Raw genomic sequence first — 57,671 nt, 5'->3', positions numbered from 1 at the left:
CGCCGGACGGCATGGAAAGCCGGTCGTACAGCTTCAACAGCAGCTTTCTCGCCCTCGGCAATATGATCGGCCCGGTCGTGGGCGGCGCCTTATCCGGCCTCATTACGATCCGGGGCATTTTCCTGATCGCGACGGTTATGCTGATCGCAAACGCCGTCTGGGTGCGCAAAACGCTCATACGCCGCAGCCCTGTAGCCGGTCAGGGCTCCTAAGCAACAAGAAAGCAGCATTGAACCGAAAAACGCCTACCGTCCGGAATTGCGACGATAGGCGTTTTCGTTATCGTAATGAATGATGTGACAAGCAGCACTCGCGCGTCAGGCCAGGCTAACCGTTGCACCGCCCGGAATTTCGACGGCATCGTTTTCGGCGCTGACCCATACCGGAGTGGCCGACGGGTTGTGGATGAGCCGGCACGAGACGGAGAAGCGAAGCTGATTCAGGGCGCGGACGTAGGCGGCGATCTCCGCATTGGTCGCGTACCAAATATCGTCGCGGCCGCCGATCGCCTCGCCGAAGCGCTCGACCAGCTCCCAGTTGCCGTCGTTCTCGAACTCGTAGCTGTGGCCCCATACGTAAAGCAGGCGCATCCGCGTATGCCGCGGATTGTGGTCGATAAACTGCCGGGCGTGCTCGACCATCTGCTTATGATGACAGGTGGGGTTCCACAACAGGAAGTTGTCCGGCATATCGTACGTGCCGTGGCTTTTCGTCGTACGCGCGTACTCGATGCCTGCCGCGGGCAGCAGCCCTACGACCCGTTCGTTCCAGGTGCCGAACGGATAGCTCATCCCCCGCACCGGATAACCGGCCAGCTCCTCCAGCGCTTCCCGGTCCTCCATCAGCTCGCGCACCACCTGATCCGAAGGCGACATTTCGAGAAACGGATGATCGACCGTATGGGCCGAAATTTCGTGTCCTTTGTAAAGCGTGGCGATCTCCGAGCGTTCCACATACTTGTCCTTGCCAAAAAAACCGGAATTGAGATGAAACGTGCCCTTCAGGCCGTACTCGTTAAACATTGAGACGAGCCTTCTGTCATATTCCCTGCCGTCGTCGAAGCTTAACGTTAGCGCTTTGTTTTTGCCGCCGGGAAACCTATCGTACCGAATCCGCATTCCGCTCACACTCCTTTGACGCGCGCGATACACAAACCGTCGTATGCGGGCAATATCGTACTTTCCAAACGCGGGTCGGTGGCGATCCGCTTATTAAACTCGCGCAAAATCGCGGGCGAGCTGCCTTTCGCTTCCGGGTCCATCGTCTTACCGTGCAGCAGGGCGTTGTCGCCGAGTATGAGCGCGCCCGGATTAGCCAGCTTGATCGCATAGTCCAAATAGTTGAGATAATTGCCTTTGTCGGCATCGATAAAGAAGAAATCGAACTTTGCGCCTTCGCTCTCAAGCTTCTCCAGGCTTGTCAGCGCTTCGCCGATGCGGTATTCGACCGCAGAGCCGAATCCGGCCTGCTCCATGTTCGCGCGGGCAACCGCGGCGAATTCCTCCTTCAGCTCCAGCGAAACAAGCTTGCCTTCCGCACCGAGCCCCCTGGCAAGGCAAATGCCGCTGTACCCGCCAAGCGCGCCGATCTCCAGCACCCGCTGCGCCCCCGCCAGCCGCACCAGCATCGTAAGCAATCTGCCGTATCCGGGCGCTACGCTGATCTCGGGCATGCCGTGCTGCCGGATCGATTCCTCTACGCGCTCCAGGGTTTTGTCCGTTTCGTACAACGATTCCACATACCGATCCGCCGTTTGGAAATACCGGTCTTCCATCTGACTCCTCCGTTCCTCTCCCGCGCTGGGCGTTTGTGTCCTATCGGCGTTTGTCCTATACTAAGGATGCTTAACGAAATAAAATCCCCTTCTTTTTCTGGAAGCCCCACGACAAAATCTAGCAAGTGCAGAAAAAGCGACTGGTTATTTCGCTAAACATCCTAATTGTAAGTTTTTGCGCGGTCCAGCACAACAAATTCCTCGCCAGGAAAACGTCCCGAAAGCGCGAGCATGGAGTAGGACGGCCCTAAGCGAATGAAGCAACTTATACCGAGATGGAGTGGATTTACAAAGTGGAGAATGTGCAGTTGATTGCAACCGCCCCGATGGGTCTGGAAGCGCTGGTCGCCCGCGAGGTGCGCGACCTCGGCTACGACGACGTGATGGTGGAGAATGGAAAGGTGACGTTCCGGGCGCCTCCGTCGGCCATAGCCCGAGCCAATCTGTGGCTGCGAACGGCGGATCGCGTGCTGCTGAAGCTCGGCGAGTTTCCGGCCAAAACGTTCGACGAGCTGTTCGAAGGAACGAAGGCGCTGCCGTGGCCGGACCTGCTGCCGGGCGACGCCGAATTTCCGGTTGAGGGCCGCTCGCACAAATCGCAGCTGTCCAGCGTCCCGGCCTGCCAAGGCATCGTCAAGAAGGCGGTCGTGGAGAAGATGAAAATGCGTTACGGCACGGAGTGGTTTCCGGAGGACGGTCCCCGCTATGTCATCGAGGTGGCGCTGCTGGACGATATCGCGACCTTGACGATCGATACGACCGGCCCGAGCCTGCACAAGCGGGGCTACCGCAAGCTGATTACCGAGGCGCCGCTGAAGGAAACGATGGCCGCGGCGATGGTGCTGCTCAGCCGCTGGCGGCCGGGCCGCCCGCTGAACGATCCGTTCTGCGGCTCGGGGACGATTCCGATCGAAGCCGCTATGATCGGCTGGAATATCGCGCCCGGACTGCGCCGTGAATTTTCCGCCGAAGCGTGGCCCTCTCTGGACGCCGCGATGTGGGAGCAGGCGCGGGAAGAAGCGTTCGACCTGCTGCGCGACGACGAGCCGCTCGATATCGTTGGCGCGGACATTGATCCGGCTGCGATCGAGGTGGCGGAAGCGAACGCCAAAAAAGCCGGACTGGCCGGGGAGCTGAAGTTTTATAAATCTCCGGTGTCCAAGCTGTGGCCCGAGAGCGAGTACGGCTGCATCATCACGAACCCGCCCTATGGCGAACGGATCGGCACGAAGGACGAGGTCGAGAAGGCGATCCGGCAGTTAGGGTCGGTGTTCGGGCAGTTGTCCACATGGTCGCTGTTCGCGCTTAGTCCGAACAAACAGTTCGAGCATTACATCGGCAAGGACGCGACCAAAAAACGAAAGCTGTTCAACGGCCGGATCGAATGCAATCTGTTCATGTATCATGGACCGCTTCCTCCCCGTCAGCCGTAAATAACACCACAAACCCGAAACCAAAGCCAAAAGACGAAACAACCGCACAGCCCGCCCGGAATCCGATCCGGCAAAGGGAGGTGCGGTTGTTTGGCGTTACGGGTCGATCCAGAACCGTTTGACGATAGAGCCGTCTTCCTCCGTCACTTCCGAGTCAAACCGGCCGCCGTTATTGCGGATCGTTTTCTCGGAGCCGATATGGTTTCGATCGCATACGACCAGCACGCTGCCGATTCCGAGCTCACGCGCCTTGCGCAGCGCCAGCTCCAGCTGGACGGTCGCGTACCCTTTGCGCCGCGCCGACGGACGGATACCGTAGCCGATATGCCCTCCGCTTAGCAGCAGCTTTTCGTTCAACCGATGACGGATATTAACGGCGCCTATGACATTTTCCTGCCCGTCGATCAGCCAATAAGTCGAATGGGGAACCCACAACGAATCGATCAGTTTCTCTTCGCTGTCCTGCGAATACAGAAAGTCGAGCATGGCGTCGAAATCGGACGGGTCTTTCCGGATCACCCAGGGAACCATCGGCTCCCCGCTGTCGATCCATTCCTTGTAAAACGCGATATACGGCTCGCGGTATTCGGCCGACGGACGTACTAATCGAACCTTTTCGGCGCTGCTCATGATGCGCTCCCCTTGAATCTAAATTTCAACCAGTCTAGCACAAGGGAGCGCTGCCGCGCAATAACCGGCGTCCGGCCGCAGGCAAAGGAACGCCGAATTACATGCAATCGTCCGTCTTCCCGCCGCTTCTCCTTACCCGAGACGATGCGTTCTCCCGGCCCAAGCCCGGCACGAGCTTCGCCACCTTCTTCGCGAACTTCTCTTTGTCCGTGTAGCCGCTGTAAAGCCGGGACGCAACCTTCACCGAATCCCCGAAGAAAAACCGTTCGTACAGCGTCTGCCGTCCCGCGAAGGAGCTGGCGCTTAAATCCCAAGCGAGCCGGAACAAGCCGACCCGGCTTTTCGCGTCGGTTTCGATCCCTTTCAAGTAACGGTGCAAATCGCCCCCGATGTCCGAATGAAAGTCCGCCTCCGACGGGATCACCACGATCCCGCTCGCGCCGAGCAACTGCACGATTTCGACGAGGCGCGGGTACATTTTCGGGTACAAATAATTCGCCGTGTACAGCGGGCCGGGGCTCGGCAGCATCGTTCCCCACCGGTCCTTGCGCGCTCCGGCTTCGGAAGCGACAAGCAGCGCCTTCAGCGTCTCCAGTCCCGCTATCGCTTCCGCCGCCTTTTCGACGACCTGCGTGTACGTGCGCAGTCCGAGCAGCTTGATGATCCCCTCGATTACACCGAGCATGAACTCCGTCTTGGCGATATTGCGGCACAATACCTGATGCGTCGCATGCGTATGGAAGCGGCTTTCTTCCGTAAACCGGTATGCCATGTCCTCGTCGCCGCACAGAAAGACCCGGTCGTGGGGGACGAGAACCCGGTCGAACACGACGAGCGTATCCATCTCCTCATAGCGCGAGCTGAGCGGGTAATCGAACTCGGACGTTCCTGCGGCGAAGCTTTCCCGGCAAATGTAACGGATACCCGGCAAACCGCTCGGCACGGCAAAAGCGAAAGCATGCGGGTTCACCTCCTGGGCCGAGGGGAGCGGCGCGGGAAAGATGAGAATTTCGTCGGCCGTAGCCGCCTGGGTCGCGAGCAAAAAAGCGCCGCTGACGACAATGCCGTCCTTGTTCGTCTCCTCGACGCGCGGCGCGTCCGGCTGCTCCAGCGTCTTCAGAAACGACGACATCCGGCCGGCATGGGGAACGATGAAGGCATGCGACAGCGTGATGTCGTTCTCCCGGCAATGCTCGTAATAGCGGCGCATATTGTCGCCGTACATCGGATTGCTTTCCGCGAGCAGCTTCCAGGCGGCTCCGAACGCCATGACGACTGTGTTCATATAATCCGGGGCACGGCCAAGAAAACCGTGATGCCGTCCGGCCCACAGCGTCATCATCTCTCTGCGCCTTCTCAAATCGCGCTTCGATTGCGGCCGCAGAAACGATAAGCCGACAACATCCCCGGAAGTCGGCGATTCATAAGTCATCCGGCTCAAGTATTCGTCTGCGCCTTGCATATCGTACAGCTCCGCCTGAGTCGAAACGACGCCGCGAAAGGCGGAATGCTCGGAAATCGCCCCGGTTACCCGGTTCCCGTCCACCCATACTTGCGCCCCGCCTTTGTCGATCCCGGCGATATACTGCTCCCCGTTTTTGATGGGCATAATGAACCTCCTTCCGGCAACTGCTCCTATATCATACGCGGGGCGGTGAAGGTTGTTAGAGGGATAGGTGCCGATTTATGCAGCGGCTGACGAATACAGCGAGCTGGCAGGTAACCTACCAAAAAAAGAAAGGCGATCCGCCGGGCTCAGGAGCCTGACGAACCGCCTTATTATGAAGTTGCGAAAGGCCGAGCGCCGAACTGCCGCACGCGGACAATCGCTTTCGGCGGACAGAAGCTTTCCGCCGCCTTTTACCCGTTCGAATTCATAGTCGCTACAAGCTGCGCCAGCACCTCATCAGCCGACTCGTACGCCACCTGGCACGTTCCAGCCGCTACATGGCCTCCGCCGCCGTAGGAGAGCATGAGAGCGCCGATATCGGTTTTGCAGCCGCGATTCACGATGCTGTGGCCGCAGGCGAAGACGCAGTTTTGCTTGTTTTTGCCGTCCACGATCCAGATCGAAATATTCTGCTCCGGATACAGGGCGTAGATCATAAACCGGTTGCCCGGGAAGATCGGGTCCACGCCGCGAAGATCAGTCACGATCACATTGCCGTCCGTCCGCGTATGAGCCGCAAGCATCTCCTGGTATTGCCCATCCAGCTCGAAATACCGCTTTACCCGCTCCTGCACGTCCGGCAGCTGCATAATGTCGCCAACCGGCAGAACGGCGCAGTGGTGAACGAGATCCTCCATCAGCTGGTAATTGCTGATCCGGTAGTCGCGGTAACGTCCAAGTCCGGTACGGGCGTCCATAATAAACGAGAGCAAATCCCATCCGGCCGGATGCAAAATGTCGTCCCGGCTGAACTGCGCAGCGTCCGCCTTGTCCACCCCGGCCATAATATCGTCCAGCTCCGGACCAAACTTGTCGCGTCCGCCGTAATAATCGTATACGACGCGGGCCGCGCTCGGAGCGATGCGGGTTTCTCCTTCAAACTTGATGCTATCGCCTCCGCGAATCAGTTCGCTGGAGTGATGGTCGAACCAAAGTCCGCAGCCCGGTGCGTACGGAACATTCGCCAGTATGTCGTTTTCGGTTACTTCAATCAAGCCGTCCTGTACGTCCTTCGGATGCACGAACTTCATTTCGTCGATCATCCCAAGCTTCTTGAACAGCATGGCGCATACAAGTCCGTCAAAATCCGATCTGGTAATTAAGCGCATATACGGTCCCTCTCCTAAGCATAGTCCTAACGAACTACCATATTCGACGGGATACGCTATTTTCCTGCATCTTTACCGGAATTTAAGCTAAACAAAACAGCTTCGTTGCGCATGGATTCCGCCGTATCATCTATCCTCTGATCGCAGACCTACTGTGCCTGCTCGTAATAACGCTTCAGATTGTCCATGCTTATAGGCAGCCACTTCTCCGCCGGCTCCGGCGCGACATACTCCGCCGAAAAATAACCGTCATAGCCGATCGCGCGCAGCATTCTAAATATCGGCACAAACGAAATCGAGCCGTGTCCGAACACGGTGTCCCGCAAAAAATTCCCATGCCGTGTCATATACCAGGCCGGGCCCGGATAGGCGCCTTCTCCGCTTTTCAGCAAATAATCCTTAACATGCACATGAACGAGTCGGTTCGAGAAACGTCCTACGAACTGCTCCGGTGTCTCATCGACAAACAAAATGTTTCCCAGGTCCGCCACGACGCCAACATCTTTGCGGTCAAGCTCCGTAAGAAAACGCCCGAACCGCTCTACCCCATTGAACACAAAACCTTGATCTTCATATACGCACATGATGCCGCGTTCGGAAGCATAGTCGCATACTTCTCTCACAGCCGGTACGATTTGCGGCAGAAGGCTTTCAAAATCAGCCTGACCGAAGCGAAGCGGCTTCAGATGCGGAACAAGTGTATGGTGGAAATAAGGCGCGCGCAGCTCGGAGGCGATATCGATGTAATGTTTGAGCCGCTGAACGGCCGTTGCCGTATCGGGCGACAGCATATCGCAGCCCATCGAAAAACAGCTGACGGGAATGCCCAGCTTGCCGGCGTGTTCGGCTAACCGTTTGGCGTCTTCCAGTGTCGCCAGCTCTTTGGTCGGATACGGCTCGATCGCGTCGAAGCCTTGTTTGACGGCAAGGTCGACGGACTCCAGCATGGTCAAACCCTTTTCGTAATACGATTCATAGCTGCACAAAAATACGCTCGTTTTCATAAATCGCTTAGACCTCCTTGCGGAGTCCGTCAACATTTTGCCTCAAGTAGTCAATCGTTTCGATAATATCGCGGTTTTTCTCATCCTCGCCGACACGGCCCTCGCGCTCGATAATCCATTCTCCTTGGAAGCCGTGAGCGCGAAGTCCTTCGAACAGCTTCGGAAAATCGACCTTACCTTTCCCTACCGCAACCTGTTCCCCGAGCGCTTCTCCATTGGTCGGATAAAATCCGTCCTTGACATGAACGTTGCGGACATAAGGGCCGATCACATCGAGTGCGTCGATCGGATTGCCTTTGCCGTATAAGATCAAGTTGGCCGGATCGAGATTAATGCCCAGATTGCCCGTCCCGACCCGCTCAATCGTGCGCAGCAGCACAACCGGCGTCTCTTGACCGGTTTCGAACCAGAACTCGATGCCCTTCTCCTTGCAATATTCAGCCACTTCGCGAATCGCTTCGACGATCGGCTCATATTCGGGATCGGTTACATTTTCGGGAATAAACCCGCAATGCGTAATGACCGCCGGAGCTCCGATCCATACGGCAAAGTCGGCCCAGCGCTTAAGCGCCGCCACCCGCTCTGCACGCTGTTCCTTTGGAACGAGGCCGAGCGTAACCGGTCCCTCCGTAAAATTCCATACATGCCGTCCGGTAAAACCGCCCCACATCGCGCACACGCGAACCCCGGCTTGCTCCGATTCGCGAACGACCGCTTCGGCGATTTCTTTTGTGGCGTGCTGCGGATTAAAGCTAACCAGCTGACAAGTGCGCAAACCGAACTGCTGTACCGCTTCGAAGCTTTTTCCGTCCGGCTTCAAGCCTGTAATAATACCGATATCCATCTTATAGCCTCCATACAAGTAGTTTGAGGATCAGATAGTTTAAAACGAACACAAAGTATGTTTCTTTTAAACATAATACCACCATCCATCGTCCACGACTACTACAAATTCCGGGTAGGCGACACTTTTTTAGGCAAACGAAAACCCCCGCTTCGCAAGGAAACAGGGGTTGAACGGTAAAATTTATTTTGCAATCATATGAATCGGATGGCCCAAAGCGCCCTCCGCAGCGTCCATCACGATCTCGCCAAGCGTCGGATGCGCATGGATCGTCAGCGAAATATCCTCGATCGTTGCGCCCATCTCGATCGCAAGGCCAAGCTCTGCGATCAGGTTGGAAGCTTCCGCGCCGACGACTTGCGCGCCGATCAGAAGTCCCGTATCCTTGTCGCCCACCAGCTTCACGAAGCCTTCGTTCGCTCCGATCGACTGCGCGCGTCCGTTAGCGCCGTAGCTGAACCGTCCGGTAAAGACGTTCACGCCTTTGTCCTTCGCTTCCGGTTCGCTGAGCCCTACGCTGGCAATTTCCGGCTCGGAGAAAACAACCGCCGGGATCGCTTTGTAGTCGACCGCGCTAGGCTCGCCCGCGATCGCTTCAGCAGCGACCTTAGCTTCGTACGAAGCTTTGTGCGCGAGCGACAGACCCGGAACAACGTCGCCGATGGCGAAAATCGCCGGTACGCTCGTGCGGCCTTGCTTGTCGACCTCGATCAAGCCGCGGTCGGTCATTTTCACGCCGATCGCCTGCAAACCGAGCTCGTCTGTATTCGGACGGCGTCCTACCGTTACGAGCACGTAGTCGGCGGTCACTTGCTTCTCTTCGCCGCCAACCGTATACGTAACCGTTACATCGGAGTCCGTTTGCTTCGCTTCTTTGGCGAGCGCCTCGGTTACGACTTCAACCTCGGATTTCTTGAGGCTGCGTCCGACATAACGGGACAGGTCCTTCTCGAAGCCCGGCAGGATCGAATCCGATCCTTCCAGCACCGTTACCTTCGTGCCGAACTTGGCGAACGTTTGACCGAGCTCGATGCCGATATAACCGCCGCCGATGACAACGAGGCTTTGCGGAATTTCCGACAGGTTCAGCGCTTCCGTCGACGACAAGATACGTTTTCCGAACGGGAAAGCTTTCAGCTCGATCGGACGGGAGCCCGTAGCGATAATGCAGTTGTTGAATTTATACTGCGTCGAATCGCTTTCCGTCGCTACGCTGACGACCGATTCGTTTACGAAGAACGCTTCTCCGGAAACGAATTGGATTTTATTTCCTTTAAGCAGCGAGCCAACGCCGCCGCTTTGTTTTTTGACGATGCCGTTTTTCCACTCCTGCACTTTCGCCCAATCAACCTTTACGCCGTCGACGTTAATGCCGTACTCGGAGCCTTGAAGCGCAGACTCGTAGCGGTGAGCCGCGGAAATCAGCGCCTTCGAAGGGATACAGCCGCGGTTCAAGCATACACCGCCGACTTCGGCTTTATCTACAACTACTACCGATTTGCCCAGTTGAGCCGCGCGGATCGCAGCGACATAACCTCCCGGGCCGGAACCGATAACCAGAACATCGACATCAACAGTAAGCGTTCCGACTACCATGCGCTTACACCTCCATAACCATCAGCTGCGGATCTTCCAGCAGCGATTTGATATAGTTCATTGCGTTTTGTGCCGTTGCGCCGTCGATCAGACGGTGGTCGAAGCTGAGAGACAGAGCCATCATGTTGCCTATGACGATTTGTCCGTTACGTACAACAGGCTTCTCCGAAATACGGCCGGTGCCGAGAATGGCGACTTCCGGGTAGTTGATAACCGGCGTAAAGAACATGCCTCCCGCCGAGCCGATGTTCGTGATCGAAATCGTGCTGCCCTTCAGCTCGCCGGATTGCAGCTTGCCTTCGCGGCCGCGGGCGGCCAGTTCGCGGATTTCGCCGGCGACCTGCCATACGTTTTTGCGGTCGGCATCGAAAACGACAGGCACGAGCAGACCGTTGTCCGTATCCGTGGCAATGCCGATATTATAATACTTTTTGTATACAATCTCGCTTTTCTCATCGTCGATCGAAGCGTTAAGCGCCGGGAATTGCTTCACGGCAGCAACAAGCGCTTTGACGATGAAAGGCAAATACGTCAGCTTGACGCCTTTCTTCTCCGCCAGCGGTTTCGCCTTCTGGCGCAGCTCGACGAGCGCGGTGACGTCCACTTCGTCCATGATCGTCACGTGAGGAGCCGTATAAACCGATTTAACCATCGCGTTCGCGATCGCCTTGCGCATCCCTTTAAGCGGCACGCGTTCCTCGACGCGTTCGCCGGCTACGCTAACCGCAGCAGGGGCCGCAGGCGCCGCCGCTTCGCTCGGTGCGGAAGCAGCAGGAGCCGCCTGGCCGCCGCCGGCCGCAAAAGCGAGCACGTCATCCTTCGTCACTTGGCCGTTGCGGCCAGTGCCTTTCACTTGCGCCAGCTCGACGCCCTTCTCGCGGGCGAACTTGCGTACGCTAGGCGTAGCCAGCACGGCGCCGCCGGTTGCCGCAGGCGCTGCTGCGGCTGGTGCCGCTGGGGCTGCCTGCTCTTGCGACGGAGCGGCCGCAGGAGCGCTAGGCGCCGCCGGGGCTGGAGCGGCTTCCGCTGCCGGAGCTTCGCCGTGGTGAATCGACTCCGGCGGAATTTCGCCGGTAACGTCGATAACCGCAAGTGGATCGCCGACGTGGGAAACGGTGCCTTCCGTCACTTTCAGCTCGACGACTTTGCCGCTGACCGGGGAAGCGACTTCCACGACCGCTTTGTCGTTTTGCACGTCCATAATAATTTGATCTTCTTTTATTTCATCGCCGGGCTTTACATGCCATTTCACGATTTCGCCTTCGTGAAGACCTTCGCCGAGCTCCGGAAGTCTGAATTGCCAGATCGCCATAATGATGCCTCCTGTCGGATCGCCCCGCCGCGGCCGTCCGCGGGTTCTGGGGCCCGGATAACGTGCCGCCGGGGCTTAACTCGAACCGTAAGCGGCGCAACATCCGCGCCGTTACTTCCGGAATTCCCCTATATTTTCGTTGATACGGCGGAATCTTATTCCTCTTGCGTAAAAGATGAGCAAAAACGTTCCCGGCAGGGAATGCCGGAAACAACGCATCCGTTATTGCCCCCTGCCAGAACGTTCATGCCTAGCTAGAAATTGAGTACTTGATTAATTCCTTCGATAATGCGGGCCGGCGTCGGCAGCCATTCGTCTTCGATCTGTCCGAAGGCATATACCGTATCCGGCGCAGCTACGCGAAGCACCGGCGCTTCGAGGTGCAGAATCGCCTTTTCGTTCACTTGCGCAATGACTTCGGCTGCGATACCGGCCGTTTTTTGCGCTTCTTGAACGACGATCGCGCGGTTCGTTTTCTTGATCGATTCGACGATCGTTTCGATATCGAGCGGCATCAGCGTGCGCAGGTCGATGACTTCGACGGAAACGCCTTGCGACTTCTCGATTTCTTCGGCTGCCTTGAGCGACGTATGAACCATCGCGCCGTAGGTCAGGATCGTCACGTCTTTGCCCTCGCGGACCACGTTCGCCTTGCCGATCGGCACCGTGTATTCGCCTTCCGGCACTTCCGCCCGGAATGCGCGGTACAGCTTCAGATGCTCCATGAAGAACACCGGATCGTTGTCGCGGATCGCCGAGATGAGGAGGCCTTTGGCATCGTACGGGTTCGAAGGAACGACCACTTTAATGCCCGGCGTCTGCACGAGCATGCCTTCCAGGCTGTCCGTATGCAGCTCGGCCGCTTTCACGCCACCGCCGAACGGGGTGCGGATAACCATTGGAGCGTTATAACGCCCGCCGGAGCGCCAGCGCAAACGAGCGGCTTGCGCCACGATCGAGTCCATAACCTCGAACAAAAATCCGATAAACTGAACTTCCATAATCGGGCGGAAGCCTTGCGTACTGAGGCCGACGGCCAAGCCGCCGATGCCGGATTCGGCCAGCGGCGTATCGAATACGCGCTCTTCGCCGAATTCCTTCTGGAGTCCTTCCGTAGCGCGGAATACGCCGCCTACGTGACCGACGTCCTCGCCGAAAATCATGACGTTCGGATCCCGCTGAAGCTCTACCTTCATCGCTTCGTTAATCGCTTGAATCATTGTGAGCTGTGCCATGACTTACTTGCCCCCCTTGCCCGCGAACCAAGCTTTTTGCTCTTCCATATGCGCCGGAGTCGTTTCGAACATCGTATCGATCAAGCCCGGAACGGTCATTTTCGCCGTTTCTTCGGCTTTCTTGATCTGTTCACTGACGTGTTCCTTCGCTTCCTCGATCACTTTGTTTTCTTCTTCCTCGCTCCACAAGCCTTTGCCGGTCAAGTAAGTGCGGAAGCGGACCAGCGGGTCGCGAAGCTCCCAATCGCCGGACTCTTCTTTCGTTCTGTATTTCGACGGATCGTCACCCGACATCGAGTGCGGGCCGAACCGGTACGTAATCGCTTCGATCAGGGTTGGAACGCCTTCCAGCGCAAAAGCGCGCGCTTCGGAAACCGCTTTGTATACAGCCAGTACGTCCATACCGTCCACTTGTACGCCGCGGATGCCCGCTGCGACCGCTTTTTGCGCGATCGTTTCGGCCATCGTTTGCTTGGCGCGCGGCGTCGAGATGGCGTAGCCGTTGTTTTGCACGAAGAAGACGCAAGGCAGCTTGAACGCGCCTGCGAAGTTCATTCCCTCGTAAAAATCGCCTTGGGAGCTTCCGCCGTCGCCGGTATAGGCGATCGAGATATTTTTCTTGCCGCGGCGCTTGAGTCCCATCGCCACGCCCGGTGCTTGTACAATTTGAGCTCCGATGATGATTTGCGGGAGCAGCACATTGACGCCTTCCGGAATTTGTCCGCCGTGCTGATGGCCTCTGGAGTACAGAAACGCCTGATACAGCGGCAGGCCGTGCCATACGAGCTGCGGCATGTCGCGATAGCCCGGGCATACCCAGTCTTCTTTGTCGAGCGCGAACCCGCTCCCGATCATGGACGCTTCCTGGCCGGATACCGGCGCGAAAAATCCGAGCCGACCTTGACGGCTGAGTGATACGGCGCGCTGATCCCAAGTGCGGGTAAACACCATGCGACGCATGAGTTCCTTCAGTTGATCGTCAGACAAGTTCGGAACGTCGTCCGCATTGACGACTTCGCCGCTCGGAGAAAGAACCGACAACGGCTTGATTTCGTCGATCCGAACTTCGGACAATGGCTTGCTCATCGCTTTTCACCTCTGAGTTATTTTGCTTGTTTGTTCTTGTATAGCTAAAACTGTTATAGTATATGATCCACTCTGTTTCATAACACCAAGTACCGTCTTCCTTAGAATCAGTTCACTTGGTGCTGATTATCTAATATAACAGAGCACATTCATTATATAGTACAGTTCAGCAAAAATCTACACCATCCCACAAACTTTTTGCTAGCGGTTTTCGCGAAACTGCCGGAAAGGCGATAGGCAGACAGCGCAAACACGCTCCGGCCGCAGGGGTGTCGCAGCTTTTCATTTTCTTGGACAACGCTGTTATAATTATTGTACACGTAATGAAGCAAATTCAACCGGAAAGGGACCGTTGTAATGGACGACAACCGTTATACGAAGCGAACGATTATGAAAGAGGACGTTCCTTCCGCTTTTTTGAACGAAAACCGCCACGTCAAAATTTATTTGCCGCCCGGCTATAACGAGCTGCTGACGTATCCGGTGCTGTACTGCCAGGACGGCGAAGATTTTTTCAACTTCGGACGCACTGCCACACAGATGACGAAGCTGATTCTGGATGAAGGGCTGGAGCCGGCTCTCGTCGTCGGAGTCGACGTCGATAAAAAAATACGCAACGAAGATTATTCGCCGGACGGTTCACGCTTCGCCGCCTACTGCCGGTTTTTCGCCGAAGAGCTTGTACCGTACATCGAAGCGCGTTACCCGGTCAAACAAGACGCCGCGTCCCGCGTCATCGCCGGCGATTCGCTCGGCGGCACCGTTTCGCTGCATATCGCGCTCGAATATCCGCAGCTGTTCCGGCGGGTGCTCTCCCTATCGGGAGCATTTTTCCCGTCCACCCGGGAGCGGATCGCCCGCGAAGGCGACTTGTCCTGGCTGCAATTGTATATGCTGGTCGGGCTTCAGGAGACGGCTGTGGAAACGTCGCGCGGCACGTTTGACTTTCTCGAGGAGAACAGGCGGACCTTGGAGCTGCTCGAAGCGCGGGAAGCGGATATCGTGTACGAGGAGAAGGACGGCAAACATATTTGGGGCTTTTGGCAAAAAGAACTGCCGGGCGCCTTGAAGCTGTTTTTCGGCTGATGACGCAGAGGCGGCGGCAGTTGCCCGGCCGTCCTGTTCACCGGCTGAGCGGACAAAGCGGGCGGCGGGGTGTAACTTTTCGCGGACCGGCATCGTCCATATAGTAGCTGCTGATCTCATCAGACACGGGAGGACTAATACGTGATCGATCATCCATTTCATAAAGCGGCCGCCGCCCTGCTGCTGGCGGGCTGTTTATTTGGGCTTGCCGCATGTGCGGGCGAGGAAGCCGCCCCGGCGAACACGAAACCGTCGGATACGGCGGGACAGACGATCGGCAAGCCGGGGGGCGACGTCCAAGACGGAGACAAGACGCAAGGGCAAACAGCCGGCAAAACGCCGGATACGGGAAGCATGGCCAAGCCTGGCGATCCTTCAGGTACATCCGGTCAAACAGCCGGTAAAGGAACCGAAGCCGGGAGCGGTACCAAGCCGGGAGCCGGGAACGACGGCAAGACCGCAGGCGGCGGCTCCGCAACCGGCGGGAAAAGCGGCGATGCGGTGCAGGTTGTCGCCAAGCCGGCGGATATCGCCGTGCTCGTCAACAAGACGTACAAGCTGCCGGACAACTTTAAGCCGGACGATCTTGTCGAGCCGAATATACCGTTCATTTTCAAAGAGAAAAGCGAGAAGCGGCTCATGCGCAAGGAAGCGGCGGGAGCGCTGGAGAAGCTGGTCGCGGCGGCGAAGAAGGACGGGATCTCGCTGGCCGGGGTGTCCGGCTACCGCTCCCAGGCAACGCAAAAGACGTTGTTCGAGAACTATGTGAAAAAAGACGGCGAGGAAGCCGCGCGCAAGTACAGCGCCGTTCCCGGCCACAGCGAGCACCAGACGGGGCTGGCGATGGACGTGTCGGGAAGCGACGGCAAATGCGCCGCCTCCGACTGCTTCGCCGGTACAAAGGAAGCGAAGTGGCTCGCAGAGCACGCGGCCGAGCACGGCTTTATCATCCGCTATCCGAAAGGCAAAGAAGAGACGACGGGATACCAGTATGAGCCGTGGCATCTACGTTTTGTAGGAACGAAGATCGCGAAGGACATCGCGGACAAAGGGATTACGCTGGAGGAATATATGCTGAATGCCGTCCCCGTTTCGAAATGATACAAAGGAGCCTTGCGGCATCGCAAGGCTTCGCTGTTTTCCAAACAAAGTGAAGCGCTTACTTTCCGCTCTCGGCGATCATCTTGTTGATTTCTTCCTCCGCTTTTGCCAGCGACGTATTGACGTCCAGCGCATTGTTAAGAAATAAATCGAAGTTGGCTTGGAGGATGCTTTCGGCCTTCGTGCGAAATTGCGAGGATACCGGGTATTTGACCGGCTTGCTCTTGAATATGCTGGACAGCTTTTTCCCGGCCAAATACGGAACGTCCGCACCGAACGACTTCTGGATGTCCGGGTTGTTCACCGCAGGCATCCAGCCTTTTCGCGAGCTTATCATCTGGAATTCGTCCGAGGCGATCATACGAATCACCTGCATCGCCTGATCTTTATACGCGCTCGATTTCGTAATCGCGATCGCCTGCACGCTCGCGTTGCCGTACGTATTCGGCCGCTCCGGATAGCTCGGATATTGGGCGATGTCCCAATTCAGCCCTTCCGCCGTCGGTTTTTCGAGAGCGGCCAGCATATTGAGCTGTAACTGCATCGCCAGCGTTTTATCTTTCAGGAACGCATCCCCCTTGCGGTCGTTGCCTGGAATCGAATAAATCGACTTGACCAAATTGAACACCGTCTTCCATTCTTCCGTCACTACGGACGCCTTCTCCTTTATCGGGTCCACGGCGGCCGCCGACAGCGGCTGGGCGATCCAGACCACCCCGTTCCCCGTATCGAGACCGCGGTACTGGACGCCGCCCTCGGTTCGCGTGACCCGTTTGGTCAGATCGAGCGTCCGATCCCAGTTCATGCCATCCTGCGGATAAGGGACTCCGAACTTATCAAACAGGTCCTTGTTGTAGTACAGGGCGTGAAAGTTCAGGCTGAACGGCAACGCATACATTTCATCCTTGGCCGAGGCGATACGAATATCGCCGATAATGTTGGCGTCGTAGCGGCTCATGTCCACATTATGCGTTTTCAGCAATGGTGTCATGTCGTAAAGCAAGTCCCTATCCCGGTATGACAATAAATTGCCGTTGAACGTAAAGATGAGATCCGGCGTCTGCCCTGCCACGATCAGCTCGTTCAGCGTCGTTCCTTTCGCAGACGGATAAATTTGCAGCGTAATATTCGGATGCTTCTGCTGCAGCTGCTGAACGATCAGCTCCTTGAGCCTTTCGTCAACGCTTATTCCGTCGATCGCCGCCGTCAGTGTTACCGGTCTCGTGTCGACGACCGGGGTCGCTACCTGCTTCATCCCGTCCTCAGGCAAACTTGCCGCCTTGCCGCATCCAGCGGTTGCAACCGCCATGATCATCGCTATGCAAAAGATGCTCCTTTTCATATTCCCGCCCCCATCCCCATAAATGTCGTATCGATTTTGCCAGCCGCACATTGCGGCCGCATTCGAACATCCATTCGAAGCAGCCGCAAAGCGATGCCGCTAAGCCTTTACCGGTACGTGAACATAGCAGTCGCCCGCATGTTCCGATCGGCCACGAGTCGCACCCAGTGAGCCGAATACCCGTCTGGGAACGCCAGGCGGAATGTTTCGCCCGGCTGCACCGTAACCGTATCGTAGCAGACCCAGTTTCCTTCGGCGCTATAATCCACCTCGATTTTGATTTGTGCCGGAGCAGGCGACCGGTGACGAATCTCAACCGATTTGTCCAAGTACCCGGCCATCAAATAAGGGTCGGACGGAACGCCTGACATCACTTCCGAGTCGTTCCACGGTCCGCCGATCCCGGCTGGATGCCCGAACTTGCGCAAGTCGTCGACATTGCCGAGCCAGAGCTGGACCGTCCCGTCCTCGGAGCGGATCGTATGTGCACTGTGCCCTTCCTCCTCCGTCACGCCGGACAACACAAGCATGCCGCGCCAGGAGCAATAGTCGTAAATGAGTTTGTTGTGCGTACATACGGGCTGCAGCTTGCGGTAGCCGCCCGAGCGTTCGTCCGGAAGCTCGTAAAACGAGCCGTGAACGTTCATCAGCTTTCTCTCCGTAACAACCTCCCGGATGCCGCGTCTCGCACCGAACGCGGACGGCCGGTCGAAATCGCTATGCCCTTTAGGCAGCCTGTACCGGTTCCCTGACGGATCGACGATCAGAACCGACGCCCTATCAACTTCGAAGTCGCTCGCGGGCGCGTGCCGCTGCACGGTATTCAGCTCCGCGACAGCTTCCGGCTTGGCGCGAAACGTCAAGTCGCCGGTCACTTCGTAGAAGCCTGTGGCGGTAATGCGGCCTTGTTTATCCAGACGGGCGGCGGCGACGTGCAGCGGCATATCAATATCGCCCGATGCGTATACAATCGCCTCGCTGCGCGCCGTTTGTTCCCCCGCATCCGCCAAACCGCTTATCGCGTGCGGATCGATACCGTTGCCTTCCGCAGGATTGTATCGGAATGCTGCGGATACGGACGAAGCCGAGCTTTCGGGAACAATACGCACCCATTCGGCGTTCAGATCGGCCGGAAACAAAAGATAGCCGTAGCCGTCCGCCCCGACATTGAGCCGCTCGTACAGCGTCCATTCCCCGGTTCCGCGCCTATCCATCTCGATTCGGAAGCTAAGCGGCCGCCGCTCGCGATGCGACACATGCAGCACTCGGCGTTCGAACCCGGCGAATAGAAAAGGCTCCGACGGCTGCTCCGCTTCCACCGGCTCTTCCGCCCACACGCTGCCCCAGCCGGCCGGCTTGCCCATTTGTACCAGCTCCTCCAGCGACGTGAACAGCAGGTTGGACTGGCAGCGCCCTAGCAAGCCGTTCCCCTGCATGGAGGCGTCGTTGCAGCCGAGCACGAGACGGCCGTTCCAGCTTTCGAAATCGACGATCATTTTATGATGCACCGCGATCGGCCGTATGCCGGACCTATCATCCATACCGAACGAAGACGGAAACTCGTACAGCATGCCGAACATATCCATCAGCCAGCGGTCCGCCCCCACGTCGCGGATGCGCGGCCATTCCGTAAACCAGCCGTCGTCGGCGCTGTGCGTGAAGCTTCCCATCGGCAATCGGAAGCGGCTCCACCTCCCGCTCTGGCATACGTTCAGCAGAACGGATTTGTCGTCCCAGCCAAGTGCCCATAGCGGCGACGATTCGTCAGGCGAACCGTACAGCCCGCCGGGGCCGGTAATTTCCGTATATTTGTTCGCGTCGACGATCGTCCAGCTGCTGCGCTTACCGGGATCGCCCTTGCCTTTCCATTCGGCAAGCACGCCGCCTTCGCCGTTATTGGACACAGCAAGCCGGCCTTGCCCCGTGTAGGCGCCCTTCCCATGCTTGCCGGGCAGTAGCCGAATGTCCTCCTTCGTGCCGTTCGGATCGGCGAACAGGACGCGAACCTCGAGCGTATGAACGTTCACCTCATACAACCCGGACTCCATCGTGTAGAAGACGACCTTTTCCGCCGGATCGCTCCAGTGCCGGGCCACTCCAGTCAGTCTTCCCTGCATATCGCCCGGAGGAACGACACGCACCGTGCCTGCTTCGTCGATAAAATAAGGACCGATAATCAGCTGCTTCGATTCGGCGTGAATCATCCGGCTCGCATGGGTTCCCCCTACGCTTAGCGGATGAACGGAGGCGTTCAATTCTTCGTCCAGGCTATACAGCTTGTCGTGGCTACCGCGGTAGCTATGCGGCGGATAGGTCAAATACCACAGCTTGCCCGCCCATGCCACGACGGCGCCCGTACCGCATTCAGGGGAGCTTGCCCGCTCCGTTCCGTTCGTCCAGCTCAGATGCGGATATATACCGCTGAAGCTTGGATACTGCGTCTTCGTTCCACTTGTTGTCATCGTTTATCTCTCCTTTTAACTTACTCGTGTAAGTTGTTGATTCACTTGAAGTATAGCCGATTTCATTTCGCCTGTTAAAGCGCAAATCTTCTGTTTTTTCCAGCCCGATGCCTGCTTTTCTCCTTCAAGCTCCATCGAACGAATCGCCTCTCACTTACTCGAGTAATATCCGGCTATTGTAAGGCTGTCCGGTTTCTTGTACAATGCTTGAAAGAAGATGAATAAGCGCCGGAGGGCCCTATGACAACTCGCGAAGAAGTCGCACGCAAGGCCGGAGTATCCGTAGCGGCCGTTTCCTATGTTCTGAATAATAAACCTGGGGTCAGCGACGCTACCCGGCAAAAGGTGCTCGAAGCGATCCGCGAGCTGGATTACAAGCCAAGCCATGCGGCGAGAACGTTAAAAACGAAAAAGACGAACCAGTTAACTGTGTTCGTCAATTATTTGGGGGATGCATTCGAAGCGGGCATCCTCAATCATCTGGAAATGGAATCCAGAATGTTCGGCTATTTCGTTAACTTCCAGACGTACCATCCCGAGCGCGAGGAGGAGCTGCGGCATTTTATGGCCGGGCGGATCGACGGGGTGTTTCTGCTTGGTCAAAGTCTTCGCCCGGAGACGCTGGAGACGCTGCATAAGGCAGGCATTCCCGTCATCTCAGTCATGAAGCCGGTCGAGCCCGGACCGGTTACGGCGTTTGTCGATATCGATTGGACCGCTTCGCTGCAAAAAACGATTCGGCATCTGAAATCGGAAGGGCACCTAAGGATCGGGCTGATGGCGAATCTTAGCGAGACGCACGCGCATAGGACTCGCACGCTCGCTTTTCGCCAGGCGATGAAGGCGGAAGGGCTGCCATTCGGAGAAACGGACATCCTTAGCGGAGGCGGGAGGCTTGAGGCAGCCAAGGCCGCCATGCTGGACTATATCCGGATCGGGCGGTTAGGCGAGCATACGGCGTTTGTCGCCGCCTCCGACCTGATGGCGATCGGGATGCTGACGGCGTGCCGGGAGTCTGGAATCGCCGTTCCGGACAGGCTCGCGATCGCGGGCTGCGAGAACGTCCTGATGACGCTGCAAACGACGCCGACGATTACAGTGCTGGACTATCCCCGCCCCGAGGCGTCCGTCGCGGCCGTACGTTTGATGGTCGAGGCAATTCGGGGCGAGCCTGTGGCAAGCAGACTTTTTGACAGTAGACTGCTCGTCCGGCAATCCACACATATGGGTGGCTGATTTGCCAATATGGTATTCCCGATTGCTTAGCATAACTGGACGCGCAGGGATATTCCCCGTGCTAAAGCAAGCATCCGCTCTTACGTAATAGAGCGGATGGCTTGCTTTTTGCTTACGATTTTTGGATATAGCTTCCAACCGTGTATGATAATACTGGATTGGCGATGTATAGGAGAAGCGGAGGGCTTACTATGTTGGGAGGAACGATTCTCCTTGTAGATGATGAAAAAGAGATTACGCAATTGCTGGAGATTTATTTGAAAAACGAAGGGTTTACGCTGCTGACGGCAAACGACGGCTTGCAGGCGCTGGAGCTGCTGAAGACGCATCATGTCGATTTGATTATTCTCGATGTGATGATGCCGCGTATGGACGGCATTCAGGCTTGCATGAAAATACGGGAGGATCAGCAGATGCCGATTATTATGCTGTCCGCCAAAGGGCAGGAAATCGACAAAATTACCGGCCTCAGCATCGGTGCCGACGATTATGTCGTCAAGCCGTTCAGCCCGCTGGAGATGCTGGCCCGGGTCAAATCCCAGCTTCGCCGGTATCGCCAGCTTAACGGCTTGCCCGCGAAAAACGAAAACGAAATCGTTATTGACGAGCTCGTCATCAACATCGCGACACATAAAGTACTCGTCGATCAGGTCGAGGTGCGTCTGACCCCGCGCGAATTTGCCATTTTACATGTATTGGCCCGCAACCGGGGAATCGTGCTCAGCATGGAGCAGATCTACGAGGCGGTATGGAACGAGCAGTTTTACGAGTCCAACAATACGGTCATGGTACACATACGCAAAATCCGCGAAAAAATCGAGAAAGATCCAAGCTCGCCTGAGTATATCAAAACCGTATGGGGAATCGGCTATACGATCGAGTAATGAAGGAAGATAGCCGGATCGGAGGAGCACATGAAAACCAATTTTATATATACGATGCGCTGGAAGTTTATCCTCGCCTTCGTACTGAGCATTGCGTCCGCCGCCGCCACCGTATTGATCGCTTACCGGGTGCTGCTCGTATTGGTGTACGTGAAGCCGTTCACCGTTCCCATCAGTTGGGTCGTCAACCGGATCGGGTCGACGCCGGTTATGGTCGTAGCCGGAGGCATTTTGTTTCTAGTCTATTTTTTCATATTCAGCAGCAAAATTCTCGGCTATTTGGGGGAAATTACGCGCGGCCTCCAGGAAATCGCGAAAGGCAATTTGAACTATACGATCGTAACGAAGTCGGCGGACGAGCTTGGAACCGTAGCCGAGCATTTCAACCAAATGACGGAGAAACTGCGCAAATCGATCGAGGAGGAACGGAATGCGGAACGGACGAAAAACGAGCTGATCACCGGGGTTTCCCACGATCTGCGCACGCCGCTTACCTCGGTTCTAGGCTATTTGGAGCTGATTGAGACCGATCGTTATCACGATGAGGTGGAACTGCGCTACTACACCAATATCGCCTACGAGAAGACGAAAAGCTTGAAGAAACTGATCGACCGTTTGTTCGAATATACGTCGCTTAGCGGCGAAGGAACCGAGCTGCAGCTCAAAAAGGTGAACATTTACGGCTTCCTGAAGCAATTGGCCGAGGAATTCATTCCGCAATTGTCGAAGGCGGGCATGTCATGCCGAATGGCTGCGGAAGACGACGGCTTGTTCATTCAAGCAGACGGCCATCAGCTGATGCGAGCGTACGAAAACTTGTTTTCGAATGCGATCCGCTACGGCGGCAAGGGCAAGTATGTCGATATCCGCATCGGCAAGGACGACAACGCCGTCGTAGTGGAAATCGTGAACTATGGCGAGCCGATCGCCGCCAGAGATTTGCCTTTCATCTTCGAGCGATTTTATCGTGCGGATCGCTCGCGTTCGTCGCAAAACGGCGGAACGGGGCTTGGACTAGCCATTGCAAAAAGCATCATCGAGCTGCACGGCGGTCAAATTACGGCCAGAAGCAATCGTAAAGAGACGGTGTTCGAAACGAGGCTCCCGCTGCTTTAAACACCCCCGGGAAACGAGACTATCGGATGAGAAAGCGACCGCACGTTCGGGTCGGCCAGAATTTTCTGGCCGGCCTATTGTTTATACCCAAGCTTAATTTTTCTTAAGAATCATTTAAGCGGCCCATAAGCGAACGAAAAAGAGGCATTAACCTTTGTGCTTTATAATGGGCTACATCCTAAACGAATTAGGGTCTGCGGTCCGGCCGCGAGAGACGGTCGCGCTCCGCAGCATTATGATCTTGACGAGGTGTTCCCATGTCGAAGAAATGGATATTCACGATGACCATACTGCTGGTCGCCCTGCTAGGAATGGGAGCCGGCTTGTATAGCTGGCAAATGAATGACCGTTCCGCCAAATCGGCCCACTCAACGAATTCGCCGAACGCCGGCAAGCGGGAGCCGCAGCAAGTCGTTTCCGTCGCCGCCTTGAAGGATAGTTACGATCTGGTCGTAGTAGGGACCGATCCGGAAGGAATCGCCGCGGCGGTTTCGGCGGCCCGCAACGGGCAACGGACGCTACTTGTGGATGCTCGGGGACGCGAGGTTTTGGGCGGACTTATGACGGTAGGCTGGCTGAACAGTATCGATATGAACTGGGACCGGACTTCGGCACCGTTGCCGGGGCAGGAGCAGGACTATTTCAACAAAGGCATTTTTGCCGAGTGGTACAAAAAGACGGAAGGCCACTCTTTCGATGTCGTTACGGCGGCGGACGCTTTCTACAATCTCGTTCGAGCGGAGAGCGGCATCGATCTGTACATGGAGGCTGCCGCCGTCGAGCCGATCGTGAGGCGGGAAAACGGGCCGGGCACGGTGGAGGGCGTCGTCGTTAGGAAGAAGGACGGCTCCAAGCAGCGGATTTCGTCCAAAGCGGTGATCGACGCGACGCAGGATGCGGACATTGCCGTCGCCGCGGGAGCTTCGTTTACGATCGGACGCGAAGATTTGGGCGACAAAAACTCGAGGATGGCCGTAACCGCAGTGTTTCGCTTGAAAAATATCGACGACAAAGCTTGGAAGCTTATCGCCAAACGCCTCAACGGGGACGGCGACAGCAACACCGGAGTCGATAAAATGTCCGCCTGGGGATACGGCAATGAAATGAAGGATTACGTGCCGCTCAACAAGGAACGGACCAAAATGCGCGGTCTCAACATCGGCCGCCAGCTGGACGACACGATACTGATCAACGCTTTGCAAATTTTCGGCATCGACGGGCTCAGCGAGGAGTCACGCCGGGAAGGACTGGAAATCGCAAGGCAAGAAATTCCGCATGTCGTCGACTATTTGAAGCAGTTCGAGGAGTTTAAAAACGCCGAGCTGGACGCGATCGCTCCCGAGCTATACGTGCGCGAGACGAGACATTTGGCCGGACTTTACCGGCTAAGCGTCATCGATTTGCTGGAAAATGCGGACCAATGGGACCGGATCGCCTTCGGCTCCTATCCCGCGGATATCCAGCGGACGTCACCGACCGACAATGGCGCGGTTGTCGTCCATCCGCTCAAATATGCGGTGCCTTTCCGCAGCATCGTTCCGCAGCATGTGGACGGCCTGCTTGTCGTGGGACGTTCGGCTAGCTTCGATACGCTGGCGCACGGCAGCGCGCGCGTCATTCCGCTCGGCATGGCCGAAGGGCAAGCTGCCGGCGCCGCGGTCAAGTTAGCGTCCGAACAGAACAAAACTTTCAGCGAACTGTCGCAATCGAAGGCACTGATGGCCGAGCTGCAGAAGCGTCTAAACGATCAAGGGATGGAGCTTGCGCCGTATAAGCCTCAGCCGCAAACGTACATGTCGCATCCGGCGTATGAGGGGCTGAAGGCGGCCGTTTATACGGGAATCGCCGTCGGCTCGTACAACAACGAAGCGTTCAAGCTGGACAATCCGTCCAACGCTCAGCGGATGGTAAACCAAGTGAATAACATAAGGCGGATGTATAAGACGTCGTTTAAAGGTGATCCTTCCGCCGCAGTAAAACAGATAGCCGAGCCGGCCAAGCAGCCGCTCACCTTGCAGCAAGCGAGCTTGACCATTGCGAAGGGACTCGGCCTGGACGTCACCGCCGAAACCGCCCGGGCGGAGCTGGAAAGCAGAGGAATGCTGACCAAGGAAACAGTCGGCATGATCAAGGACGAGCGGAAGCTGACTGACGGCGAAGCTTACATGATGCTGAAGGATGCGATCGTAAAGGCGGCGGGAGTGACATTTTAAATCTAACAATTGCCGGGTTTCGGCACTCTTAAAGGAGGACTTGAACACTGAAACGGAAGAAACTGCTTTTCGTTCTGATCGGCATCGTTTTACTTGCCGCAACCGGAGCCTTTTTGATTAACCGCATTCCATCTTCCGGCGATATGGCTTCCTATACGTATTTGCCTTACGGGTATCAGCTGCAATACCCGAAACAGATGAAGACGGACGATTCTATGGCGGCCATCAGGACGCGATTCTACGACGATCATACATTAATCGACGTATACTACGACGATTTCAATCATACGGTTACCGACGCGGCCGCCTATATCGGATACGGCAACCGTTTTGCGAAAAACGGCTCGGATCATCGCGTTACTAAGGATAAAAGCATGAAAGTAGCGGGTTCGAAGGTACATGTATTGAAATGGGAGCGCGATAAACTGGAGCGCGTGGAAAACGATAAACCTTATTACGCAAGCGCCGAGATCGTTAAAAATGACAGAGAGGTTTATACGATTCAGATCAAGTCCGATCGGCCCATCCACAATGAAATGGATATCGTGCACTCGTTCCGGATGTTTCCCCCTCAAGGCAGCGCGAACATCGGCAAAGTTACGACAAGGAAGCCCCTTCGGGCAAACAAAGAAACAGCCTACCTTTATAACCGGCTTTTCTTATCGGACGGTTTGAAGTGGGGCATCTACGAGCCGGATGCAGCCGAATCGAAAATGAACCGGCTGCTGGATTTGGAACACAAGCTTGACTATACATTCGGGCTGCTCATCCGTTACCAGTCGCTGGATACGGGATTTCCGGCCGAAGATTTAAACAAGATTTACGAAAACGGGCGTTTCGCCGTTCTGACTTTGCAGACGATGCATTACAACAAGGATAATTCCAGCATCATGTACGACATCCTGAAAGGAAAATACGACGAATATTTGATGAAATACGCCCAAGACATTAAGGCGTTCGGTCATCCTTTGCTATTCCGGCTGGATAATGAGATGAATGGGGATTGGGTTCCGTATTCGAGCTATCACAATTCGAAAGATACGGAGATTTATACCGAGATGTGGACTTATATTCACGATATTTTCAGCAGAAATGAAGTGGATAACGTTTTATGGGTATGGAATCCGAACAACTTGTCCAAACCCGGGTTCGCATGGAATCATACGCTGCTTTATTATCCCGGAGACGACTACGTGGATGTCGTCGGCCTGACGGCCTATAATACCGGCACCTTCTACGAAGGGGAGGATTGGAGCACGTTTCACGAATTGTATGCTCCGTTGTATGCCCAATATGACGAATGGTTCGATCAGCCGATGATGATCGCGGAGTTCGGTTCAAGCTCCATCGGCGGGGACAAGGTCGAATGGGTGAACCGCATGTTCGGGGAGCTGGATCAATATCCGAAGATCAAGGCGGCCGTCTGGTGGAGCCACATGGACTTCGATCCGAACAATCAGCCTGCCCGCATCTATAAACTGGACGAGAGCCCGGAGCTGGTTGAAACGTTCCATAAGCATTTGCAAAGCTATAAGCCGTATGCTTCGGCAATAAGGCGATAAATTTCTGAATCCTGAATGGTAAAGGTGGACAACCCATTGAAACGTTGGACGAAGATCGGGACGGCGGCTTTGACCGCTGGGACCGCCCTGCTAGCCGGCTGCGATGCAGCGGGAGGCGATGAGAAGAAGCTGATGCAGCTTGGCCAAGAGGAGCAGGCTACGATCAAAGTGATGAGCATGTTTGACGAGTCGTATTTTTTTCAACTGTACGGAGCGTTGTTTTCGGCCAAATACCCGAATATCGACATACAGGTGGCATCGACGCAGGGAGCTATTTCATACGGCCCCGATACGGACTACAACAAGCAATTGTATCGTTTCATCGACGAGCAGAAGCCGGACGTTCTGCTGCTGACGCTCGATCAGTACGAAAAAATGGCGGAGGAAGGACGATTGTACGAGCTCGACTCCGTCATCAAGCAAGATAAGTTCGATGTGGATGGAATCCTCCCTTCCGTCATCGAGACGATCAAATCACGGAGCGGTGCCAGACTGTACGGGCTCGCTCCCGGGTTCAGCTCGCAAGCGCTGTTCTACAATAAAACGCTGTTCGACAGTTTGGGCGTTCCGCCGCCGCAGGACGGGATGACATGGGAACAAACCATCGAGCTGGCCAAACGATTCGGGCTGGCCGGAAACGGCTCGAGCCGTCCGTCCGGGCTTAGTCTCGATTCGGGAGATAGCGTTTTCCGGTTTATCCAGATGCTCGGCGCGACAAAAGGCCTCAGCTATATCGATCCGGCCGGCGCGACGCTGACGATCAAGAGCGACGGCTGGAAAAGATCGGCTCAGCTGGCGCTGGACGCGTTCAAGTCGAAGGCGATTTACCGATCGGATCAGCAATTCCTCGGCGGAACGATGGAAGATTACTATAAGCAGGATCCGTTTATTGGCGGCAAAACGGCGATGTCGATAAGCGGCGCCTACTTTATTGACTCGTTAAAGCAGGCGAAGGCGCTGCTTAAGGAAATGCCCGAGTGGGATCTCGTTTCGCTTCCTGCCGATCCCGGCAATCCGGAAAGCTTATCCACGATTTCGGTCAATCAAATATTTGCGGTAAACGCGCAGTCTGCAAATCCGAGAGCGGCGTGGGAATTCGTCAAATACGTTGGCGGCGACGAGTACGCCCGGGTGACGTCGAAATCGTCCGTAATGGGCAATTTGTCCTCGCGCGTTGCCTATGTAAAAGATCCGGAGGGCCGGAACATCGAGGCCTTTTTTAAAGGAAAGGGCGGAACGTCGTCCGCGAGTAAAGCTCTATCGAACGTGCCGAACAGCTTTATCGAGCAATTGCACCCGATTGCGGAAGCGGAATTCCAAGAAGTGCTGGATGGGAAAAAGTCGGTGGACGACGCGCTGCAAGCGATACAGGACAAAGGACAAGCCGAGCTGACGAAGGCGAAACAAGCGCAGGAGCGGAGCAAAGAAAGCAAGTAGGCGGCTGACGTACAGCGAACTTAAGGGTTAGCCGACATGCCCCGAAGAGGAGACGGCCGACCGTGGCTGCACCACTGAGCAAAAACAAAACGGGCGCTGCTTGTCCGATAAGGGACAAAGGGGCGCCCGCCGGGCTTATTCTTCCTCCGAACCGCCGCTGCGGTCGTACCGGCTGCGCAGTGTCGCCACCATCCGCTCAAGCTCCTGCATCGACGGCTTGTCCGGGTGACGGCCGACCGTGCCGCCCCACGATTCAAGCGTCCCCACGAGCGCCTGCACGAACGTACGCACCGTCACGCCGGGTCCGCCCAGCTCCGCGAGCGTGGCCATTGTTTCCGGCTCCACCTTCGGCACATCCAGCTCCATGTTGCCGCCGGTCGCCACTTCGTAGAAGTTGCGGACCAGTTCGCCGCGGCGATAAGCGTGGCCTTCCACGTTGATGAACGCGTTCACGATGAACGCCTTCGTCTGCCGCCGCTGCGAGATGCCGCACAGCTTGCGGCCTCCCACGCTGATATCGTATTCGCCCGGGCAATACGAACCGGCTACTTCGCCCTTCGCCGCATCCAGCCCGAGCTTCGCGAAGCTTTCGCGAATCAGCGCGTACATGAGCTCGAAATCTTCCTTAAACTCGAGCCGGCCGCTCGGGTTCGGCATCACGATCGAGACGTTGACAACGCCCGGATCGAGCGAAACGGCGGCTCCTCCGGAATTGCGCACGCCGACCGCATAACCGTGCATCCGCAGCCATTCCATCGCCCAGTCGATGTTCGGCAGCCGGCGGTCGCGAAGGCCCAGCACGATCGCCTTGTCGTGACGCCAAATATGGACGAACGGCTGCGAGCCTTCGCCCGCCTTATGGCACATCAGCTCGTCGTACGCGAACGGAAACAAAATGTCCCCGACGAGTTTGTTTTCGCTAGAATTTTGAATGTAAAAAGGAGACGGTATCCGTCCGGTCATCGTTCTCTTCTCCTCAAATCGTATGGTTTCGCCAAAATCAGTATGAGAATACCACGAAAAGCGGTTTTTGTACAATGCGGCCCGGCAATCGCGCTAGGAGATCTGAGGGAGAGTACGGCCGCTACGGAAACATTTGATCTTCCACTCGCTCTTACAATCGGATTCCTTGATCGAACTATGTCAAGGCTGGAATCCGATTGTAAAGGCGACCGCTTCGCTGTTCCAGATGCAAATGTTCCACTTCGCTCGAGCTTCCCCCTAGTGCAATTACCCTGTCGATGCCCTTTCGTCCAGGAACGCCTCGCCCTTAGTCCATCCATCCTTTCTCCTTCGAAAGCGTAATCGCTTCGATCCGATTGCTCACCTCGAGCTTGTCCAAAATGCCGGATATATAGTTGCGCACCGTACCCGTAGTCAAAAACAGCTCCTCCGCCGTCTCCTTCGTCGTCTTGCCGGCGGCAAGCATCCGCAAAACTTCTTTCTCCCTGTACGTCAGCGGGTTCTCCTCCTTGTACAGGTCGACGATCAGCTCGGAGGCGTAAATCCGCTTGCCGGTCATGACGCTTCGTACCGAGCTGGCCAGTTCCTCAATCGGGCTGTCCTTCAGCATGTATGCGTTTACTCCAGCCTTTACCGCGCGCTCAAAATAACCGGCGCGGGCAAACGTCGTCAGTATAATAAATTTGCAGCCTTTGCCTTGCAGCTCTTCCGCAACGTCGAGTCCGGTCTTGCCGGGCATCTCGATATCCAGAATGCAGACGTCCGGCTTCAGCCGCTCAATCAGCCCGATCGCTTCGACGCCGTTGCTCGCCTTGCCGACAACTTCGAGATCGTCCTCCAGATCGAGCAGGGCCCCGAGGGCGCCGAGAAGCAAACGCTGGTCCTCGGCAATGACGATTCGAATCATACGTCCTTCTCCCCCTCCAGTTGTTTGATCACATTCGGAACCGTTAACGCGACCCGAGTGCCTTGATCGGATACGATCTCCAGACTTCCGTTGACGAATTCCAGGCGTTCGCGCATGCCCGTAATGCCGTTGCCTTCCTTGCGTCCGGGCGGAATGCCTTCGCCGTCGTCCCGAATCGTAATAACCGTGTCCGTTGCAGACTGTTCGATCGCAATCGCGCATTCGCCCGCTTTGCTGTGATTGACGACATTGTTGACCGCTTCCTTGATGCACATGCTGAGCACATTGTTCACGTATGGCGTCACATTCGGCAGCGCCGGGTCTCCCGTGCTTGTAAACCGGATATGGGCCGCCGATAAAATTTGTCCGACGCGCACGAGCTCCTCCTCCACCTTCGTGCCGCGCATGCTCGAGACGAGCTCGCGCACTTCCTTGAGCGCCGTCCGGGCGGTATGATGAATATCGCTCATTTCCTGCTTCGCCTGCTCCGGGCGCTTGTCGATCAGCTTGGAGGCCAGCTCGCTTTTCAATCCGATCAAGGACAGCTTCTGGCCCAGCGTATCGTGAAGATCGCGGGAGATCCGCTCCCGCTCCTCCTGCTTAATCAGATCGGCGATCCGCTTGTTCGCGTCCGCAAGCTGGTCTCTTAGCTGTCCCCGCTTTTGCAGCGAATATTGGTTAAACGGAATCAGCACAACTCCGATCAGACACAAAATGACGAACGGAAACTGAATCATGAAAAATACCGAACGGGTATGAAAACCGTAGTTGATCGTTAGAAACGTAAGCAGCGCATGAAGGGAATACAAAATGCCGAACGGCAGCTTGCCCCTTATATTGCCGATATATAACGCAATCGGCAGCGCCAAGTACACATAGCCGTACACGAGCGTAATGACGACGCATGTGGCCATCTGCACGATTGTCAGGACGACCCGCATACGGTCCTTTGCGCGGAAAGAGCCCAGGTTGATCGCAAAAAAGAACAGCAGCAAAATAACGCCGATCGTAATCTGTTCCGAGGTCGGCGCCGATACGACGAAATAAAACGGAACGATAAACGACACGACCAATATATAGGGCATCAGCCCCGATGAAAGCTGTAAAATGTGATGCCGCCTTTTTTCCATACGTACCTCACCCTATGCCGGATAACGGATTAGGCTAATCATAACACGCCCGTTCGGCAAAGTTAAAGGATGGCCCTCCCCGGGGGATAAGACCATCCTTCGTCATCCGTGACCCGATCCGTTTCGGCGTCTTACTGCACCATCTTCGTCAGCAGCCGTTTGCTTTCGCCGGTATCCGTCTTGAATACCTCATAAATATGCAGCGTAAGTGGGTAATCGAAGTTTTGCGTCGTGCCGGTAAAACGGATTTTGTTGTTTCCGTTCGCGAGACGGCCCGTTCCGGTCAGCGGATTCGTGCTGCTCGCCACAAGCCGGCCGGAGCCGTCGTGCAATTCAAACAGCAAAGCGGGAAACTCCGAATCGACCCTCACGCCGGGCTCGCGCTCGATTGTCAAATCATAGCTGCCAACATATGAATACTCGAGCGTTTGCTGATTAAATAAGAAGCTGGTGCTGTTGCTCTTGACGCCGATCTTGAACGGATACACTGTGAACGAATCGAGCGTCTCATAAGGAACCGCGTCCACGCGATAAGCGCCGATCGTAGTTTTGTAAGGCGCTGCCGTCACAGGGTCTTCAATGTTCAGAACCAGATCGCTGCCGCTCTCGGAGGCGGGCAGGGTGAACGAATAGTTTACCGTAACGCTCTCTTGCGGCAGCAGCGGGGTTCCTCCTGCCGCCTGCCTGCTGCCGTCGTAGCGGGAACCGCCGGAGCCGAGCAGAGCGGTTTGGAATACTGGGATCGGAATCGGATTGTTGCCGTCATTCGTGATCAGAAACGTCGCCGTAACCGTCCGGGTTCCTTCCTCCTCATTATCGCCAATCGGCAGTCCGACAAGCGACAGCTGGAGATCGGGGTGCATCCATTTGCTCTTTGCATCCAGCTTCATCGGCGTACCGAGCGTATAAGACGGAATCGCACCCGACTCGGAGGAAGCCGCCAGATCGATTTGGAGTCGGCCGACCTTATAGGTGACCGGCGCGCTCCCCGGCGCCGCGGCAAACGCCTCGGTCGTCAGCACGTTCAGGCCGGTCAATACGGTGTCCGTATCGACCGAGATCGCGTAGTGTACGTAAGCCTCCTCGTTCGCTTCGAGCGATATCGCCTCTTGCTCGATGCGGCTTCCCGCGAACACCTTGCTGCTGCTTCTCCCGTCGATCGTGAAGTCGGGAAGCTGGACGCGATGATCCGCCGTATTGGAAGCGAGCAGCTGCACGACGTACACCGTTCCTTTATCCGTCGTCGTCTCATGGCTTATGCTGACCGGCTTGTAAGAGACCGGGGACTGGAGTGACGGAAACGAAAACGGCATTCCCCACGCCTGCGACACCGACGCATCGGCCGCCGCGCCCTCGCTTCCGTTCCAGGGCCGGGAGACGATTGGAATGGACAGCACCAATGTTTCCGTTTTCGGGTAGGTGTAATAATCGACTTCCTTCAGCAGCACTTCCGCGATCTGAACGCCGTCCGGCCGCTCGATATCGGTCAAAAAGCTGAGCTCGGCGCTTGTTTTCGGCTGAATCGCCTTGGCGTTCGCGGCGCTCGGCTGCACGGGATATTCAGCCCCGTCCGACGTTCGGACGAGCAGCTCGTAATCCGCGAGACGTTTAACCGCCGCTCCGGTATTCGTCATCCGAAGAACGACACCGACCCGGCTTCCCCCTGCCGTACGCTCGTTCAGCACACTTTTCAGCTCGGCCTGCAGCTGATCTTGAAGCGCGTATACCTCTTCGATCGGGGTGGATGTATTGACGGCTCCGGCATCCGCCGCCGCAAAGACGTTCATGCCGGAGGTGCCGAGCATGGCCGAGAACAGGGTAGCAGTGACAGCGATCCGCAACGTTTTTTTCAAAAGACTCGCCTCCATCTGAAAGTTGATTAGTTCGCCAGTTGTACGGTTTCTTTGTCCTTGAGCAGATTTTGCCCGGACACGATGATCTGCTCGCCTTCCTTGACGCCCGAAATTGCCTCCTGATACGTTTCCTTCAGCCGTCCCAGCTCCACCTTTCGTTTCTCCGCGACGCTGCCGTTCAGTATATACACGAATGTTTCGCCAGCTTCGCGGACTACGCTCGTCGTCGGAACCGTTACGACGACCTGGTCGGCTTCCTCGCTCAGCATAATCTGCACCTTCATCCCCGGCTTCAACTTGCGTTCCGGATTGGCCACTTCCAGCTCCAGGGAATACGACTTCGTCTGGGCGCTCATCACATCGGCCAAATACGCGACCGTGCCCGTCAGCCTATCGGCCGAGCCGGGGATGGCCAGATGCAGCTCTTGCTTGCCGCGAATCAGCTTCGCGGCATCCTCCGTCAATTCCGCCTTCACCTTGACCGGGTTCAGCTTCTGAATATCGCCTGCCGAGAAACCTGCGGGAACGGTCATGCCCGCCTCGACGGTAAAGTCCGTGAGTACGCCGCCTACCGGAGCGCGCACCTCCATGTTTTCCAGCGCGCGATCGATCTCCTGAACGGACAGCTGTGCCGTCTCCAGTCCTTGCTCCAGCTGCGACAGCGAATTGGTCGACTCCATCGTTTTCAGCTTGGCCCGGCTGCTCTCCAGATCCATCCGCAGTCCGCTGAGCTGCGTCTCGAGCTGCTCCAGCTGAATTTTGGAGACGAGCCCCTGATCGTAATCGTTGCGCATTTTGTTGTATGTTTTTTCAGTATCCCGAACCGTCTGCTCCAGCTTGGCGATCCCGTTCTGAAGATCGCGCTTGCCGTCGGCCAAATCCTGAACCGCTTTGGCAAGCTGCTGCTTCGTGCCGCTGATCGACACGTTCGCTTTTTCTTTTTGCAGCAGCACATCCTTCGGATCGAGACGGAACAGCAGCTCACCCTTCTCTACCGTGTCGCCGCGCTTCTTCAGTACCTCGCTCACCTCGCCGCCCGATTTGGTCGCCACCGTCATCCGGGAGGAGGCAACAACATCGGCGACATGCTCCATCGGATCGGCGATTGTCCGTTTTTCGGCTTTGGCCGTTTTGACCGTTTTGACCTGCGCTTGCTGCTGTACCGCCGCCGCAGGCGTGGCCTCGGGCGACGACGTGCAGCCAGCGAGCAGGGAGGCTCCGAGCAGAAGCGCTCCGGTTGCCGCGATACTGCTTCTTTTTACCGTCTGGAATCGTTGTTTCATACGGACAGTTCTCCTTTTCGATCGATCACTCGGTTCGATTTGCGCGACAACCGGTGCTTCATATGGGCGATTAATTCGTACATTACCGGGACGACGACAAGCGTCAGCAGCGTCGAGGTCGTCAAGCCTCCGATAACAACGACCGACAGCCCTTTGGAGATCAGCGCTCCTTCGGAGAAGCCGAGCGCCATCGGCATCATCGCCACGATCGTTGCGCCCGCCGTCATGATGATCGGGCGGAACCTGCTCATTCCCGCTTCCATAAGCGCTTCGCGCGTTGCCATGCCGGCTTGCTCGTTTTGCTGCACGCGGTCGATCAGTACGATGGCGTTCGTCACGACGACACCGATGAGCATGAGGAAGCCGATCAGGGAAGTGACGTTGATCGTCTGCCCGGTCACGAACAAGCCGAGGAAACCGCCGATCGCAGCCAGCGGCAGCGAGAACAGGATGACGAACGGCGCGCTGGCATTGCCGAAAGCAAGCACCATGACGAGATAAACGATACAGATGGCCGCCGCCATCGCCAGCATCATCTGGCTGATGCTCGACTGAATATCGTCATTGACGCCCTGCGTTTCGGTACGGATACCGTTCGGCAATTGAACGTCCTTCAGGGCCAGACTCACTTGGTTGCTGACGCCGCCTTTGTTGCGGCTGTCGATGGAAGCGGTGATCTTCACGTACTGCTCCTGATTTTCCCGCGTAATCGAAGCCGGAGCGTCGGTTTGCCGCACCTGGGCGACATCGGTCAAATTAACGATCATGTTCGTCGGAGTACGGATCTGGAACTGCCCCAGCTTGAGCAGCGAATCTTTATACTGGTCATCCAGCAGAATTGTAACGTCGAACACGGTATTGTCGAACCGGTATTCACCGAGCTTCACCTCCGACAGCCAGCTCGAGACGCTTTCCAGCACCTGGGCCGCCGTCAAGCCGTACAGCCGGGCTTTGTTCTGATCTACCTTTACTTCGACCTCTGTCTTTTTCTCGCTCAGGCTGTCCTTGATATCCGTCAGCTCCGGGAATTCCTTCATCTTTTCCTTAATCAGGGCCGCTCCCGCCTCCAGTTGGAGCAGGTCGTCGCCCTTCAGCAAATAGGCGAAATCTTCGCCGGTTCCCATGCCGGCGCTTGCCGCCAAATTGCCGGTCACCTCCGAGCCGCTCGGCAGCAGCTCTGCGATTCTGGCTTCCATCTCCTTCACAAGAGTTGTCGGGTTGGAGTCTTCCGACGAGGAAACCATGACGATGCTTTTGTACGGCACGCGATCGGCGCTGTTATCATAACCGACCATCGATTCGATGTAGGTGAAGGCCGGGTTCCCCTTCGGATCTTTTTGCTGCGCGAGCAGCGCTTCGATCTCCTTCACCTTCGCGTCCATCGTTTCCATCGACGTTTCGCGCTGCATTTTAATATTGAACTGCATTTCTTTGCCGTTCATGCTTTCGGGAATAAATTCGCTACCGAGAAACGGCAGCGTTCCCCCTATCGTGACAACGAGCAGCAGGATCGAGGTCAGCACCGTTTTCTTCGGATTGTCGAGCGCCCAGCCGATAATGCGCTTATATGCCTGCATGAACTTGCCGTCTGTTCCCTCGTGATGCTGAATGTTGCCGCTTCTCAGCACGAGCAGCTTGGCCAGCATCGGAATGACGGTAAGAGCGACGAGCAAGGAAGCAAGCAGCGACACGACGAGCGTAATTGCGAACGGCCGGAAAATGTCGCCCAGTATGCCGCCCACCATCGCGATCGGGGCAAACACGCCAACCGTCGTAATCGTCGATGATGTAATCGCGGACGCCACTCGGGACGTCGCCAGCTTGATGACCGATTCGTTACGCTCCTTGCTTTTTTGCAGCTCGCTGTAGATGTTCTCGATGACGACGATACTGTCGTCCACGACGCGTCCGATCGCGATCGTCAGCCCGCCGAGCGTCATGATGTTAAGCGTGATGCCGAGGCCGTTCATGACTAACAGCGTAATCAGCACCGACAAGGGAATGGAAACAAGGACGATCAGCGTCATCCGCATGTTCCGCAGGAACAATAGAATCATTACCGCAGCCAGAAATGCGCCGATGGCGCCTTCCTTCAACATGCCGTTAATCGACTTTTTCACTTCGACGGCTTGGTTCATAATGGTCGTAAACGTAATATCCGGGTATTCCGTCTGCCACTTCGCGATCATATCGTCGATCTGTGCGGAAAACTGGACCGTATTCGCTTCTTTCGTTTTGAACAGCGACACCGAGATGGCGGGTTCGCCGTTCAGTCTGGACAGAAACGTCGACTCGGAGATCGCTTCGACTTTGGCGATCTGCTTCAGCAGCACCGTATCTCCCGTCGCCGTCGTGATCTTCATATTTTCCAGATTGTACAGGCTGTCCAGGTCGCTATTGATCCGTACCATCTGGTTGTTGCCGCCGAACTTGACGCTTCCCGCCGGACTCGATACGATCGACGCCTGAATGCTTTGCGACACCTGGTTCGGCGTAAGGCCGTAGTTCAGAATGGCGTTCAGATCGAGCTTCAGCTTCAGCAGCGACTCCTGATTGCCGACCGCATCGACGTGATCGAGACCGCTGACCGTACCGAGCGTCGGTTCGAATACATCGTTGAAAATCCGGTCCAGCTCTTCCTGGCTCATCCCGTTTTTACCGCTGATGGCGACGTTGTAAACCGGGATCGAGCCGAAGCCGAATGTGAGCACCTGCGGCTTGTCCGCCTTTTGCGGAAGCTTGACGTTTGTGAGCAAGCTCTCGATATCCTGCTTGGCGTCCTCCGGCTTCCGTCCGCTCTCAAGCTCGATCTGGATCATCGAGAAATTGTCCGACGACGTCGAATGAATCGTTTTGACGCCTTCGGCACCGGCGATCGCTTTCTCGATCGGTTTGCTCACATCCTCCATCACATCGCGCGGAGGAGCCGTGTACACGGTCGTCACAAATACCATCGGCAGCGAAATGTCCGGCATCGTCTCCTGCTTGAGCGACACCGCGGAGAGTCCCCCCGCGCCGAACAAAATCGCGCAGATGATCAAAACCGCCGCCACGTTTTTCATCGAAAAACCCGTTAACTTGTTCATCATCTCTCTAATCCTCCGTTACGATGGCTGGCAAACCCGCATGCAAGTCGAGCTTTCGATCGTTTTCGGAGCGGCTGCCGGCCCGGCCCGATCGTTCCTCTCCTCCTGAAGCTTTCGTCCGGGCCGCGTACAAGTGGCGCCGGAGCGTCTGTTCCTGCTCCTCCCTTTCGCGCATAAGGCCGGAGAAACACAACAACAACATCTCGAGCGAGGCCGATAGCTCGGACAGCCTTGCGCTCGCGGCGCGATGCTCCGTCTCTTCCTCTTCGGATACCGGCACCGCCGACAGCGAATGCAGCGTTTGCCGAAGCGAGCGCTGCCGCTCCGTCCAAAACTGCGTGATATTGTGCGCGAAGCTTGTGCCGAGCGGGTCCGGGAGTGTGTAATAGTCCCGGCGATCGCTCCGTCTCGGCAGCTTCCGGCACAGTCCCTGGAGCGTCATATGACGAATCCGGATGCTGACCGCCGCTTTGCTGACCCCCAGCCGGTTCGCGATTTGTTCCAAGGACAGCGGCTCCGGCGCGAACAGCAGATAAGCGTAGATTTTCCCCGCGAGCGCGCTATGGCCCGCTTTTTCCGCTTCCCCCGAAGCACATAAAACGATAGCTTGCTTCACGTCTGCGAACGTGTTTCCCGAAAAGCTCACGGACGGCTCCTCTCTTCAGGCAAGGTTATTCTAGTTCTATTGTAGTAAGCAGACCGTACCGGTTTAAGTAGCATACGTAAGGAGTTGAATATGATAAATATCATATTGGTTCATCCGGCTGAGGGCGGGGCTAATGGAACTATCGCTTTCCGAGACCGGCCGCCTTGCTGCGTCGGCGCCCTTGGGCGAGTGCAATAACGGAACCGCAAGTTCCGTTATTGCAGCTTCGCGAGCCGTTTTGCCGGCATAGAGGAAGTGCGGCTTCCTTTATGGTCTCAAAACCCGGTTCTGCTCAAGCGATTCGCAGCCCTTAACGGAACTTTCGCTCCCTCTATTCCCCCGGAAATCGGCACCTCGCGAGCTATAGCGGAACTTTTGCTTCCGCTCCTTCGGCGGCTGGAACGGCAAAGCAAGCGCAAAAAACGCGGTCTCCATCGGAGCCGCGTTTTTGTGAATGCTTAAGTTCGGAAAGCGTTAAAGCAGACGAAATGCGACTTTCTTAGCTTACCGGACCTGCGAAGATCAGATCGGCATCCCCTTCGGCTTTTTGCCGGGAACCCAAGCGTGCTGGTCATAGCCATTACGCTCCCAGAAACCGATATGCTCCTCGGCAATCAGCTCGATCCGCTGCAGCCATTTGACCGATTTGTAGGCGTACATTTTCGGCACGATCAGCCTCACCGGGCCGCCCAGATCGCGGACGATCGGCTTGCCGTCCATCATGACGGCCACCATCACATCGTCCAGCCTCGCCTGCTCGATCGTCAAGCAATCGGTATACACGCCGTCCCCCGAATAAAACTTGACGTACTTCGCGCCGTTCTGCACCCCGGCCAGCTTCAGCAGCTCCTTCAGCGGTATGCCTTCCCATGTCGTGCTGTACACCGACCATCCGGTTACGCAGTGAAAGTCGCTAACCTGGACGGTTCGGGGGAGGCTCAAAAATTGCTCCCAATTCCACTCCTGCGGTTTGTCAACGAGTCCGCCGAGCCAAAACTTCCAGGAATCCGATACGAAATGAGGCATCTCGACGATCGTATAAATGCGAAACTCGCCCTTCGCCCCTCCGCCGATCGGCTGCAGCGATTCGGCCAGCGGCGTCGGAGCCGGAATCATCCTGTTCTCGTCGATGATCGGCGCTTCCAGCGACACTTTGCCTCCGCCGCCTCCGGAAAACAGCCACCTGGCGAACTTCGGCCCGACCAGAAGCACCAGCAAGCCCGCGAACGACCATTTCAGAAAAGCTCGCCGCGTATAAATCGTATCGCGCAGCCAGCCGCCCGCCCGGCTCAAGTGCAGCCGTACCGGCACAGCTGGCAGCGGCTCTGCCTCACCCCGATTTGTGACGCCTTCCTTCGCCCGCGTTGCCGGACTTTTGACACGAAGCCAGCGGCTGCGGGTCACGGCATGATAGATCGCATACGGCACGCCGACCCATGTCAGCAGATCGTGTATCCATAACGCCGCATTCGTCAGTAACGGCGGAAGCGAGCGAAACTGCCACAACACGACGCCGGAGACGATCCAGCCGGCAAGCAGCGCGAGCACGATCGCAAGGTTCCACATCTGCCGTGTCTTGCCTCTCAGCTGCTTCAGATGCCTTCGCATCGCGGGCAAATAGAGGAGGACGACAATGGCCGATACGATACCTAGGACAATATGCAGCTGCTTAAGCGTAACCCGGACAATGCTGAATTCGCCCCGCAGCGCCGGCACGAACAGGATGAGCCCCGTTACCGCCAACGCCAGCACGAGCCATCCGTTCCATGCATGCAGGCGAATCAGCCTTTTGCCGAGCGAGCCGCTGCGGCGTCTCCGATCTTGATCCATCGCCATGCTCCTCCTGTTCGGGCGGCGGGACTCGGCCCGCTTGCCGGTATCCTACTTCTATATAGAAGTATACGCGGCTTACGCCTGATCAGTTTTGCTATCCGGCTATAATCCGTTTCACTTTGACGAGACGGGCCTTCCAGCGGTCGTCCAGTTCGGAGACGACTACGCCGATGCCGGTACGGTACGTATGCAAAATTTTATTATCGCCAATATAGACGGCTACGTGGCCGATGCGCTCCGTGCCGGTTTTGTCCTTCCGTTTCGGCGTCGTAAAAAACAGCAGGTCTCCCTTGCGGATCTGGTCCAGGCTTGTCTCACTGCCGATCTCGCTCTGCTCGCGGGAATTGCGCGGCAGCTTCACACCGTTTTTGCCGAACAAATAGTTCATGAACGAGGAGCAGTCGAACGTCTCGGTCTGGCCGAGCTTCGCCCCGAAATCGTACGGGGTGCCCATATAGGTCATGCCGAGCGTGATGACCGCATCCGCCTTTTTCTCCCAGGCCGGCGCTTCCCCTTTTGCAGGCGCAAATTTGTAGCTCGGGTAGTTTCCGTTCGAATCCTGCGCATCCGCCATCGGGTCGTCTTCGTTATCCAGAGCCAGGATCGCCGTTTTCGTCGCATCGTTCCAGTCTACCTTGTACCCGAGCGTCTGTGCAGCAAGCCGGATCGGCACATAGGTCGTTCCCTTGTAGTTGAGACTGGCCGGCAAGCTCAAATCTCCGTCCCGGTAAGGCGTTTCGGAGCTGAACGTGCTTCCTCCAACCGCCCAGCGGAAAGGCACCACATCAAGCTCCACCTTTGCGATTCCCGATGCAAAAGCAATGTTCGCCATCACCGATAGTCCCGCCACTCCCGATAACGCTATCGTCAGCCATTTTTTATTCATCATTTAGTTCCTCCACAGTTGTCGTCAGGTCCATTGCAACAGGGTATTCTCCCCGGCTAGTCATAGCCGCTTTTCATGCATTGCGCTTGTAAAGCATTCGGCGGCGGACGACCCTTTTCGGGGAGTGGAGAAATTGGTAACAACATGCAAGAAACTTGCTCACTTACTAAACTTTGACGTATACTATATATGCAAACAAATACAAAGAGGCTTTGTATTTTCTTATTTAAAAGAGCATTATCGACATATTTCAAGATGAGCCCTACATTGCTAAATTCGAAAGAGAATACTAAGATCAATCGTACAAGAGAGGCGAAACGTCATGAAACTGCTCGGCATATCCGGAACGATTATCGGCTCCAAGACAGCCGCCGCTGTCGATCACGTGCTGCGGGAAGCGCGCAAACACGATGCAAGCGTCGAAACCGAGTTGCTCGATTTGAAGCAATACACCGTCCAATTTTGCGACGGCCGCGACCCTTCCGCCTATACGGGAGATACGAAAATCGTGATCGACAAAATCGCGGAAGCGGACTTTTACGTCATCGGCACTCCGATCTTCCAGGCTTCCTTGGCCGGTCCGCTCAAAAACTTGTTCGATCTGATTCCCGTATCCGCACTTCATAAAAAGGTGATCGGTTTCGTCGCCACCGGCGGAACGTATCAGCACTACCTCGTGATCGAAAACCAGCTTAAGCCGATAGCCGGGTATTTCCGCTCCTACGTCGCACCGAGTTATGTATACTTGCATGACAGCCATTTCAACGAGCTTAAGCAGGTCGCCGATCCCGAAGTGATCGAACGGATCGAACGATTGGCGCAAGAGCTTGTCTTTATGCACAAACGATTGAAGACAGCAGCCGATTGATTCAGGATCGGCAAGAAACGGAGACTGAGGATGAAACTGAACGTAACCGACGCAGCTGTGTTTTGCTTTCAGAAGGAATGGCGCTTTCGCCCGGGCGATTCTATCCGCATCTACGTACGATACGCCGGCGGCGGGGAAGACCCTTACGCGCTTGGTATTATGAGCGGAAAACCGCTGGATATCGGCCTGTCGACCGTCGCGGGGGGCATTACCTTTTTTATGGAGGAAACGGATGTCTGGTATTTGGAGGAGCGCGATTTGACGCTGGACGCCAAGGGTGAAGATATTTATTTTCATTTGACGAAATGAAGGGCACGCCCCGAAAAAAAACGGAGCCGCATCCATTGGATACGGCTCTTTTCTTTCACCTTTCGGCGGTCAGACTCACGCCAAGCTACAAAGTGCGTTTCGACGAGACATGCTCCTGCAGCAGGCGGTACAGCTGAATGACCGAATCCTGATGCTTACAGAAGCGGAACGAAATTTTCATCTCGCCCTGCCAGTAAAAAATGAACAAATTGTTTTTGCGCCCGATGACGAGCTCTACATCCCACTTCGAATCGGTCAATCGATATTTGTCGCGGTTGAAAAAAAGCTTCGGCCCGGTCTTCGACTCGTACATGCCGAAAAAATCGTCGCCCAATTTCACGTAAAACCCGCGCTCCATTGCTTGGAGCCCTTCGTCCATGATTCAACAGCCCCTTTGCTATCGTGAATTTGCAGACAAGGTCCATCCCGCGCGTCATGTCCGAACAAAACAAAAAAACCTCAATCGCATTCGTTCGGTAGCTGGCTGACATAGTCCCCGTTCTTCACGAACTGAGACTTTAGCCCCTATAGCTTTGCGTCGCCGGCTTTAGCCGGTTTTGCCGTTATCGGGAAATAATCGAAGGTTTTGCTTCCTGCCCTTGATTCCTTATCCTAAGAATATAGGAGGTTGGCTTGCTTTCGCATCCTCCTTTATACCTATTTTTGACGTATTTCTGTTTAATCCCGAACATTTTTCCGCTTTTTCGACAAACAATTCGACAAAACGGCGATCGCTTCCCTTCTGCTTATACAAAAAAAGCGGGACGACATCCGCCTCCGCTTTATCCAAATCTATGGTCCGTACTCACCGCGCCTCAGAGGCCGTTATCGTCCTTGGGCAGGCGCCTTAATGACGAGCACCGGAATTTTCGCATGCTGCACGACATGATGGCTCACGCTCCCGAGCACCCATTCCTTGAATGTTCCAAGCCCTCGGCTGCCGATTACGATCAGGTCCGCGCCGATGTGCTCGGCGTTCTCCAAGATGGCAATCGCCGGGTCGCCCTGAAGCATCGTAAACGATGTATTCGGCAAATCGCCGACTCTCGCCTTCGCTTCATCCATAATCCGATCCGATTCCGAAATGCTCTCAAGCTCGGTAATGACAGGCGCCACCACCATCGCTTCGCCGACTACGAAGTTCGGGAAATGAAACGCATGGACGACCGTCAGACGCGAATCCGGCGTCGAACGAACGAGATCGGCCGCGCGGTCAAGAGCGGTTTGCGACTCGGGAGATCCGTCATAGGCGACAATTACATGTTGAAATGGCATGGAAGAACATCCTCTCTCTGCTAGGAATGGAGATTCGTCTGAGTACTCGGAGCCCTATAATCGGTATACTATATCATACCCGCGTTTTACTTGATTGAATCATAGAAGATTGGAGCTGATCCGTCAAGTTTACGAGTTCCCCGTACGTCCAGTAGCCGTTACGCCGCGACCCGTCCGCGTATGTCTTACATCCGTAGCCATGCTCCATGCCGCTCTCCCAGCATCCCTCATGCCGGCTGCCGTCCGCCCATACGTATACGCCTTTGCCGTGGAAAAAGCCTTCCTGCCACTGGCCGGTGTACCGGTCGCCGTTCGCATATGCCTTCATTCCATAACCATGCTCCATATCCTTCACCCAGCTGCCTTCGTACTTCGTTCCGTCCCCCCATACGTACGTTCCCCGTCCGTGCCTCCAGGACCCGAGCCTCTCTCCGTTGTATAAGCCGCCCCGCTCGTCTCTCTTCGGATGCGATTCTTCGGATAAGGCGCGATCCGTCGTCCATTCGGCGGCATGATCGTCACCGTCGATGTCCACTACTGTCTCCCTGCCTTCTCCGCTCCTGTCCATTTCGGAGACCGTTAGCCCCCGCCTCGCCGAATCGGCACCGGCCAGATGGAAAGGGTCCGGCACGTAGCGGTCGTCGATATACGTCCGGTAAAACCAGCAGCTCAGGTCGTACATGGCAAGCAGAAGCTGCTTCGCCGCATAGGCGTCAAAAAACAGCTCGCTCTCGCGCAGATCGGCAAGCTCCAACCGCCTCAGGGCGTTCACGAACACCGGCTCTAGCAGCTCCAGCGCCTCCAGCTCGGCGATGAGATCGTCCGGCTCACTGCCTTCCCGCAGTGCGCCTTCCCGCTTCAACATGTCCAGCGCCAGCCATCTACCTGCTGCCTTCAGATCGGCCATAGCGGCGGCAGGGGCGCTTTCGCAGGCAAACTCCGCCCGCGATACAAACGTATACAGCTCGGAACAGGCCTGTTTCAGAAAACCAAATTGGGATCGTTTCAAGCTCCGGTCACTCCTTCGCTTCGGGGCAGGACGCCTCGGCGGGTACTACGGTTACCTGCCTTTTTTGCGCATGTCCATATGGATTTTCTTCCAGCGTTCCTTTTCTTTATGCCGCAGCGCCGCATCTTCCTTGCGGGCCAAATAGGCGAGCTCCCGCTGCAGCTTCAAATAGCTCTCGTAACGATCCGCCGACAGCGAGCCGCTGCGGAGCGCTTCCTGCACGGCGCAGCCGGGCTCTCCGCCATGCCCGCAATCGGCGAATCGGCACGCGGCCGACAGCTCCTCTACGACGCGAAACCCTTGGTCGAGTCCGCCGTCCGCGTGCCACAGCTGAAGCTCGCGCATGCCCGGCGTATCGATCAGTACGCCGCCTCCAGGCAGCGCGACGAGCTCGCGATGCGTCGTCGTATGGCGGCCCTTGTCGTCGCCTTCGCGAATGTCCTGCACCTGCATGATCGCTTCGCCGTACAAACGGTTCACGAGCGTCGACTTGCCGGCGCCGGAGGAGCCGAGCAGCGCAACCGTCTGTCCGTTCGCCAAATAAGGCGCCAACGCCTCTATGCCGTCTCCAGCAGCCGCGCTGACGGCATAAACCGGAACGCCGATCGCCGCCGCTTCCGCTTCGGCCACCCGTTCCCGGCGTTCCTCGTCCCCGCACAGATCGGCCTTCGTCAGCACGACGACCGGGTTCGCTCCGCTCTCCCAGGCAAGAATCAAATACCGTTCCAATCGCCTGACATTAAAATCCTGATTGAGCGAGTTAACAAGAAATACCGTATTCACGTTTGCCGCGACAATCTGCTCGTCCGTTACCGCTCCGGCCATTTTGCGCGAAAACTTGCTGATGCGGGGCAAAATCCCGTTAATGATCGCCTGGTTATCGGCTTCCCGGTAACGAATCGTGACCCAGTCGCCGACAGCCGGAAAATCGTTTCGGCCTGCGGCGAGATGTCGCAGACGACCAGAAACTTCCGCGAGCATGTCCCCGCGCTCCGTGTAAATGCGATACAAATGCGTATGCTCCAGCGCAATCCGGCCGTATTCGTCTCCCGGCTCGGCTTGCTGGCGAAATTTGTGTTCCCATTCGGGCGTCCAGCCCAATCGTTCCATATTCAAATGCGGATTCCTCCCGTTTGCTTACGGAAGCGCATCCGTCATGGTTTGTTCAGACGGCGCGTCTCCCGCAGCTTGCATGATTGCTGGTCTTTCCGTTTCCTGCAAGGCTAATTGACATTTAACATCCGCCCTTTCATGGATAAGGTGCTAAGCCTCGTCAAAGTACCCAGGCTTATTTACAATAAGTAGCATAGTCTGCCACATTTATCATATTCCATTTTCGCCGCCGGTACACGCGATTGAATAAGTATAATTTTTTTTTCAAATTCGCTGCGAAACGCCGAACCGTTTTTGTGAAATCGCCACTATTCCAGTAGAAAGGCAGGTGTTTGCGCCGAGATGGAGTCCGAACACGCCGCTACGCTTCAGCAGCATATGGGGAAGCTTTACTTTTACGCTTTGAAGAAAACGGGCCGGAAAGAAGACGCCGAAGACCTCGCCCAAGAAATTGCCGCCCAGGCGCTCCTGAGCCTTGCTCACGGCTGCGTTCCGCATCAGTTCTCCCACTGGCTGTGGGGCGTCGCTCGCCATTGTTACGCCGAATGGGTGAAACGGCAAAGACGGGCCGCCGAATGGGGAAGGACCGACGGACGCGCTGCGGAATCGATCCTGGACCCCAGTCTGTCCGCCGAAGACCGCCTCGTGCTCGGGGAAAGTATAGCGATGCTGAAGCGGGAGCTTTCGCTGCTCGCCGTGGACTATCGCCACATTACCGTCGCCTACTACATTCATGGCGACAAAATACCGGCAATTGCCCAAAAGTTAAACATGCCGGAAGGCACTATCAAACGCAAGCTGTACGAATCGAGAAGGCAGTTGAAGGAGGGCATGAACATGGCGCGGGAACTCGGACAGCGCAGCTTTGCCGCCGAGCAGGTATCGTTCGTCAGGAGCGGCAGCGATGGCAAAAACGGCTCGCCCTGGGCTTACATCCAAAGGCGGATTCCGAAAAACATACTCCTCTCCGCTTACCGGAATCCGATGTCGCTTGAGGAATTATGTCTCGATCTGGGCATCGCAATGCCCTATATGGAAGAGGAAGTCAAACTGCTATTCGATCAGACGCTGCTGAAGGAGGTCGGCGGCGGCAAATACGAAACCGATTTTATAATCGTAAACCAAGAAACCCAGAGCCGCATTTTCCACAGGCTTGAAGACTTGAGCCGAGCATTTTGCCCGCTGCTCCTCTCCATGCTGGACAGTACCCTGGAGTCCGTTCGGGCTATCGGCTTTACGGGTTGCGGCAAACGAAGCGAAGAGCTGTACTGGACGCTCCTTCCGTATGCCGTCGACCGGTTATCGCTACTGACTGCTGCTGCGAAGCGGGTTCCGCAAGAGCGCACGGAAAGGCCGGGTAACGGCAGATGGGACATTACCGGTTATGAGTTTTGTGCGCTGCCCTACCCTACGTTTGTCGGACTTAATGGAAACGGAGGCGATGCCGCTGCGATGTGGGCGTACAAAATCAACATGAACGGGCTGTCGGAGCGTGCCGGGGAGCTTTATTCGGCCGAAGTTGCCGTTCTGGCAAATGCCCTGCGCTCGAACGACCTTCTTGGCTTGCAGAGTCATAGCGAAAAACCCATTGTACGGAAGCTGACCGAGCGAGGGTTTCTCTTGGAGGAGGACGGAGCACTGCACCCATCATTCCTTGTGTTTACTACCGTGCAGGAGCAGGAGCTCATCGAAAGGCTGGAGGAGGCGCCGCTCTTTCCGGAGCTGCTACGTATGATGGAGCTATATTACGATTTCATCTATGAGGAAATCGGGCGTTTGGCTCCGGCCAGACTTGGCGAACAGCTCAAGTTTGCGGCATCGCAGTATATTAGCGATTTTCGGATGATGTCGCTGCGCCATGCGCTGGAATGCAGCCGAATCGAGATCCCGGAGCAGATCGGCAGGAGCACGATTGGAATGTATTTGCGGTTGGGCGATCCGGCAGGGAGCGCGGGTTGATGTGGCCATAGGAGTGGCTCTCGCCTCCCGCCAATCGCCCGCCGCTCACGCATCCGGTCCGAACCCTTCCTTCTGAAACACGCTCGGACTGACGCCGTACCGTTTGCGGAACTGGTTCAGAAAATGGTTGTAATTCGAAAAGCCGACGTCAAGTGCCACCTCCGTCGCGGTTCTATCCGTATGCCGGAGCAGCAGCGCCGCCTGCCGGATACGCATTGAGTTCAACGAGTCGACAATCGAATGGCCGGTCGTCTCCTTGAACAGATGGGATAGTCTGGACGGCGACAGCCCGATCGCCCGCGCCAGATCGTCGATGCGCACCTCGTCGCACATGCTGGCGGAGAGCAGCCGAATCGTTTCCTCGATGCGGGGATCGATCGGCTTGCTCATTCGTTTCGCCAGCAGCAGTAAAATTTCGCGCAGCGCATTTTCGCTCAGCTCATGCCAGTAAGGCCCGCGCTCCCCGAAGTCGGCCAGCACCCGCTTGAAGGCCCGGTACATTCGTTTGCGTACCGCCTCGCTCTCGACCTTGTGAACGATAAGCTCCCGATCCGGAAGCAGCCCCGTCTCCATCATTCTCGGCGAAAAATGCGCCCAAACGAAGTTCCAGCGATTGCCTTTCTCCGTTCCGTATTCATGCGGCGTACCCGACTTCAGCAGCGTGATGTCCCCTGGCCCGCATACGCTTCTGACGCCCGACGTTACAAAATAGCCCTGGCCCTTGAGCGTATATGTGATCAGCCAGTCCTCCATCCCTCCCGGCCGCCTCGTCATATATGTATCCGGATTGTCAAAATGTCCGGCGATGACGACGCCGCTCGCTTGGCCCTCGCTCCCGGACAAGGTGTAGATAGGCTCAGACATGGCCTTCCCCTCGCTTTCCATCCATATAAGGCAGCATTGCATAGTCGCTCTTACCTCAGATTATCTCATCGATTCAGGAAATAACAAGATCGCAGCCGTCATTCCCTTTTTTGGTGATAGCAGGATTGTAGGAGAAATCGGCACGATTGTGACTTCCGGCAAGTAGGCCAGCCGCAGTAAAATCGAAGTAATCGAGGGAGAGGCATCATGGGCGGGCATGCCGCACACGGCCTTTCAGAAACTGTGGAGGTGGGTCTGTTGTTTCTGCTAACGGTGGAGCAAAAAAGGCATTTCGAGGAGGAGGGCTATCTCCTGGTGCAAGGTCTGTTCGGGCCGGACGAGGTGAAAGAAATCGAGCGAACGTTCGAAGAGATCAGCGGCCGGATCATCCCCGGCTATTATACGCCCGACCTGAACACGGAGACGTCCGACCCGCTGAAACGATACCCGCGCGTCATGCATCCGCACCGCTTCAACGAAACGGCGAAGAAGTACATGCTGCACAAGCCGGTGCTGGATGCGCTGCGAGATCTGTACGGGGAAGAGCCGCTCGCCGCGCAAAGCATGTTCTATTACAAGCCGCCCGGCTCACGCGGTCAGGCGCTGCATCAGGATAACTTTTACTTGAAGGTCGAACCCGGCAACTGCATCGCTGCCTGGACGGCGATCGATCCGGCCGACGAAGAGAACGGCGGCCTGCTCGTTGTACCGAAGACGAACAACTACGATATCGTGTGCCCGGATACGGCCGACACGAACGAATCATTCACGACCCATTACGTCAAACCGCCCAAAGACCGGAAAGCGGTCCCCGTCCGGATGGACAAGGGCGATGTGCTGTTTTTTGGCGGCAACCTGATTCACGGCTCTTACCGCAACAAGACGAAGGACCGTTTCCGCAGAGCGTTCATATGCCATTACGCGAACGCCTCCGCGGCCAGCATCAGCGCCCATTACCGCCCGCTATTCCACGCGGACGGAACGGAGGCCCATCTCGAGGCGAATCCGGACGGCGGACCTTGCGGGATCGAAACCGGCAGCGCGTACGTACATTAAAAACGAATAAGGGACGATATCGGGCTTTTCGCAGCCTGCATCGTCCCTCGTTTATGCCGTTATTCCAGCTCGATTTTCCAATAAGCGACCGTTTCCCGTTTCCACGTATAAGTCAGATGAAGCGTACGTCCCTCGGCTACGAGGGCCGGATACGAATACTCCCCTTCCTCCTTCTCCAGCGCGAACGGAATTCCCCATGTTTTGCCGTTATCTTCGGACATGCGGAGAATGAGCGGCGAACGCGCCCCCCAGTTCAGCCCTACAGGGTTGAAAATAAGCACCAGTCTGCCGTCGTCCAGCTGCACGATATCGATCCCGCTATTATTGTTGGGCAAGCCGATTGGATAAGCGGGCGTCCACGTCCGACCGCCGTCAGCCGAGTCGCTGCGGTAAATTTCCGCCGCCGAAGTACGCACGAGCATATGTAAACCTTCGGACGTTTCCCACAAGGTCGGCTGTATAATCCCTTTCTGCGGAAACGTGCTGTGATCGACCGGTACGAAGCTGCTTTTCGTCCACGTCTGTCCGTCGTCGTCCGACAAATCTACGAAGGCATCCCATTCCGTCTTCGTTTCGACCGAGGCGGGCGCGACCAGTTTGCCGTCCTTCGTATAAATCGGTTTGCATCGGACCGGACCTCTTCCGCCAAAATCGCCGGGAACAAGCTCCTTCGGCTCGGACCAGGTCAGTCCGCCGTCCTGCGACGTGATGATGCGGGTTTGCCACTGCGGGATTTTCTTGCCGACTTTGTAATACAGCTGAACCGTGCCGGACGCGGTAAGGAACAGCACCGGGTTCCAGTGAGGCAGATCGTTTTCGTCGGCTACCACCTGCGGATCGCTCCATACGCCGCCACTGCGGCGGGCCAGCCAGATGCCTACATCGTCTGCGCCCTCGCGAGTTCCGGCGAACCATGCCGCCAGTACGTCTCCGCTCGGCAGCACGAGCACGGAGGAAGCGTGACAGCTTTCAAAGAACTTGCCCTTCTCGAAAATAATTTCCTTTTCCGCCGACAAAGTGTGCATAATAGACTCTCCCCCATGTATATTCAATTCGGTCGGCCGGCCCCGCCTGAGCTCTGCGGCAAGCTCCCCGGAAAACAAAATGTTATCGATAACATTATTCTATGCGCCTATTATACTCCCTTTTTGGGCTCGGGTCTATATCTCCTTGCGGCGGTCTTTATATAAGTTCGATTACATACTTATAAAGTTGTAACGATAGCTGTCAGGAGGCGAACTTATGCATCCGATTAATCCGTACTTGGGGTATAAGGAAAAATGCGAGCAGGTGCCCGTCCAATTTCCGCCGCAGCATCAGCCAAGCCAGCCCGGGCTGGAATATTTGATGGAACCGAGACCCGTATTCGATAATCCGGACTATGTCGGGACCGGAAAACTGAAAGACAAAGCGGCGCTCGTGACAGGGGGCGACAGCGGAATCGGGAGAGCGGTTGCGCTGGCGTTTGCCAAGGAGGGAGCGGATATCTCCATCGTTTACTACAACGAGCACGAGGATGCGAACTTGACCAGAGCTTACGTCGAGGCTCAGGGAAGAAAATGTCTGCTCTTCCCGGGGGATGTCAGAAGCGAGACCTTTTGCAAACAGGCTGTCGCAGACACCGTGTCCAGCTTGGGACGGCTGGATGTTCTCGTGAATAACGCAGGCGTGCAGTTTCCCCAAAGCAGTTTGGCGAATATTTCGCAAGAGCAGTTGGAGCTTACGTTTAGCGTCAATGTATTTGCTATGTTTTATATGACGAAGGCTGCCTTGCCGCATTTGGCAAGCGGAAGCGCCATTATTAATACCGCCTCGATAAACGCCTACACCGGAAACGAACTGCTGATCGATTATTCCGGCACCAAAGGGGCGGTAGTCAGCTTTACAAGATCAATGGCTCGTTCTCTTGTGTCGCAAGGCATTCGCGTCAACGGCGTGGCCCCGGGACCGATCTGGACTCCGCTTCAGCCTGCGAGCTGGCCCGCCGAGTATATTCCGACATTCGGCTCGGATACTCCGATGAAACGGGCCGGGCAGCCGGTGGAGCTGGCTCCGACTTATGTCTATTTGGCCTCTGCCGACTCCAGCTATGTAACGGGACAAATTCTCCACGTGGACGGCGGCGCGTCCATGCAATCCTGAACCGGCTTCGGGGCGACATGCCGAAACATTCAGCTTACATTCAGCTCGCTTTCAGCCCCGCCTAATCCTCCTTTCAGCTTGCAGCGTTATAGTGAAACCGGAGAGATCCCTACTACATATACGGGAGTGGAGACGATGAATTACCGGATCACTGCGATGCTAAGCGCCTCAATCGTATTATCCGTCCTGCTGGCAGGATGCGGGAGCGAAGCCAAATCGGCCTCTAGCGGCGATACCGCTGGCGTCCAAGCGTCTCAGGGGCAAAACGCGGCACCAGGCGGGGCAAACGGGCAAGGACAAAACGGACAACAACCGGGCCGCGGCGGCATGAACCAGCAGACGATGAAAATGAATATGGTTTTCCGCTCGCTCTTAACGATGGACAAAGCGGACGGCCTGGCGATTACGAAGGAACAAGCCGGCACGATGCTGCCGATCGTCCAGGATGTCATTACAAAGAAGGAGCTGTCCGACGACAATGAGACAAAGCTGCTGGACAAGCTGACTGCGGAGCAAAAGGCGTACGTCAAAAACGCCGCCTCCCGCATGCCCGGAGCGCCAGGCGGCGAAAACGGCCAGGGTCGTCCCGAAGGCGGGCAAGGCGGTAGAGGCGGACCCGGCGGACAAGGCGGTGCGAGCGCCGGTGCCGGTGGCCAAGGCAGTGCAGGCGGACAGGCCGGTGCAGGCGGGCAAGCTGGCGCGAGCGGACAAGCCGGTGCTCCTGGACAAGGACGGCCGGGTGCCGACGGCGGCAATGGCGCTGGTCCGGCCCGGACAGGTGGCGGCTTTAATATGGATGACATCGGCCAGCAGCTTGTAGAGCTGCTGCAAACGAAAATAAAAGGATAAACTTATTCACTTCCTTTAACGTGCCTCGTATTTACCATTACAAAATAGCGTATTCCAGTCCCCGTCTGATCACCAGGCGGGGACTATTTTACGCTTACCTTCTCTCGTTAGACGGACAGGATCTCGGATAGACGCCTATCTTGACACTTCCTTCTTGCTATTGCAACATATCCATATAAGCTATACTAGTAAAGCTGAAGCACGCTGCAGGGTCGCTTCACTGGTCGATAGCGGCGGCCTAAGCTTATGCGTGCATATGAATCGTATATTGGGGGACGGTAAGACAATGATTAGAATCACGACTACCAGCGACGACCACAACCCTATCAAAGCGCTGCTAAGTGCGGCGGCAGAGTAGGTCACTAGCGATGCGAATAAAAGCATGGTTTTACGGATTGTCGTTTCGTAACCGGGTCTGGCTTACGATTGTCCTGCTCATCACACTGGCCGTAAGCGCGAATGGGACGATCTCGTATTTCATCGCCGCAAAAGTCGTACAAAATAACGCCTTCCGGCTCAGCGAAGATACGATCAACAAGACGGCCCAGGTCGTCGATCAGCGCCTTCGCAACATTACCGTCTCCATGATGTCGCTGACCATGAGCGATCCGTTCAAAGAGATGATGGACGATGTCGCATCGGCGAATACGAGCCGGTACTACCAACATTTGACCTTGCTGCAGAAGGTGTTCTCGCAATTCAGTTTCTACGATAGCTACATCCAATCGATCCTGATTGCCACCCCGATCGGCGACTTTTACCCGACGAATTCGATGCGTCTGACGAATCAGTCGTTCTACGACAGCGAATTATACAAGCAGGCCAAAATCGAGAAACGGCCGTTCTGGGTGCCGCGCCACGAAGACCCCTTCTTCTCGAATCGGGAGCAGGTCATATCTCTCGTGCTGAGCACGATCGGAGAAATACCGAACCAGGATTATAACGTCTATATCATTGTTAATGTCAAGGAAAACGATTTGTTACGCTTGATTGCGGACAATCAGAATACGACCGAGACCGGACTGAGCTATATGTTCATCAACGAGGAAGGCCAGGAAGTCGTTCGCTCGCCTCTTTATGCGGCTACCGACGCCAAGTGGCGATCCTCCTTCCTCGAACGGCTGTACAAGGATAAAGCCGGCTACTTTTTCTTTCCCCTGAACGGCAGCGAATCGCTGATCAACTACGCGCGGCTGGAAGTGGGCGAGAACTGGATTTTACTTGGTGTCCAGTCCAAGGAGCGTCTGCTCGCCCAAGTCAACGGTATCAAACGATCGACATTGTATGCGCTGTTCGGCTGCCTGCTGCTCTCCCTCTTCGTGTCGAACGGGCTGACGAGGCTGCTGCTCAAGCCGCTATACAAGCTGCAGGAGTTGATGAAGCGAGTCGAGCGTAACGACTTGAACGTGCGCTTTGCGAGCCCTTACCGGGATGAGGTGGCCCAGGTCGGATTTCGCTTCAATCGTATGCTGGACGAAATCAAACGATTGATCCAGGACGTCACCGACGGGGAAAGGGAAAAGCGGAAGGCGGAGATCAAAGCGCTCACCGCCCAGATGGACCCGCACTTCCTTTATAACACACTCAACACGATTTATTGCAAGTCGGAGCTCGGGAAAAACGACGACGTGAACGATATGATTCTTTCGCTCTCCCACATGTTCCAGCTCGGCCTTAGCAACGGCCGCGACTGGGTTACACTGGAAGATGAAATTACCCACATGCAGATGTATTTGGCGATTCAGCATAAATGCTACGACACGTTATTCGATTACCGTCTCGATATCGGCAGCGGGGTGAACCTTTCGTCGAGCGTACTGAAAATTTTGCTGCAGCCTCTTGTCGAGAACGCGATTGTCCATGGCTTTGAAAACATGGAAAACGGCGGGCACATCGACATCGCCATTCGTGCGGAGGCGGCGCAGCTCATCCTTTCGGTCAAGGACAACGGCTGCGGCATGGACATCGAGGAGGTTTATCGCAACATGCGTCATACCGCCACAAGCAATAAAGGCTATGCTCTGCGCAACATCGCGCATCGGCTGCAACTGTATTATGGCGAACAAGCCCGGATGGATCTGTACAGCGAGCCGGGCTGCGGCGCGGAAGTCGTGCTGCGGCTGCCGGTTACGGAAGGAGGAGATGCAAATGATTGAACGGCTCATTCGACTATGCGTAATCGACGATATCAGCAGCGTCGTCGAGATGATTACGAGCCGAATCGATTGGTCGTCGCACGGGATCGAGATTGCAGGTACGGCCGGAAGCGGTGTCGACGGTCTGCAGCTCGTCGACAGGATGCGCCCGGATATCGTGTTGACGGACATTCGGATGCCGAGAATGGACGGTCTGGAAATGACCGCTCAGATCATGAAGCTGGATCCGCACTGCAAAGTCATTATTTTGAGCGGTTATACCGACTTTGCCTATGCCCAACAAGCCATTCGGCTTGGTGCTTTCGATTTTTTGAAGAAGCCGTTCTCACGCGCGGAAATCGTCAAAGTGGTGCTGAAAGCGAAAGAAGCGTGGGAAGAGGAGCGACGCAGCCTGACCGAGGTCCACGAAATGGAGAAACGGCTGAAGGAAAGCATGCCGCTCCTGCGCCAGGAATATTTAAACACGCTCGTTCATCACCGAACAAACGTCGAGCAGGCCGAGAACCGTTGGCAGTATTTTCGAATTCCGCTGGAACCCGTGCAGCTCGTGGCAATGATCGTAGAAATTGATCGTTTCGATGGCAGCTACGCGGCGCTGCCGACCCACGAAGTGGAACTGATCCGGTTTTCCCTGCAAAACATTCTTGAGGAAACGATTGGCACGTTTACGAAAGGCGTCGTATTCCGGGAAAGTGCGAGCCGCCACGTCTGCATCCTCAATTGTGACGATCCGGAGCTGGCCAGCCGTATCGCCGACCGCTGCTGCGCTCATATCGCGTTGTATACCCGCTTCACTATCTCGATCGGCATCGGATTGATTGCGGACGATATAAGCCAGTTGCCGGATTCGTACGAGCAAGCGCTGCACGCCTTTTCCTACCATTTCTACACCGGAGGCAACGGGGCGTTCAGCTTCGCCCAAATCGCCGGCGCCGATAAGGAGCCGCCGCGCTTCGCGCCCGCAGCCGCTCAGGAGCTGCTGTTCGCTCTGCGTTCGGGGAACCTCGAAAAAAGCTCGGGGCTGCTTGCGCAGTTGCTAAACGATTTGTTCGCCGGAACGCCAAAGCCCGATTATATGATCAGCGTTTGTTACGAGCTGGCGTTTATGATGCTGCGGGTGCTGCTGGAGAAGCTGCCTCATGAGCAGGTTCAGGGATTGGAGCGGCGCATTCGCGAGAACAAGGCGGCGGAGCCGACGATGCAGGAGCTGCGGCAGCTGCTGGGCGACATTTGCCGCGAGGGCTGCAAGTGGATCGAGATGCAGCGTACGAGCGAGTCGGAACAAATCGTCCGGCAGTCGATGCAGTACATCCGGGACAATCTCAAGCAGCCGCTTACGATCGAACAATGCGCCAAACAAGCTAACCTCAGCCCCGGCTACTTCTCCAACGTGTTCAAGAAAATCGTCGGCGTGACCGTGCAGCAGTTTATCACGCAAGAGCGGATCGAACGGGCCAAGCAGATGCTGATCGAAGACTATCAGGTGCAGGAAATCGCCGATGCGCTCAGCTACGAGCACCGGCGATACTTTAGCGAAGTGTTCAAGAGGGTGACCGGCATGACGCCGTCGGAGTTCAGGCAGGCGTACTTGGGCAAGACCGGGCCGTAAGCGAAACTTCGCCGTTTTGTTACCCTCGATGTTGGTCGTGCCGCATGTACGGTTGGTGTCCCAGGCTTCATACTGAGAGAGCGAGTAGCAAATACTTCAGGGGGCCCGCACGATGTTACCGCAGCGCGGGTAACGAACGAAAGGGAGGATTTTCAGAAATGAAGAAAAAGATCGGGTATATGGGATTCAGCGTTCTGATGACGCTGGCGTTGGCCGCTTGCAACAGCGGCAGCACAGGCACCGACGGCGCAAACCCGGACGCGTCCGCCAATAAAAAGGGTTCGGAAGATAAAGTGAAGCTGGAGTTCTGGTCGGTTGACCGTACGGATGCCGATTACACAAGAGAAAAAATCGCCAAGTTTCAAGCCGAAAACCCCGGGATAGAAATCAATTATGTGGTCAAGACGGAAGAATACAACCAGGCGATCGATCTCGCTTTTGCCTCCTCGCAGTCGCCGGACATTTTCCGCGTCAAGGAGAACACGATCCAGACGTTCTACAAAAAAGGCTATCTGGAGCCGCTCGACGATTATTTTAACGCCGATTTTAAAAACAAGTTCACGCCGCTGAAAGACCTGAACCTGTTTGACGGAAAACTGTACAGTTTTCCAAACTACGGCTACACGATGCGGCTTGTATATAATGTGGATCTGTTTGAGAAGGCCGGCATCAAAAATCCGCCGAGCACGCTGCAGGAAATGGTTGAAACAGCGAAGAAGCTTACGGCCGTCGGCAAAGCGGACGGAGCTTATGGATTTGCCCTCAACTTCAAGAGCCCGGCCAGCGCCTTCGACCGTTCGGCGCGCGCGATCGCCGAGCTGAACGGCTATGGCGGCTTCGGCTTCGATTTCAAGACAGGTCGGTTCGATGTAAGCGGCTTCAAGCCTGTTGTCGAAGCGTTCCGTCAAATGCAACTCGACGGCAGCACCCTGCCGGGCATGGAATCGCTCGACATCGACCCACTCCGCGCCCAGTTTGCCGAAGGCAAAATCGGCATGTACATCTCGTTCTCTTCCGAGCCGGGCGTTTACCAGAACCAGTTTCCGGCCAAAATCCGCTGGGCGGCGGCGCAAGTGCCTTCGTACGACGGAACCGTGCGCGGCGCATCCGGCTTCCTTGGCGGTCAATGGCTCAGCATCAGCAAAAACTCCAAGCATAAGAAAGAAGCCGCCAAGTTCCTGAATTACATGTACAACGAGCAAATATTGCTTGATTATCATGAAAAAGGATACGGAATCTCGATGGTGCCATCGGTGCTGAGCAAGGCGAAAAAAGCGGATATCAAAGGCTTCGAATGGTTTGTTCCGACAAAGTATGACGGAGCATGGCCGATTCAGCCAACCGTAGCCGTACAAGGCGAAAAATACCAGGACGCGTTCTACAAATACATGCTGCAAGGCGGCGATCTGGACAAAATCGTCACCGATCTAAACAAACGCTACAACGAGGCGCTCGACAAAGCGATTGCCGCCAAGGAAGTGGATGTGAAGCCGGATCCAAGCTTCGATCCGAAAAATTTGCAAGGTATGTTAGTGAAATAAGTTAGGGCGTGTATTCAAACCACTAGGCTAACCAAACCATGGAAGAAGCCAACTTTAAAAAGGCAACAAAGGTACAGGACAATTTGTCGTACCGGGTTGCCAAGCGCCGATTGTGTTTGAGTTTATTAAAGAGGCATTCGACCAAGTGGCGCTCCTTAAACAACCACCAATCGGTTTTACGTTGAACGATACGATGCTTGCGG

At 56.0% G+C, this 57,671-nt stretch carries 47 protein-coding genes and 1 riboswitch (1 of these 48 running past the window's edge); of the genes, 19 read left to right on the top strand and 28 right to left on the bottom strand.

All coding sequences use genetic code 11. The features are described from left to right. Window positions 1–212, top strand: the final stretch of a protein-coding gene (locus D7M11_RS10110) for an MFS transporter (protein ID WP_120747086.1). It extends 1,000 nt beyond the left edge of the window; only the last 212 of its 1,212 coding nucleotides appear in the window; its start codon lies beyond the left edge, outside the window; it ends in the stop codon at window positions 210–212. Between the two features lie 105 nt (window positions 213–317). Here the strand turns inward: D7M11_RS10110 and D7M11_RS10105 are convergent, their stop codons facing one another. Continuing rightward, complete coding sequence (locus D7M11_RS10105; protein ID WP_120747085.1) at window positions 318–1,118, bottom strand: polysaccharide deacetylase family protein; 801 nt, start codon at window positions 1,116–1,118, stop codon at window positions 318–320. Between the two features lie 5 nt (window positions 1,119–1,123). Then, window positions 1,124–1,774 carry an O-methyltransferase gene (locus tag D7M11_RS10100; RefSeq protein ID WP_120747084.1) on the bottom strand — a complete coding sequence of 217 codons (651 nt, stop codon included), beginning with the start codon at window positions 1,772–1,774 and terminating at the stop codon, window positions 1,124–1,126. A gap of 275 nt (window positions 1,775–2,049) precedes the next feature. Between D7M11_RS10100 and D7M11_RS10095 the strand changes: the two genes are divergently transcribed. Beyond that, entirely contained in the window at window positions 2,050–3,207 is a 1,158-nt protein-coding gene (locus tag D7M11_RS10095) for a THUMP domain-containing class I SAM-dependent RNA methyltransferase (RefSeq protein WP_240041040.1), read from the top strand. 96 nt (window positions 3,208–3,303) lie between these two features. Here D7M11_RS10095 and D7M11_RS10090 read toward each other — a convergent pair whose 3' ends face one another. The 9 genes from D7M11_RS10090 to pdhA all read right to left on the bottom strand — a co-directional run bounded on the left by D7M11_RS10090 (window position 3,304) and on the right by pdhA (window position 13,692). Next, on the bottom strand, window positions 3,304–3,837 hold the full coding sequence (locus tag D7M11_RS10090; RefSeq protein ID WP_120747083.1) for a GNAT family N-acetyltransferase: 534 nt from the start codon (window positions 3,835–3,837) through the stop codon (window positions 3,304–3,306). Window positions 3,838–3,934: 97 nt separating this feature from the next. Beyond that, a complete protein-coding gene (gene hpaB, locus D7M11_RS10085; protein WP_120747082.1) occupies window positions 3,935–5,446 on the bottom strand; it encodes a 4-hydroxyphenylacetate 3-monooxygenase, oxygenase component in 1,512 nt (503 codons plus the stop codon). Between the two features lie 251 nt (window positions 5,447–5,697). Further along, window positions 5,698–6,615 carry a DHH family phosphoesterase gene (locus D7M11_RS10080; protein WP_120747081.1) on the bottom strand — a complete coding sequence of 306 codons (918 nt, stop codon included), beginning with the start codon at window positions 6,613–6,615 and terminating at the stop codon, window positions 5,698–5,700. 149 nt (window positions 6,616–6,764) lie between these two features. Further along, window positions 6,765–7,619: a sugar phosphate isomerase/epimerase family protein gene (locus D7M11_RS10075; protein WP_158606543.1), complete on the bottom strand. Its 855-nt coding sequence runs from the start codon at window positions 7,617–7,619 to the stop codon at window positions 6,765–6,767. A 7-nt stretch (window positions 7,620–7,626) separates the two neighbouring features. Further along, window positions 7,627–8,463, bottom strand: coding sequence for a sugar phosphate isomerase/epimerase family protein (locus D7M11_RS10070; RefSeq protein ID WP_120747079.1), 837 nt, complete (start codon window positions 8,461–8,463; stop codon window positions 7,627–7,629). A gap of 183 nt (window positions 8,464–8,646) precedes the next feature. Beyond that, window positions 8,647–10,059 (bottom strand): dihydrolipoyl dehydrogenase, encoded by a 1,413-nt coding sequence (gene lpdA / locus D7M11_RS10065; protein WP_120747078.1) that lies wholly within the window; start codon window positions 10,057–10,059, stop codon window positions 8,647–8,649. 4 nt (window positions 10,060–10,063) lie between these two features. Next, window positions 10,064–11,371 (bottom strand): dihydrolipoamide acetyltransferase family protein, encoded by a 1,308-nt coding sequence (locus D7M11_RS10060; protein WP_120747077.1) that lies wholly within the window; start codon window positions 11,369–11,371, stop codon window positions 10,064–10,066. A gap of 254 nt (window positions 11,372–11,625) precedes the next feature. Next, complete coding sequence (locus D7M11_RS10055) at window positions 11,626–12,606, bottom strand: alpha-ketoacid dehydrogenase subunit beta (RefSeq protein WP_120747076.1); 981 nt, start codon at window positions 12,604–12,606, stop codon at window positions 11,626–11,628. Between the two features lie 3 nt (window positions 12,607–12,609). After that, entirely contained in the window at window positions 12,610–13,692 is a 1,083-nt protein-coding gene (pdhA, locus tag D7M11_RS10050) for a pyruvate dehydrogenase (acetyl-transferring) E1 component subunit alpha (RefSeq protein WP_120747075.1), read from the bottom strand. 357 nt (window positions 13,693–14,049) lie between these two features. Here pdhA and D7M11_RS10045 point away from each other — a divergent pair, with 357 nt between their 5' ends. Both D7M11_RS10045 and D7M11_RS10040 read left to right on the top strand, forming a co-directional pair. Beyond that, a complete protein-coding gene (locus D7M11_RS10045; RefSeq protein WP_120747074.1) occupies window positions 14,050–14,778 on the top strand; it encodes an alpha/beta hydrolase in 729 nt (242 codons plus the stop codon). Between the two features lie 141 nt (window positions 14,779–14,919). After that, complete coding sequence (locus D7M11_RS10040; RefSeq protein ID WP_240041039.1) at window positions 14,920–15,879, top strand: M15 family metallopeptidase; 960 nt, start codon at window positions 14,920–14,922, stop codon at window positions 15,877–15,879. A gap of 58 nt (window positions 15,880–15,937) precedes the next feature. Here the strand turns inward: D7M11_RS10040 and D7M11_RS10035 are convergent, their stop codons facing one another. Both D7M11_RS10035 and D7M11_RS10030 read right to left on the bottom strand, forming a co-directional pair. After that, window positions 15,938–17,221 (bottom strand): ABC transporter substrate-binding protein, encoded by a 1,284-nt coding sequence (locus D7M11_RS10035; protein ID WP_158606542.1) that lies wholly within the window; start codon window positions 17,219–17,221, stop codon window positions 15,938–15,940. Between the two features lie 107 nt (window positions 17,222–17,328). Beyond that, the gene (locus D7M11_RS10030) at window positions 17,329–19,683 is read right to left on the bottom strand and encodes a hypothetical protein (RefSeq protein ID WP_120747072.1); all 2,355 of its coding nucleotides are present in this window, start codon (window positions 19,681–19,683) and stop codon (window positions 17,329–17,331) included. Window positions 19,684–19,923: 240 nt separating this feature from the next. On the opposite strand from D7M11_RS10030, the gene D7M11_RS10025 reads away from it, so the two are divergent. From D7M11_RS10025 to D7M11_RS10000, 6 genes are all read left to right on the top strand, one after another. Next, window positions 19,924–20,919 (top strand): LacI family DNA-binding transcriptional regulator, encoded by a 996-nt coding sequence (locus D7M11_RS10025; RefSeq protein WP_120747071.1) that lies wholly within the window; start codon window positions 19,924–19,926, stop codon window positions 20,917–20,919. A gap of 194 nt (window positions 20,920–21,113) precedes the next feature. Beyond that, window positions 21,114–21,803, top strand: a complete 690-nt coding sequence (locus D7M11_RS10020) for a response regulator transcription factor (protein ID WP_420818058.1) — start codon at window positions 21,114–21,116, stop codon at window positions 21,801–21,803. Window positions 21,804–21,833: 30 nt separating this feature from the next. After that, on the top strand, window positions 21,834–22,919 hold the full coding sequence (locus D7M11_RS10015; protein WP_120747069.1) for a sensor histidine kinase: 1,086 nt from the start codon (window positions 21,834–21,836) through the stop codon (window positions 22,917–22,919). 257 nt (window positions 22,920–23,176) lie between these two features. Next, on the top strand, window positions 23,177–25,132 hold the full coding sequence (locus tag D7M11_RS10010; protein ID WP_120747068.1) for an FAD-dependent oxidoreductase: 1,956 nt from the start codon (window positions 23,177–23,179) through the stop codon (window positions 25,130–25,132). 113 nt (window positions 25,133–25,245) lie between these two features. Then, window positions 25,246–26,694 (top strand): glycoside hydrolase family 26 protein, encoded by a 1,449-nt coding sequence (locus D7M11_RS10005; protein ID WP_240041038.1) that lies wholly within the window; start codon window positions 25,246–25,248, stop codon window positions 26,692–26,694. 36 nt (window positions 26,695–26,730) lie between these two features. Next, entirely contained in the window at window positions 26,731–28,131 is a 1,401-nt protein-coding gene (locus D7M11_RS10000; RefSeq protein ID WP_158606541.1) for an ABC transporter substrate-binding protein, read from the top strand. 135 nt (window positions 28,132–28,266) lie between these two features. On the opposite strand, the gene D7M11_RS09995 is transcribed toward D7M11_RS10000, so the two are convergent. The 9 genes from D7M11_RS09995 to D7M11_RS09955 form a co-directional block, all read right to left on the bottom strand. Next, window positions 28,267–29,094: a lipoate--protein ligase family protein gene (locus tag D7M11_RS09995; RefSeq protein WP_120747066.1), complete on the bottom strand. Its 828-nt coding sequence runs from the start codon at window positions 29,092–29,094 to the stop codon at window positions 28,267–28,269. Between the two features lie 307 nt (window positions 29,095–29,401). Next, complete coding sequence (locus tag D7M11_RS09990) at window positions 29,402–30,001, bottom strand: response regulator transcription factor (protein WP_120747065.1); 600 nt, start codon at window positions 29,999–30,001, stop codon at window positions 29,402–29,404. Next, window positions 29,998–31,131, bottom strand: coding sequence for a sensor histidine kinase (locus D7M11_RS09985; protein WP_120747064.1), 1,134 nt, complete (start codon window positions 31,129–31,131; stop codon window positions 29,998–30,000). The genes D7M11_RS09990 and D7M11_RS09985 overlap by 4 nt, the downstream gene beginning before the upstream one ends. 131 nt (window positions 31,132–31,262) lie before the next feature. After that, window positions 31,263–32,984, bottom strand: a complete 1,722-nt coding sequence (locus tag D7M11_RS09980; protein ID WP_120747063.1) for a hypothetical protein — start codon at window positions 32,982–32,984, stop codon at window positions 31,263–31,265. A 26-nt stretch (window positions 32,985–33,010) separates the two neighbouring features. Continuing rightward, window positions 33,011–34,267, bottom strand: coding sequence for an efflux RND transporter periplasmic adaptor subunit (locus D7M11_RS09975; RefSeq protein ID WP_120747062.1), 1,257 nt, complete (start codon window positions 34,265–34,267; stop codon window positions 33,011–33,013). Next, window positions 34,264–37,353 (bottom strand): efflux RND transporter permease subunit, encoded by a 3,090-nt coding sequence (locus D7M11_RS09970; RefSeq protein WP_120747284.1) that lies wholly within the window; start codon window positions 37,351–37,353, stop codon window positions 34,264–34,266. The genes D7M11_RS09975 and D7M11_RS09970 overlap by 4 nt, the downstream gene beginning before the upstream one ends. Before the next feature lie 7 nt (window positions 37,354–37,360). After that, entirely contained in the window at window positions 37,361–37,999 is a 639-nt protein-coding gene (locus D7M11_RS09965) for a GbsR/MarR family transcriptional regulator (RefSeq protein WP_120747061.1), read from the bottom strand. 522 nt (window positions 38,000–38,521) lie between these two features. Further along, entirely contained in the window at window positions 38,522–39,829 is a 1,308-nt protein-coding gene (locus D7M11_RS09960; protein ID WP_120747060.1) for a molybdopterin-dependent oxidoreductase, read from the bottom strand. Between the two features lie 97 nt (window positions 39,830–39,926). After that, window positions 39,927–40,721, bottom strand: coding sequence for a C40 family peptidase (locus D7M11_RS09955; protein WP_120747059.1), 795 nt, complete (start codon window positions 40,719–40,721; stop codon window positions 39,927–39,929). Between the two features lie 319 nt (window positions 40,722–41,040). On the opposite strand from D7M11_RS09955, the gene D7M11_RS09950 reads away from it, so the two are divergent. Together D7M11_RS09950 and D7M11_RS09945 are read left to right on the top strand one after the other, a co-directional pair. Next, window positions 41,041–41,586: an NADPH-dependent FMN reductase gene (locus tag D7M11_RS09950; protein WP_120747058.1), complete on the top strand. Its 546-nt coding sequence runs from the start codon at window positions 41,041–41,043 to the stop codon at window positions 41,584–41,586. A gap of 30 nt (window positions 41,587–41,616) precedes the next feature. Next, a complete protein-coding gene (locus D7M11_RS09945) occupies window positions 41,617–41,895 on the top strand; it encodes a HesB/YadR/YfhF family protein (protein WP_120747057.1) in 279 nt (92 codons plus the stop codon). A gap of 85 nt (window positions 41,896–41,980) precedes the next feature. On the opposite strand, the gene D7M11_RS09940 is transcribed toward D7M11_RS09945, so the two are convergent. From D7M11_RS09940 to rsgA, 4 genes are all read right to left on the bottom strand, one after another. Next, window positions 41,981–42,274: a hypothetical protein gene (locus D7M11_RS09940; protein WP_120747056.1), complete on the bottom strand. Its 294-nt coding sequence runs from the start codon at window positions 42,272–42,274 to the stop codon at window positions 41,981–41,983. Window positions 42,275–42,367: 93 nt separating this feature from the next. Continuing rightward, window positions 42,368–42,467: riboswitch (cyclic di-GMP riboswitch) on the bottom strand. Window positions 42,468–42,720: 253 nt separating this feature from the next. Next, window positions 42,721–43,170: a universal stress protein gene (locus D7M11_RS09935; RefSeq protein ID WP_120747055.1), complete on the bottom strand. Its 450-nt coding sequence runs from the start codon at window positions 43,168–43,170 to the stop codon at window positions 42,721–42,723. Between the two features lie 73 nt (window positions 43,171–43,243). Further along, window positions 43,244–44,179, bottom strand: a complete 936-nt coding sequence (locus D7M11_RS09930) for an MORN repeat-containing protein (RefSeq protein ID WP_120747054.1) — start codon at window positions 44,177–44,179, stop codon at window positions 43,244–43,246. A gap of 51 nt (window positions 44,180–44,230) precedes the next feature. Next, window positions 44,231–45,289: a ribosome small subunit-dependent GTPase A gene (rsgA, locus tag D7M11_RS09925; RefSeq protein ID WP_120747283.1), complete on the bottom strand. Its 1,059-nt coding sequence runs from the start codon at window positions 45,287–45,289 to the stop codon at window positions 44,231–44,233. A 345-nt stretch (window positions 45,290–45,634) separates the two neighbouring features. Between rsgA and D7M11_RS09920 the strand changes: the two genes are divergently transcribed. After that, the gene (locus tag D7M11_RS09920; protein WP_120747053.1) at window positions 45,635–47,251 is read left to right on the top strand and encodes an RNA polymerase sigma factor; all 1,617 of its coding nucleotides are present in this window, start codon (window positions 45,635–45,637) and stop codon (window positions 47,249–47,251) included. Window positions 47,252–47,296: 45 nt separating this feature from the next. On the opposite strand, the gene D7M11_RS09915 is transcribed toward D7M11_RS09920, so the two are convergent. Then, on the bottom strand, window positions 47,297–48,115 hold the full coding sequence (locus D7M11_RS09915; protein WP_120747052.1) for a helix-turn-helix domain-containing protein: 819 nt from the start codon (window positions 48,113–48,115) through the stop codon (window positions 47,297–47,299). 207 nt (window positions 48,116–48,322) lie between these two features. Here D7M11_RS09915 and D7M11_RS09910 point away from each other — a divergent pair, with 207 nt between their 5' ends. Next, complete coding sequence (locus D7M11_RS09910; protein ID WP_120747051.1) at window positions 48,323–49,171, top strand: phytanoyl-CoA dioxygenase family protein; 849 nt, start codon at window positions 48,323–48,325, stop codon at window positions 49,169–49,171. Window positions 49,172–49,230: 59 nt separating this feature from the next. On the opposite strand, the gene D7M11_RS09905 is transcribed toward D7M11_RS09910, so the two are convergent. Next, entirely contained in the window at window positions 49,231–50,196 is a 966-nt protein-coding gene (locus D7M11_RS09905) for a sialidase family protein (RefSeq protein WP_120747050.1), read from the bottom strand. Window positions 50,197–50,413: 217 nt separating this feature from the next. On the opposite strand from D7M11_RS09905, the gene D7M11_RS09900 reads away from it, so the two are divergent. From D7M11_RS09900 to D7M11_RS09880, 5 genes are all read left to right on the top strand, one after another. After that, window positions 50,414–51,313: an SDR family oxidoreductase gene (locus D7M11_RS09900; protein WP_120747049.1), complete on the top strand. Its 900-nt coding sequence runs from the start codon at window positions 50,414–50,416 to the stop codon at window positions 51,311–51,313. Between the two features lie 135 nt (window positions 51,314–51,448). Beyond that, on the top strand, window positions 51,449–52,162 hold the full coding sequence (locus tag D7M11_RS09895; protein WP_120747048.1) for a hypothetical protein: 714 nt from the start codon (window positions 51,449–51,451) through the stop codon (window positions 52,160–52,162). Window positions 52,163–52,530: 368 nt separating this feature from the next. After that, entirely contained in the window at window positions 52,531–54,318 is a 1,788-nt protein-coding gene (locus tag D7M11_RS09890; RefSeq protein ID WP_120747047.1) for a sensor histidine kinase, read from the top strand. Beyond that, window positions 54,311–55,927 (top strand): response regulator, encoded by a 1,617-nt coding sequence (locus tag D7M11_RS09885; protein WP_240041035.1) that lies wholly within the window; start codon window positions 54,311–54,313, stop codon window positions 55,925–55,927. The genes D7M11_RS09890 and D7M11_RS09885 overlap by 8 nt, the downstream gene beginning before the upstream one ends. Before the next feature lie 158 nt (window positions 55,928–56,085). Beyond that, a complete protein-coding gene (locus tag D7M11_RS09880; protein ID WP_120747045.1) occupies window positions 56,086–57,468 on the top strand; it encodes an ABC transporter substrate-binding protein in 1,383 nt (460 codons plus the stop codon). Window positions 57,469–57,671 lie beyond the last annotated feature (203 nt).

Source organism: Paenibacillus ginsengarvi (assembly GCF_003626695.1).
Lineage (GTDB): Bacteria > Bacillota > Bacilli > Paenibacillales > NBRC-103111 > Paenibacillus_AB > Paenibacillus_AB ginsengarvi.
Note: the sequence above shows the minus strand (reverse complement) of the source record. Positions and strands in the feature narration are given on the sequence as shown.

What these genes read in the sequence shown, in the direction of transcription:
- D7M11_RS10105 (WP_120747085.1), bottom strand. Translation starts at nt 1,118, where the DNA reads ATGCGGATTCGGTACGATAGGTTTCCCGGCGGCAAAAACAAAGCGCTA.
- D7M11_RS10100 (WP_120747084.1), bottom strand. Translation starts at nt 1,774, where the DNA reads ATGGAAGACCGGTATTTCCAAACGGCGGATCGGTATGTGGAATCGTTG.
- D7M11_RS10095 (WP_240041040.1), top strand. Translation starts at nt 2,050, where the DNA reads ATGGAGTGGATTTACAAAGTGGAGAATGTGCAGTTGATTGCAACCGCC.
- D7M11_RS10090 (WP_120747083.1), bottom strand. Translation starts at nt 3,837, where the DNA reads ATGAGCAGCGCCGAAAAGGTTCGATTAGTACGTCCGTCGGCCGAATAC.
- hpaB (WP_120747082.1), bottom strand. Translation starts at nt 5,446, where the DNA reads ATGCCCATCAAAAACGGGGAGCAGTATATCGCCGGGATCGACAAAGGC.
- D7M11_RS10080 (WP_120747081.1), bottom strand. Translation starts at nt 6,615, where the DNA reads ATGCGCTTAATTACCAGATCGGATTTTGACGGACTTGTATGCGCCATG.
- D7M11_RS10075 (WP_158606543.1), bottom strand. Translation starts at nt 7,619, where the DNA reads ATGAAAACGAGCGTATTTTTGTGCAGCTATGAATCGTATTACGAAAAG.
- D7M11_RS10070 (WP_120747079.1), bottom strand. Translation starts at nt 8,463, where the DNA reads ATGGATATCGGTATTATTACAGGCTTGAAGCCGGACGGAAAAAGCTTC.
- lpdA (WP_120747078.1), bottom strand. Translation starts at nt 10,059, where the DNA reads ATGGTAGTCGGAACGCTTACTGTTGATGTCGATGTTCTGGTTATCGGT.
- D7M11_RS10060 (WP_120747077.1), bottom strand. Translation starts at nt 11,371, where the DNA reads ATGGCGATCTGGCAATTCAGACTTCCGGAGCTCGGCGAAGGTCTTCAC.
- D7M11_RS10055 (WP_120747076.1), bottom strand. Translation starts at nt 12,606, where the DNA reads ATGGCACAGCTCACAATGATTCAAGCGATTAACGAAGCGATGAAGGTA.
- pdhA (WP_120747075.1), bottom strand. Translation starts at nt 13,692, where the DNA reads ATGAGCAAGCCATTGTCCGAAGTTCGGATCGACGAAATCAAGCCGTTG.
- D7M11_RS10045 (WP_120747074.1), top strand. Translation starts at nt 14,050, where the DNA reads ATGGACGACAACCGTTATACGAAGCGAACGATTATGAAAGAGGACGTT.
- D7M11_RS10035 (WP_158606542.1), bottom strand. Translation starts at nt 17,221, where the DNA reads ATGAAAAGGAGCATCTTTTGCATAGCGATGATCATGGCGGTTGCAACC.
- D7M11_RS10030 (WP_120747072.1), bottom strand. Translation starts at nt 19,683, where the DNA reads ATGACAACAAGTGGAACGAAGACGCAGTATCCAAGCTTCAGCGGTATA.
- D7M11_RS10025 (WP_120747071.1), top strand. Translation starts at nt 19,924, where the DNA reads ATGACAACTCGCGAAGAAGTCGCACGCAAGGCCGGAGTATCCGTAGCG.
- D7M11_RS10015 (WP_120747069.1), top strand. Translation starts at nt 21,834, where the DNA reads ATGAAAACCAATTTTATATATACGATGCGCTGGAAGTTTATCCTCGCC.
- D7M11_RS10010 (WP_120747068.1), top strand. Translation starts at nt 23,177, where the DNA reads ATGTCGAAGAAATGGATATTCACGATGACCATACTGCTGGTCGCCCTG.
- D7M11_RS09995 (WP_120747066.1), bottom strand. Translation starts at nt 29,094, where the DNA reads ATGACCGGACGGATACCGTCTCCTTTTTACATTCAAAATTCTAGCGAA.
- D7M11_RS09990 (WP_120747065.1), bottom strand. Translation starts at nt 30,001, where the DNA reads ATGATTCGAATCGTCATTGCCGAGGACCAGCGTTTGCTTCTCGGCGCC.
- D7M11_RS09985 (WP_120747064.1), bottom strand. Translation starts at nt 31,131, where the DNA reads ATGGAAAAAAGGCGGCATCACATTTTACAGCTTTCATCGGGGCTGATG.
- D7M11_RS09975 (WP_120747062.1), bottom strand. Translation starts at nt 34,267, where the DNA reads ATGAAACAACGATTCCAGACGGTAAAAAGAAGCAGTATCGCGGCAACC.
- D7M11_RS09970 (WP_120747284.1), bottom strand. Translation starts at nt 37,353, where the DNA reads ATGAACAAGTTAACGGGTTTTTCGATGAAAAACGTGGCGGCGGTTTTG.
- D7M11_RS09960 (WP_120747060.1), bottom strand. Translation starts at nt 39,829, where the DNA reads ATGGATCAAGATCGGAGACGCCGCAGCGGCTCGCTCGGCAAAAGGCTG.
- D7M11_RS09955 (WP_120747059.1), bottom strand. Translation starts at nt 40,721, where the DNA reads ATGATGAATAAAAAATGGCTGACGATAGCGTTATCGGGAGTGGCGGGA.
- D7M11_RS09950 (WP_120747058.1), top strand. Translation starts at nt 41,041, where the DNA reads ATGAAACTGCTCGGCATATCCGGAACGATTATCGGCTCCAAGACAGCC.
- D7M11_RS09945 (WP_120747057.1), top strand. Translation starts at nt 41,617, where the DNA reads ATGAAACTGAACGTAACCGACGCAGCTGTGTTTTGCTTTCAGAAGGAA.
- D7M11_RS09940 (WP_120747056.1), bottom strand. Translation starts at nt 42,274, where the DNA reads ATGGACGAAGGGCTCCAAGCAATGGAGCGCGGGTTTTACGTGAAATTG.
- D7M11_RS09935 (WP_120747055.1), bottom strand. Translation starts at nt 43,170, where the DNA reads ATGCCATTTCAACATGTAATTGTCGCCTATGACGGATCTCCCGAGTCG.
- rsgA (WP_120747283.1), bottom strand. Translation starts at nt 45,289, where the DNA reads ATGGAACGATTGGGCTGGACGCCCGAATGGGAACACAAATTTCGCCAG.
- D7M11_RS09920 (WP_120747053.1), top strand. Translation starts at nt 45,635, where the DNA reads ATGGAGTCCGAACACGCCGCTACGCTTCAGCAGCATATGGGGAAGCTT.
- D7M11_RS09915 (WP_120747052.1), bottom strand. Translation starts at nt 48,115, where the DNA reads ATGTCTGAGCCTATCTACACCTTGTCCGGGAGCGAGGGCCAAGCGAGC.
- D7M11_RS09910 (WP_120747051.1), top strand. Translation starts at nt 48,323, where the DNA reads ATGGGCGGGCATGCCGCACACGGCCTTTCAGAAACTGTGGAGGTGGGT.
- D7M11_RS09905 (WP_120747050.1), bottom strand. Translation starts at nt 50,196, where the DNA reads ATGCACACTTTGTCGGCGGAAAAGGAAATTATTTTCGAGAAGGGCAAG.
- D7M11_RS09900 (WP_120747049.1), top strand. Translation starts at nt 50,414, where the DNA reads ATGCATCCGATTAATCCGTACTTGGGGTATAAGGAAAAATGCGAGCAG.
- D7M11_RS09895 (WP_120747048.1), top strand. Translation starts at nt 51,449, where the DNA reads ATGAATTACCGGATCACTGCGATGCTAAGCGCCTCAATCGTATTATCC.
- D7M11_RS09890 (WP_120747047.1), top strand. Translation starts at nt 52,531, where the DNA reads ATGCGAATAAAAGCATGGTTTTACGGATTGTCGTTTCGTAACCGGGTC.
- D7M11_RS09885 (WP_240041035.1), top strand. Translation starts at nt 54,311, where the DNA reads ATGATTGAACGGCTCATTCGACTATGCGTAATCGACGATATCAGCAGC.
- D7M11_RS09880 (WP_120747045.1), top strand. Translation starts at nt 56,086, where the DNA reads ATGAAGAAAAAGATCGGGTATATGGGATTCAGCGTTCTGATGACGCTG.